The 43,975-nt window shown below is 66.6% G+C and carries 39 protein-coding genes; 9 read left to right on the top strand and 30 right to left on the bottom strand.

All coding sequences use genetic code 11. The features are described from left to right. Positions 1-244 precede the first annotated feature (244 nt). On the top strand, positions 245-883 hold the full coding sequence (locus tag QMB55_RS14325; RefSeq protein ID WP_497589409.1) for a DUF47 domain-containing protein: 639 nt from the start codon (positions 245-247) through the stop codon (positions 881-883). Between the two features lie 10 nt (positions 884-893). Next, positions 894-1,901, top strand: a complete 1,008-nt coding sequence (locus QMB55_RS14320) for an inorganic phosphate transporter (protein ID WP_497589407.1) — start codon at positions 894-896, stop codon at positions 1,899-1,901. A gap of 58 nt (positions 1,902-1,959) precedes the next feature. Here QMB55_RS14320 and QMB55_RS14315 read toward each other — a convergent pair whose 3' ends face one another. Next, positions 1,960-2,178, bottom strand: coding sequence for a YdcH family protein (locus QMB55_RS14315; protein WP_497589406.1), 219 nt, complete (start codon positions 2,176-2,178; stop codon positions 1,960-1,962). Positions 2,179-2,417: 239 nt separating this feature from the next. Between QMB55_RS14315 and QMB55_RS14310 the strand changes: the two genes are divergently transcribed. From QMB55_RS14310 to QMB55_RS14295, 4 genes are all read left to right on the top strand, one after another. Further along, positions 2,418-2,738, top strand: coding sequence for a hypothetical protein (locus QMB55_RS14310; protein ID WP_497589405.1), 321 nt, complete (start codon positions 2,418-2,420; stop codon positions 2,736-2,738). A gap of 28 nt (positions 2,739-2,766) precedes the next feature. Beyond that, entirely contained in the window at positions 2,767-3,336 is a 570-nt protein-coding gene (gene greB, locus QMB55_RS14305) for a transcription elongation factor GreB (protein ID WP_497589404.1), read from the top strand. 161 nt (positions 3,337-3,497) lie between these two features. Beyond that, positions 3,498-5,408 carry a molecular chaperone HtpG gene (htpG, locus tag QMB55_RS14300; RefSeq protein WP_497589403.1) on the top strand — a complete coding sequence of 637 codons (1,911 nt, stop codon included), beginning with the start codon at positions 3,498-3,500 and terminating at the stop codon, positions 5,406-5,408. A gap of 106 nt (positions 5,409-5,514) precedes the next feature. Then, on the top strand, positions 5,515-6,063 hold the full coding sequence (locus QMB55_RS14295; RefSeq protein ID WP_497589401.1) for a DNA-deoxyinosine glycosylase: 549 nt from the start codon (positions 5,515-5,517) through the stop codon (positions 6,061-6,063). Here the strand turns inward: QMB55_RS14295 and QMB55_RS14290 are convergent. Beyond that, positions 6,023-9,043: a PAS domain-containing hybrid sensor histidine kinase/response regulator gene (locus QMB55_RS14290; protein WP_497589400.1), complete on the bottom strand. Its 3,021-nt coding sequence runs from the start codon at positions 9,041-9,043 to the stop codon at positions 6,023-6,025. The genes QMB55_RS14295 and QMB55_RS14290 overlap by 41 nt on opposite strands. A gap of 226 nt (positions 9,044-9,269) precedes the next feature. Between QMB55_RS14290 and tfpB the strand changes: the two genes are divergently transcribed. After that, complete coding sequence (tfpB, locus tag QMB55_RS14285; RefSeq protein ID WP_497589399.1) at positions 9,270-11,063, top strand: type IV pilus assembly ATPase TfpB; 1,794 nt, start codon at positions 9,270-9,272, stop codon at positions 11,061-11,063. 21 nt (positions 11,064-11,084) lie between these two features. On the opposite strand, the gene QMB55_RS14280 is transcribed toward tfpB, so the two are convergent. The 19 genes from QMB55_RS14280 to kdpF all read right to left on the bottom strand — a co-directional run bounded on the left by QMB55_RS14280 (position 11,085) and on the right by kdpF (position 31,414). After that, a complete protein-coding gene (locus QMB55_RS14280; protein ID WP_497589397.1) occupies positions 11,085-11,507 on the bottom strand; it encodes a DUF1841 family protein in 423 nt (140 codons plus the stop codon). A gap of 91 nt (positions 11,508-11,598) precedes the next feature. Next, a complete protein-coding gene (locus tag QMB55_RS14275; protein WP_497589396.1) occupies positions 11,599-11,925 on the bottom strand; it encodes a hypothetical protein in 327 nt (108 codons plus the stop codon). 136 nt (positions 11,926-12,061) lie between these two features. Next, entirely contained in the window at positions 12,062-13,309 is a 1,248-nt protein-coding gene (locus QMB55_RS14270; protein ID WP_497589394.1) for an MFS transporter, read from the bottom strand. Positions 13,310-13,505: 196 nt separating this feature from the next. Further along, positions 13,506-14,144, bottom strand: coding sequence for an endonuclease III (gene nth / locus QMB55_RS14265; RefSeq protein WP_497589393.1), 639 nt, complete (start codon positions 14,142-14,144; stop codon positions 13,506-13,508). Between the two features lie 4 nt (positions 14,145-14,148). Further along, positions 14,149-14,835 (bottom strand): electron transport complex subunit E, encoded by a 687-nt coding sequence (locus QMB55_RS14260; protein ID WP_497589412.1) that lies wholly within the window; start codon positions 14,833-14,835, stop codon positions 14,149-14,151. Positions 14,836-14,878: 43 nt separating this feature from the next. Next, entirely contained in the window at positions 14,879-15,535 is a 657-nt protein-coding gene (gene rsxG, locus QMB55_RS14255) for an electron transport complex subunit RsxG (RefSeq protein ID WP_497589392.1), read from the bottom strand. A 2-nt stretch (positions 15,536-15,537) separates the two neighbouring features. Beyond that, positions 15,538-16,551: an RnfABCDGE type electron transport complex subunit D gene (locus tag QMB55_RS14250; RefSeq protein WP_497589391.1), complete on the bottom strand. Its 1,014-nt coding sequence runs from the start codon at positions 16,549-16,551 to the stop codon at positions 15,538-15,540. A gap of 3 nt (positions 16,552-16,554) precedes the next feature. Then, positions 16,555-18,255 carry an electron transport complex subunit RsxC gene (rsxC, locus tag QMB55_RS14245; protein ID WP_497589390.1) on the bottom strand — a complete coding sequence of 567 codons (1,701 nt, stop codon included), beginning with the start codon at positions 18,253-18,255 and terminating at the stop codon, positions 16,555-16,557. A 12-nt stretch (positions 18,256-18,267) separates the two neighbouring features. Continuing rightward, entirely contained in the window at positions 18,268-18,810 is a 543-nt protein-coding gene (gene rsxB / locus QMB55_RS14240) for an electron transport complex subunit RsxB (RefSeq protein WP_497589389.1), read from the bottom strand. Next, entirely contained in the window at positions 18,807-19,391 is a 585-nt protein-coding gene (rsxA, locus tag QMB55_RS14235) for an electron transport complex subunit RsxA (RefSeq protein WP_497589388.1), read from the bottom strand. Before rsxA ends, rsxB begins: the two co-directional genes overlap by 4 nt. 121 nt (positions 19,392-19,512) lie before the next feature. After that, positions 19,513-20,559 (bottom strand): quinone-dependent dihydroorotate dehydrogenase, encoded by a 1,047-nt coding sequence (locus QMB55_RS14230; RefSeq protein WP_497589387.1) that lies wholly within the window; start codon positions 20,557-20,559, stop codon positions 19,513-19,515. A 267-nt stretch (positions 20,560-20,826) separates the two neighbouring features. Then, on the bottom strand, positions 20,827-22,176 hold the full coding sequence (locus tag QMB55_RS14225) for a dicarboxylate/amino acid:cation symporter (RefSeq protein ID WP_497589385.1): 1,350 nt from the start codon (positions 22,174-22,176) through the stop codon (positions 20,827-20,829). Positions 22,177-22,358: 182 nt separating this feature from the next. Then, complete coding sequence (kdpE, locus tag QMB55_RS14220) at positions 22,359-23,054, bottom strand: two-component system response regulator KdpE (RefSeq protein ID WP_497589384.1); 696 nt, start codon at positions 23,052-23,054, stop codon at positions 22,359-22,361. Further along, the gene (locus QMB55_RS14215; RefSeq protein WP_497589383.1) at positions 23,051-25,738 is read right to left on the bottom strand and encodes a DUF4118 domain-containing protein; all 2,688 of its coding nucleotides are present in this window, start codon (positions 25,736-25,738) and stop codon (positions 23,051-23,053) included. The genes kdpE and QMB55_RS14215 overlap by 4 nt, the downstream gene beginning before the upstream one ends. Before the next feature lie 9 nt (positions 25,739-25,747). After that, the gene (gene corA, locus QMB55_RS14210) at positions 25,748-26,713 is read right to left on the bottom strand and encodes a magnesium/cobalt transporter CorA (RefSeq protein ID WP_497589411.1); all 966 of its coding nucleotides are present in this window, start codon (positions 26,711-26,713) and stop codon (positions 25,748-25,750) included. Between the two features lie 106 nt (positions 26,714-26,819). After that, complete coding sequence (gene kdpC, locus QMB55_RS14205) at positions 26,820-27,413, bottom strand: potassium-transporting ATPase subunit KdpC (RefSeq protein ID WP_497589382.1); 594 nt, start codon at positions 27,411-27,413, stop codon at positions 26,820-26,822. A 23-nt stretch (positions 27,414-27,436) separates the two neighbouring features. Continuing rightward, a complete protein-coding gene (gene kdpB / locus QMB55_RS14200) occupies positions 27,437-29,533 on the bottom strand; it encodes a potassium-transporting ATPase subunit KdpB (protein WP_497589381.1) in 2,097 nt (698 codons plus the stop codon). Between the two features lie 13 nt (positions 29,534-29,546). Continuing rightward, positions 29,547-31,325, bottom strand: coding sequence for a potassium-transporting ATPase subunit KdpA (kdpA, locus tag QMB55_RS14195; protein WP_497589380.1), 1,779 nt, complete (start codon positions 31,323-31,325; stop codon positions 29,547-29,549). After that, entirely contained in the window at positions 31,322-31,414 is a 93-nt protein-coding gene (kdpF, locus tag QMB55_RS14190) for a K(+)-transporting ATPase subunit F (RefSeq protein WP_497589379.1), read from the bottom strand. Before kdpF ends, kdpA begins: the two co-directional genes overlap by 4 nt. Positions 31,415-31,754: 340 nt before the next feature. On the opposite strand from kdpF, the gene QMB55_RS14185 reads away from it, so the two are divergent. Further along, positions 31,755-32,114 carry a PepSY domain-containing protein gene (locus QMB55_RS14185; protein WP_497589378.1) on the top strand — a complete coding sequence of 120 codons (360 nt, stop codon included), beginning with the start codon at positions 31,755-31,757 and terminating at the stop codon, positions 32,112-32,114. A gap of 658 nt (positions 32,115-32,772) precedes the next feature. On the opposite strand, the gene QMB55_RS14180 is transcribed toward QMB55_RS14185, so the two are convergent. The 7 genes from QMB55_RS14180 to QMB55_RS14150 form a co-directional block, all read right to left on the bottom strand. After that, positions 32,773-33,246, bottom strand: coding sequence for a hypothetical protein (locus QMB55_RS14180; RefSeq protein WP_497589377.1), 474 nt, complete (start codon positions 33,244-33,246; stop codon positions 32,773-32,775). Positions 33,247-33,289: 43 nt separating this feature from the next. Beyond that, on the bottom strand, positions 33,290-33,865 hold the full coding sequence (locus tag QMB55_RS14175; RefSeq protein ID WP_497589376.1) for a dienelactone hydrolase family protein: 576 nt from the start codon (positions 33,863-33,865) through the stop codon (positions 33,290-33,292). Positions 33,866-34,041: 176 nt separating this feature from the next. After that, a complete protein-coding gene (locus QMB55_RS14170; RefSeq protein ID WP_497589375.1) occupies positions 34,042-35,970 on the bottom strand; it encodes a GNAT family N-acetyltransferase in 1,929 nt (642 codons plus the stop codon). A gap of 161 nt (positions 35,971-36,131) precedes the next feature. Beyond that, positions 36,132-36,932: a hypothetical protein gene (locus QMB55_RS14165; RefSeq protein ID WP_497589374.1), complete on the bottom strand. Its 801-nt coding sequence runs from the start codon at positions 36,930-36,932 to the stop codon at positions 36,132-36,134. 82 nt (positions 36,933-37,014) lie between these two features. Next, complete coding sequence (locus QMB55_RS14160; RefSeq protein WP_497589373.1) at positions 37,015-37,764, bottom strand: arginyltransferase; 750 nt, start codon at positions 37,762-37,764, stop codon at positions 37,015-37,017. A gap of 13 nt (positions 37,765-37,777) precedes the next feature. Continuing rightward, positions 37,778-38,545: a leucyl/phenylalanyl-tRNA--protein transferase gene (aat, locus tag QMB55_RS14155; protein ID WP_497589372.1), complete on the bottom strand. Its 768-nt coding sequence runs from the start codon at positions 38,543-38,545 to the stop codon at positions 37,778-37,780. After that, positions 38,542-39,708: an ABC transporter ATP-binding protein gene (locus tag QMB55_RS14150; protein ID WP_497589371.1), complete on the bottom strand. Its 1,167-nt coding sequence runs from the start codon at positions 39,706-39,708 to the stop codon at positions 38,542-38,544. Before QMB55_RS14150 ends, aat begins: the two co-directional genes overlap by 4 nt. Positions 39,709-39,806: 98 nt before the next feature. Between QMB55_RS14150 and QMB55_RS14145 the strand changes: the two genes are divergently transcribed. Continuing rightward, entirely contained in the window at positions 39,807-41,477 is a 1,671-nt protein-coding gene (locus tag QMB55_RS14145; RefSeq protein ID WP_497589370.1) for an ABC transporter permease, read from the top strand. A 403-nt stretch (positions 41,478-41,880) separates the two neighbouring features. Here QMB55_RS14145 and QMB55_RS14140 read toward each other — a convergent pair whose 3' ends face one another. Together QMB55_RS14140 and QMB55_RS14135 are read right to left on the bottom strand one after the other, a co-directional pair. Beyond that, positions 41,881-42,978 carry an NADH:flavin oxidoreductase/NADH oxidase gene (locus tag QMB55_RS14140; protein WP_497589410.1) on the bottom strand — a complete coding sequence of 366 codons (1,098 nt, stop codon included), beginning with the start codon at positions 42,976-42,978 and terminating at the stop codon, positions 41,881-41,883. Positions 42,979-43,055: 77 nt separating this feature from the next. Next, positions 43,056-43,757, bottom strand: a complete 702-nt coding sequence (locus QMB55_RS14135; protein WP_497589369.1) for a type 1 glutamine amidotransferase domain-containing protein — start codon at positions 43,755-43,757, stop codon at positions 43,056-43,058. Positions 43,758-43,975 lie beyond the last annotated feature (218 nt).

Raw genomic sequence — 43,975 nt, 5'->3', positions numbered from 1 at the left:
CCCGCTGACCGCTTCTGCTGACGCTTCTTACACCACGTCCCGGGACACGATCTGGGTTTGTCGTATTTTTTGCGCGTTTCCGCGCATGTGATGGGTTGAGGTTTGGCGAGAGGTCGGTGCTTGTTTGCCTGCGATTGGGAATTTTTCTCAATAAACCTCAGCGCGGCCGTTTTGTCCCTCGGTCACAGGGGCTCGGATGGTAGAATGCGCGCCATTTCCAACAGTTCAAACTTTACGAGAGCTTATGTTTTCGCGTTTCATGCCCAAAGAGGGCCAGTTTTTCGAACTTTTCAACGCGCATGCCGAGCAGATGGCGATTGCGAGCGAGGCCCTGGTGGACCTGATGAATGCGCGCAATGCTTCGGAGGACGAGGCGGCACGTCATCGCGAGGTGATCGACAAGGCGGAGAAGACCGCCGATTCGATCACCCATGAGACGATGCGGCAACTGCACACCTCGTTCATCACGCCGCTCGACCGGGAAGAAATTCACCAGCTTTCGACCGGCCTCGATGACATCATCGACCTCGTGCAGGACGTGGCCCACACGGTCAATCTTTACAACGTGCGCCACATCACCGCCGAAGCCGTGAATCTGAGCGTGCTTTGCCGTTCCTGCTGTGAGCGCGTGCGTGCAGCGGTGCAACTGCTGACGTCGATGGACAACGGGCCGCAGATCCTCAAGATCTGCCACGAGGTCGATCAACTCGAGTCGGCGGCCGACCGTGAAATGCGCAGCGCCATGTCCAAGCTCTTCCGCGAGGAGCCGGATGTCCGCGAACTCATCAAATACAAGGCCATTTACGAGCTGCTCGAGGTGGTGACCGATCGCTGCGAGGATGTGGCCAACATCATCGAAGGCATCGTGCTCGAGAATTCCTGAGCGGCGCAGCATGGATACTCTGAATTTCAGCCTGGGCGTGCTGGTGTTTCTGGTGGCCCTGGCCCTGGTCTTCGATTTCATGAACGGTTTCCACGATGCGGCGAATGCCATCGCCACCATCGTGTCGACCCGTGTCATGCGTCCGCAGCACGCTGTGTTGCTGGCGGCTTTCTTCAACTTCATCGCGATCCTGGTCTTCCAGCTCAAAGTGGCGACGACCGTCGGCAAAGGGACGATCGATCCCTCGGTGATCGACCACTACGTCGTGTTCGGTGCACTGGTCGGCGCCATCGCCTGGAACGTGATCACCTGGTATTACGGCATCCCGTCCTCGTCGTCGCATGCGCTGATCGGTGGCCTGGTCGGTGCGGCGGTCGCCAAGTCGGGCTTCGACTCGCTGATCCCTTCCGGGCTCATCAAGACGATCTCGTTCATCCTGGTCTCGCCGATGCTCGGCATGTTCCTCGGTTCGCTGATGATGCTGCTGGTCGCCTGGACTTGCCGGCGCGTTGCTCCGCACACCATGGACACATGGTTCCGCCGTCTGCAGTTGGTTTCCGCTTCGCTCTATAGCCTCGGGCACGGGGGCAACGATGCGCAGAAGACGATGGGCATCATCTGGATGCTGCTGATCGCTTCGGGCATGCTGCACTCGGGTGACGCGCTACCCAGTTGGGTGGTGATTTCGTGCTATGCCGCAATCGGGGCAGGCACGATGTTCGGCGGCTGGCGCATCGTCAAGACGATGGGGCAGAAAATTACTCACCTGAAACCCGTCGGCGGTTTCTGCGCCGAGACGGGTGGGGCGATGACGCTGTTCCTCGCCACCGCGCTGGGGATTCCGGTGTCGACGACGCACACCATCACCGGAGCCATCGTCGGTGTCGGTTCGACGCGCAAGAAGTCTTCGGTGCGCTGGGGCATCGCCAGCAGCATCGTCTGGGCCTGGGTGCTGACGATCCCCTGCAGCGCGGTGATTGCCGCGGTGTTCTGGTACATCGGGCGCTTCATCCTCTAGTCGGCGCCCTGCGGCGGGCTCAGCCCGCCGTTTCGAGTCGTTTCCCGGCGTTCCGGCCTCAGGCCGGAATGTCCGGAACGAGCATCCCCTCAAGGTGGTGGATCTTGTCCTTGAGCATCAGCTTGCGTTTTTTGAGCCGGTGGATCAGGAGCTGGTCCTGATTCGGCAGCGGCGTCGCGGCCAGATGCTCGATGATCAGGTTCAGGTCGCGGTGTTCGACGCTCAGCTCGTTGAGCGTCGCGCGGGCGTTTGCGATTTCCTCTTCGGTCAGGATCATTCCGGCGGTCCTCGTGCGTGATGCCTGCGTGGTTGCTTGCGACGCGCCTGCAGGCTCGGCGCGTCGAGGACATGGTAGGCCTGCGGGCGGGAAAAGACAACGTCGGACGGTGGTAGATAAAATGCTATGATCATTTGCTCTGCGGCGTGGGATTGGGGGGCAAAGAGGGCGCAACATGGCGCCCTTCGCGTTTGCGCTTAGAATGAGGGCGTTGCCTGACAGACTCCGGGAGTGCCGCCATGCCGCCATACGTCATTGTTTCGTTCGATCCGCAGACGGAGTTCCGCTTCCCGCTTGAGGCGGGCGCCTTGGTGGGTGGGGCGTCCGAGGGAGCTCGGCGCTGGTTCGAGCGGGAATACTCAGCGCTGGGCGTCGAGCCTGGCAGCCCACTCGGCAAGGTGCTGGTGATCGACAAAATTCTCGACGTTGCCCGGCACGGGGGCGCACGGCGCTTTGCCGACGACCCTGCCTGGGGTGAACGTTTCGCCCTGAATACAGCGCTGGCCTTGGGCCGCCAGGTGATCCGCGTCGATGTTGCGGCCGACGCCATCGAGTATTGAGATTCCCCGCGCAAGACGTTGAAAACCCATGAACAAGGCTTTTACCCGCGAAAACGACGGCGATGAGGACGAGGACGCCGATGGCGGCACTCCGTTACCACCTTTGCCGCAGGGCGCCCGTAACTACATCACGCCCGGCGGCTACGCGCGCCTGAAGGACGAGCTCGATCATCTGTTGCGGCGGGAGCGACCGCACATCGTCGAGGTGGTGCATTGGGCGGCATCGAACGGCGATCGCTCGGAAAACGGCGATTACCTCTACGGCAAGAAACGCCTGCGCGAGATCGACCGCCGCATCCGCTTCCTGGGCAAGCGCCTGGACCTTGCCGAGGTCGTCGATCCGGCGCGCCAGGACAACACCGGCCAAGTCTTTTTCGGCGCGACGGTGACCGTCAGCGACGCCGAGGGCGAAGAGACGACTTATCAGATCGTCGGCGTCGACGAGACCGACTTCGCCCGCAACCGTATCAGCTGGGTCTCGCCGCTGGCACGCGCGTTGTTGAAGGCGCGCGAGGGTGACCTCGTTCGTTTCCAAAGTCCGGCCGGCTGGCGGGAGATCGAGGTGGTCGAGATCGACTACCGCGCGATCGAGGACTGAGCCCAATTCCATTTTCGGCCGATGACTTGATCGGCTGCACTGTGCGGGCTTGAAAGCCTGCCGTGCGCCCCCATATCCCACGACATCGACCGTTCCCGCCTTGGCGGGCCGGCGCCGGCGATTGCCACCTGCCCCCTGATCTATCCATCGATGGAGCTTAAATGAGCGCAAACAAGGAAACCCTGGGCTTTCAGGCCGAGGTCAAGCAACTCCTGAACCTGATGATCCACTCGCTGTACAGCAACAAGGAAATCTTCCTGCGCGAGCTGATCTCCAATGCTTCCGACGCCTGCGACAAGCTGCGCTTCGAGGCGCTCAACAACGCCGCGCTGTACGGCGATGATGGCGAACTCAAGATACGCCTTGCCTTCGACAAGGACGCGCGCACGATCACGATTTCGGACAACGGCATCGGCCTTTCGCGCGAAGAAGCGGTCGAGCACCTCGGCACCATCGCCAAGTCCGGCACGCGTGAGTTCTTCGCGGCGCTGACCGGCGACCAGGCCAAGGATGCGCACCTGATCGGCCAGTTCGGCGTCGGGTTCTACTCCTCCTTCATCATCGCTGACAAAGTGACGGTGATCTCGCGCCGCGCCGGTCTGGATGCAAACCAGGCGGTGCGCTGGGAGTCCGCCGGCGAGGGCGATTTCTCGGTCGAAATGGTCGAGAAGGCCGGGCGTGGCACCGATGTGATCCTGCACCTGCGCGCGGAGGAGGACGAATTCCTCTCGGCCTGGAAGCTCAAGCAGATCGTGCGCAAGTATTCCGATCACATCACCCTGCCCATCGTCATGAAGGGCGAGAAGTGGGACGAGGAGAAGAAGGAACAGGTCGCCACCGACGAGGATGAGACGATCAACCAGGCCTCGGCCCTGTGGGCGCGGCCGAAGTCGGAGCTTTCCGATGAGCAGTACAAAGAGTTCTACAAGCACGTCGCGCACGACTTCGAGGACCCGCTCGCCTACGTGCACGCCAAGGTCGAGGGCAAGCAGGAATACACCCAGCTCCTCTACGTGCCGCAGCGCGCGCCCTTTGACCTGTGGGACCGCAATGCGCGCCACGGCGTCAAGCTTTACGTGCGCCGCGTGTTCATCATGGACGACGCCGAGCAGCTGATGCCGCTCTACCTGCGCTTCGTGCGCGGCATCGTCGATTCGAACAGCCTGCCGCTCAACGTCTCGCGCGAGATCCTGCAGGAGTCCAAGGACATCGAAGCGATCCGCGGCGGTTGCGTGAAGAAGGTGCTGGGCATGCTCGAGTCGCTGGCCGACAGCGAGGACGATGCCGAGAAGGCGAAGTACGCCCAGTTCTGGGGCGAGTTCGGCCGCGTGCTCAAGGAAGGCGTCGGCGAAGACCCCGCCAACAAGGCGCGCATCGCCAAGCTGCTGCGCTTTGCCTCGACGCACGGCGACACTGCGGAGGAAGCCGTTTCCCTCGCCGACTACGTTTCGCGCATGAAGGACGGCCAGGACAAGATCTACTTCGTCACCGCCGAGACCTTCACCGCCGCCAAGAACAGCCCGCACCTCGAGATCTTCCGCAAGAAGGGCATCGAAGTGCTGCTCCTCTCCGACCGGGTCGACGAGTGGGTCACCGGCCACCTCACCGAGTTCGAGGGCAAGACCCTGCAGTCGGTGGCCAAGGGCGGGCTGGACCTCGGCACGCTGGAGGACGAAGCCGAGAAGAAGGAAGCCGAACAGGCCGCCGACGAGTACAAGGAGCTGATCGAGAAGATCAAGACCTCGCTTGGCGAGAAGGTGAAGGACGTGCGCGTCACGCACCGCCTGACCGATTCGCCGTCCTGCGTCGTCGCCGACGAGCACGACCTGGGCGGTAACCTGGCGCGCATTCTCAAGGCGGCCGGCCAGAAGGCGCCGGAGATGAAGCCCATCCTGGAGATCAACCCCAAGCACCCGGCGGTGCAGCGCTTGAAGTACGAGGAAACGCATTTCGCCGATTGGGCGCACCTCCTGCTCGAGCAGGCGACGCTGGCCGAAGGCGGTACGCTCGAAGACCCGGCCGGGTTCGTGAAGCGCATCAACGCGCTGATGCTTGAGTTGTCCGCGAAGTAAGCGCGGAGCCTACACGCGCGCCGCGAGGTGCGCCGGGCGCGGCGGGTCCGGTACGGGCCACGCCGCGCTTTTTTCATGAGCGACCGGGAGTGATTATCCTGTGGCGATGAACGCAAAAAACAGCGACTTGCTCACCGGCCTGCCGCCGATCCTCGATGCCGGGGTCGAGGTGGTCGTGCTCGGGAGCTTTCCCTCGCCGGCTTCGCTCGCGGCGCAGCAGTATTACGCGCATCCGCAGAACCAGTTCTGGCGGCTGATGGGCGAGTTGCTCGGTGAGCCGCTCGCCGGCCTGCCGTACGCCGGGCGTTGCGCCGTGCTGCTGCGGCATCGCGTCGGGGTGTGGGACGTCTATCGCCATTGCCGCCGCGAAGGCGCGCTCGATGCAGCGATCGAGGACCCCGAACTCAACGATTTTGCAGCCCTGAGGCGCGCTGCGCCGCAGCTTGGAAGCGCCGTCTTCAATGGCCTGGAGGCCGGCCGCAGCGCCCGCCGATTGGCGCTCCTGGGCCTGCATACCGCGGTCGTGCCGTCGACCAGCCCGGCCTACACCTTGCCTTTCGCGCGCAAGCTCGAGCGCTGGTGCGCGCTGTGGCCGTCCGCTCCAGGCGAGTCCTTTAGCGCTGGCGACTCCCCGGCCACTGGCCGTCGCGCTTGAGGTGGTGGAGGATGCTGGCGGTGAGCTTGGTCGGGTCGATCGGCTTGGCGATGTGCCCGAGCATCCCGGCGGCGAAGCATTTGTCGATTTCCTCGCTGAACGCGTGCGCGGTCTGACCGATGATCGGCAAACCCGGCGCCATCGTCAGGATGCGCCGGGTGGCCTCGTAACCGTCCATGCGCGGCATCTGCACGTCCATCAGGATCAGGTCGTAAGCCGCTGAGCCGTCGTCGCGGATGCGGGTGACCGCGTCTTCACCGTTGGCGACGGTGATTACCTCGGCGCCTTCCTCACGCAGATTGTGTTCGAGCACCATCTGGCTGGTGGCATCGTCTTCGGCGATGAGGATGCGCAAGCCGCGCAGCGGCCGCGCGTGCCGTTCGGCGCGGGCGTCGTCCGCGGGCGTTTCGGGCGTAGCGGCGGTGGGCTGCCAGGGAACGTAGGGAATGCGGAAGGTGAACACGCTGCCGTGTTCCGGGTGACTTTGGACTTCGATCGTCCCACCCATCAGTTCGAGCAGCCGGCGGCAGATGGCCAAGCCCAGGCCGCTGCCGTCGTACCGCCGGGTCAGCGAGGCGTCGACTTGATGGAAGGGGTCGAACAGGCGCCCGAGTTCCGCGCTGGCGATGCCGATGCCGGTGTCGGCAACGCTGAAGGCGAGTTGATCGCCCTGGCGTGCGACGCTCAGTCGCACTTCGCCGCGTTCGGTGAACTTCACGGCGTTGCTGAGCAGGTTGAGCAGGATCTGGCTGATCCGCTGCGGATCGCTCAGGCAGCGCTGCGGCAGGTCGGCGGCGAAGTCGAGGGCGAGGCTGAGGTGTTTGGCCGCAGCGCGTTCGCCGACGAGTTCGAGGGCGTGCTCGACGACTTCGCGCAACACCGTCTCGCGTGCCACGATGCGCAGTTTTCCGGCCTCGAGTTTGGAAAAATCGAGCACGTCGTTGACCACCACCAGCAGGCGTTTGCTCGAACTCAGAATCTTCTCGAAGGCCCGGTAGGCCTGCTCGGTATCGGTGAAGGTCCGCAGGCCGATCTGGGCGAAGCCGATGATGCCGTTGAGCGGGGTGCGGATTTCATGGCTCATGTTGGCCAGAAATTCGCTCTTGACCCGGGCCAACTGCTCGGCTGCGGCGATGGCGCGCTCGCGGGCCAGGGCGGCGGCCCGCTGGGCACTGATGTCGACGAAGGAAATGACGGCTCCGTTGGGCTGGCCGTCGGCGGTGGTGGGGTGAACAGCGTACATCACCGGGACAGGGTGACCGTCGCTGTGCCAGAACACTTCGTCGTCGACGCGGGTTTCACGCCCGAGGCCAAGCGAGCGGTGGGCGCCGCAGTCTTCGATCGGGTACGGGCTGCCGTCGGCGCGATGGTGGTGAAACAAGGCGTGCGAACAGCGTCCGATGGCCGCTTCGGCCGCAAGGCCGAGCATGCGGCAGGCGGCGGGATTGATGAAGGTGATCTTGCCGGCGGCATCGATGCCGTAAACACCGTCCGCCGTCGAATTGAGAATCTGGCTGGCGCGGGCTTCGGTCTGCAGCAGGGCCGCAGTGCGCAGTTGGACGAGTTCGGCGAGGTGGCGACGGTGTTGTTCGAGTTCGGCGTCGATGCGCTTGCGCTCGGTGATGTCGCGCGCCGAGCCGACGGTGCCGATGACTTCGCCGTGTTCGTTGTAGAACGGCGATTTGTGCACCTCGAAGTAGACCGGTTTTCCGCGCAGGTTGCCGTATTCCTCGAAGACCGAAGGCTTGCCGAATTGCAGGGTCAGCGCATCGCTGTCCTGGCAGCATTCGCCGAAGGTGTGCCAGTTCGGGTCTTCGGGGTGGGAGGCGCGTTCGCGGCGGGCAAAGAAGAGGTCGGTCTTGCCGATCGGTTCTTCGATGTCCTGGGCAAACAGCAGATGCTCGCAAATCGCCTTGTTGGCGAACAGGTAGCGTTTGTCGAGGCCCTTGGCCCAGATCATGTCCGGAACGTTGTCGCACAGGAGGCGCAATAGCGCGGCCAGGCGGCGCGATTCGGCCTCGGCTTTGCGCAAAGCCTCCTCCATCGCTTTGCGTTCGGTGATGTCGTGGCCGATGCCGAGCACCCCGATCAGCGTGCCGTGTTCGTCGTACATCGGGGCTTTCGTGGTCTCCAGGCATTCGCGGTGGCCGTCGTCGGCAAAGCTGATCCACTCCTCGTTGCTCAGGGTAGCATCGCGTTCGAGCGTCAGGCGGTCGTGCGCACGGAAAAAGTCAGCCTGTTCGCGGTCGATGAAGTCGTAGTCGGTGCGGCCGACGATCGCCTCCTCGGTGGTGCCGAAGAATCGTTCGAAACGTCCGTTGCATGCCAGATAAACGCCGTCGGGGTTCTTCAGCCAGACGAGGTCGGGCAGGTGTCGGAACAAGGTGTGCAGTTGCGCGCGGGCCTGGGCGTTGGCGGTGGCGTACTGGTCGGCGATGCGTTTGCTTTCGTCGAGGCGGCGGTTGCTTTCGCGCAACTGCCGTTCCGAGGCCTGCAAGCGTTCGTAGGCGAACGCGGTGTCGAGGGCGGCGGCGAGCCGCCCGGCGATCGTGGGCAGATGCGTCAGCAGGGCCGGCGAGGGGGCGTGCTGCGCCGAGGGGTAAACGACGAGCAGGCCGGCGTCGGAAAGCGGCAGCAGGATGCAGCCCTCGGGCGCGTCATCGTTGCCGGCGTTGGTGATGCGGCAGGCTGCGTTGCGCTCAAGGTGTTGCGCAAACGGGTGCGCGTTCGGGATGCGACCGGCGACGTCGAGCGCGGCAGGCTCCGCGGCCAGCAGCAGGAGGTCGCCGCCGCGGAGCGTCGCGTCGTGGGCCGCGTCGCGCCACCAGAGGGCGGCGCCGTCGAGAGCACAGAGGGGGACGAAGGCAGCGAGGAAGTCGCGCGCCGTCACTCGCGCGTCAGGCGTGTGCCCGATGGCCATGAGCAGGGCGTGGAGGATGCTGCGGTCGACCTCGGAAAGCGGACTGGTCTGTTCGTTCATGGCCGGCGGGTGGGGCGGCGACGGAGGTGGCAGCGGATGCTCATGAGCGCTCCGAAAGCGGCGGGATGTTTCATTGTATATGCCCGTGCGACGTCGACATGGGCGGTTTGGGGTGCATGCGAGCTTCGGGAGACGGGGCTGTGGCGGTGGCGATACGCCCGTTCGGCATTGAGGCCCGGCTTCCATGTCGGGTATAGTCCGGGGATTCTGTCGCTGGAACGTGCACATGCCAAAGAACGCTGCGAGCGTCGCGCCCGAGCACCGATTGACCATCGCCGAGGTGCTCGGTCTGTTGGTGAACGACGGGCTGGTGGAGAAGGCCGATGCCGATGCCTTGATTGCCGAAAGCCGCTTAAAGCGCCTGGTCGTCCATCCGCTGGCCGTGGTCGCCGAGCAGAAATGGAAGTCGCTGCAGCCACCGCATCGCCCCCTCGACCTTGAGGCGCTGGGCGAATGGCTGGCGGCCAAGATCGAGCTCGAGTATTTCCACATCGATCCGCTGAAAGTCGACTTCACCGCCGTCACCGATGTGATGTCGAGCGCTTATGCGACGCGTTTCGGCATCCTGCCCGTGCAGGTAAATGCGCGCGAGATCGTCGTCGCCACCACCGAGCCCTTCCTGCGCGAGTGGGAGAAGGAGATCGCCGGGATCGCCAAGAAGTCGATCCGCCGGGTGATCGCCAACCCGCTCGACGTGGCACGCTACCTCGTCGAGTTCTACAACCTGGCGCGCTCGGTCAAAAAGGCGGCGCAGATGGGCGGGCAGGCCGCCGGGCTGTCGTCGTTCGAGCAGCTCGTTGAACTGGGGCGCAGCAACCGCCAGTTCGACGCCAACGACCAGCACATCGTCAACATCGTCGACTGGCTGTGGCAGTACGCCTTTGAGCAGCGCGCCAGCGACATCCACATCGAGCCGCGACGTGAAGTCGGGATCGTGCGCTTCCGCATCGACGGCGTGCTGCATCAGGTCTATCAGATCCCGATGAGCGTGATGGCGGCGATGGTCAGCCGGATCAAGATTCTCGGGCGCATGGACCTCGTCGAGAAGCGAAGGCCGCAAGACGGTCGGATCAAGACCCGCACCGCCGATGGCCAGGAGGCCGAGCTGCGCCTGTCGACCCTGCCTACCGCCTTCGGCGAAAAGCTGGTGATGCGCATCTTCGACCCCGAGGTTCTGGTGCGCAATTTCTCCGAGCTCGGGTTCACTGACGACGACAAGGCGCGCTGGCAGACGATGTCGGGCGCACCGAACGGCATCGTGCTGGTGACCGGGCCGACCGGCTCGGGCAAGACGACGACGCTCTACTCGACGCTCAAGCAGCTGGCGACGCCGGAAGTGAATGTGTGCACGATCGAGGACCCGATCGAAATGATCGAGCCCTCGTTCAACCAGATGCAGGTGCAGACGGCGATCGACCTGGGCTTTGCCGAAGGCGTGCGCGCGCTGATGCGGCAGGACCCGGACATCATCATGGTCGGCGAAATCCGCGACCTCGAAACCGCGGAAATCGCCATCCAGGCCGCGCTTACCGGCCACCTCGTGCTGTCGACGCTGCACACCAACGATGCCCCGGCGGCGCTCACCCGCATGCTCGACCTGGGGGTGCCGTCCTACCTGCTCGGGGCGACGGTGCTCGGGGTGATGGCGCAGCGCCTGGTGCGCGTGCTCTGTCCGGCGTGCAAGCGGCAAGCTCCGGCGACGCCCGAGGACGAAGCCTTGTGGGATCGCCTCGTGGCGCCGTGGAAGGCCAACCGGCCGACGCATTTCCATCACCCGGTCGGTTGCCTCGATTGCCGCATGACCGGCTACCGCGGACGGATCGGCCTGTATGAAATCCTCATGCTCTCGCCCGACGTCAAGCAACTGATCGCCGACGGCGCCGAGCTGGCCAAGGTCCGTGATCTCGCCTACCGCGAGGGCATGAAGCCGCTGCGTATTTCAGGGGCGATGAAAGTCGCCGCCGGGATGACGACGCTGGCCGAAGTGTTCAAGGTTGCGCCACCGTCTGAGCGGGCGTAGCGCAACGCGCGGACGCCGGACTCAGCCTGTGCGCCGCAGGCACTCGAGGTAGCGCGTGCTGTCGAGTGCTGTGCCGTGGCGCTGGGCGTGCCACAGGGTTTCGCCCAGGCATTCCATGACCGCATGCTCGGCGTCGTGAACCTCGAGCGTTTGGCGCAGGCGCTCGTATTCGGTGCGAATGCCCGGCGGCTGGTCGATGCTGATCTGTTCCGCGATGGCCAGGTGCAGCGAAAGGTGCAGGAATGGGTTCATGCGTCCGGTTTCGGGCGTGAACTCCTGTTCCAGCGCGCTTTCGGGCTGCTCGAGCAAGGCGTGGTATTCCGGGTGCTGGGTGATCAGGTCGGCGGCGACGGCTTCCGCGCCGGAGAGGACTTCGCGCGCGCGGTGCTTGCGCCAGGCGTCGCAGAAGAAGCTGCGGACTTGTTCGCGGGAGGGGTTGAACATCGTCGGGAGAAGAGGGCAGGGGGCGGAAGGGCCCGGGGTATCGGGGTGGCCCGCCCGGTGCGTGTTGGCGCCCGCCGGGCGGGCGCGGTGCCTAGAAGTTGTGGATCTCGAACTGGTAGGCGCTGGCGACTTCGCCGAGCAGGGCGAGGCGGGTGGCCGGGTCGGCGGCAAGGGCCTGCCCGATCTTGGTGCAGTAGCTCACGAGCGCCTTCTTGGCAGCTTCGGAAATGTCCGGTGCCACGCCCTGGTCCTCGTATTGCACGACGTAGGCGTGCGCCGCGACGCCGATCACGAAATACAAGGCGGCGTTGGCGGAGTCGCTCTTCATCAGCTCGAAGGCCCCTTTGTAAAGGCGCTTGAAGTCGTCGGTGCCGGCGCCGGATTGCTCGAAAGCGGCGGCGAGGGTCTGGAACGTCATGGAATTCCTTTCGTTGCGGTGCTTGGGGTCAGTCGAACGGATCGCGGCAAGAAGCGAAGGTTCAGTCTCGATTCTATAGAAAAAAGATGGCCGCCGGGCGGTGTCCCTGTCCCGGCGGCCAGTGTCGGTGCAGGTTTTACTTGAGTTCGGCGCCCTTGAGCTCCGGAATCAGATACTTGGTCGCCACCATGTCGATCAGATAAATTGTGGCGAGCAGACCGATCGCGGTCTGGAAGGAGTGGGTCGTAGCCAGCGAACCGACGACGACCGGGCCGAAGCCGCCGACCCCGCGCCCGATGTTGAACAGCACGTTCTGCGCCGTGGCGCGCGCCTCGGTCGGGTAGGCCTCGGCCATCAACGCGCCGTAGCCGCCGAGCATGCCGTTGACGAACAGGCCGAGCAGGGCTCCGGCCCAGAGCATGATTGCCGGGTCGGTCAGGTTGGAGTAGACGAGGACCATCACCACCGCGCCGGCCTGGAAGAGCAGGAAGCTCGGCTTGCGCCCGATGCGGTCGGCGATCTGGCCGAAGGCCCAGATGCCGGCCATCATCCCGAGTATGGTGACAGCGGTCCACATCGACGACTTGGTGAGGTTGAACCCGAGTTGCTTGGAGAGGAAGCTGGGCATCCAGATCATGATGCCGTAGTAGCCGAAGTTCTGCACCGAACAGAGGACGACGATGCCGGCGCTGATTTTGGCCGTCGCCTTGTCCTTGATGAGCAGGCGGAACGCTTCGCCGATCGAGCGGCGCTGCACCGTGCTCTGCACGAACAGTTCGGGCTCGTGCAGCTTGGCGCGGATGAACCAGGCGACGAAGGCTGGGATGACACCGACCAGGAACATGCCGCGCCAGCCGATGGACGGCAGCAGCGCCGGGGTGAGCAGCGCCGCGCCGAGGACGCCGATCTGCCAGCCGAGGGCGACGTAGGAGGTGGCGCGGGCGCGGTACTTCGCCGGCCAGGCTTCAGCGGCCAGCGCCATGCCGATGCCGAACTCGCCACCGAGGCCGATGCCGGCGATGGTGCGGTAGATGAGCAAGTCCCAGTAGCCTTGTGCAAAGGCGCACAGACCGGTGAAGACGGCAAAGAGGACGATGGTCCAGGCCAGGACGCGGATGCGGCCGTAGCGGTCGCTCAAAGCGCCGAAAATGATGCCGCCGGCGACGGCGCCGACCAGCGTCCAGGTGACGAGGGAGCCGGCTTGCGCGGGCGTGAGTTGCAGATCGGCGGAAATCGCCGAGAGCATGAAACCGAGGATGAGCAGATCGAAACCGTCCATGGCGTAGCCGACGGTCGAGCCGGCCAGGGCCTTCCAGCCGTAGCGGCTGACTTTCTCGGAGGCGGGCTCGTTCGTGGCGAGCCGGGAATCGTGAGGGGCGGGCATTTTTTTCTCCAAATCGTGGCTGCACGAAACCCGGACCGCGCCTTATGCGGGGTCCAGATCGAACAGGCCTGGGGGGATTTCTGGTAGAGAAATCGATCGATTATACCCGAAATTCGATTGGCATCCTACCATTCAAGCTGTAGCCCAGCATTGGCAAGGGAGTGCGGCGCGGCGTAAGCACCGGAGGGGCGTAGGCTCAGGGCGCGAGGTTCTTGTCGCGGTAGGCGCAGAGGTCGATCAGCGCGCAGCGCCAGCATTCGGGTTTGCGCGCCTTGCACACGTAGCGCCCGTGCAGGATCAGCCAGTGGTGCGCGTCCTGCAGGAATTCGGCGGGAACGCGCTTTAACAGCGCCCGCTCGACAGCGAGCGGTGTTTTTCCCGGGGCCAGTCCGATGCGGTTGGCGAGACGGAACAGGTGGGTGTCGACGGCGATCGTCGCTTCGCCGAAGGCGGTGTTGAGCACCACGTTGGCCGTCTTGCGGCCGACGCCGGGCAGCGCCTCGAGTGCCGCGCGGTCACGCGGCACTTCGCCGCCGTGTTTCTCGAGCAGTTGCGCACAGGTGGCGATGACGTTCTTGGCCTTGGCGCGGTAGAGCCCGATGCGGTCGATGTAGGTGGTCAGGCCGGCCTCGCCGAGGGCGAGCATGGCCTGCGGCGTCGGCGCGTCGGCAAACAGGCGGCGGGTGGCGAGGTTGACGCTCTTGTCGGTGGCTTGCGCCGAGAGGATGACCGCGATGAGCAGCTGGAAGTTCGAGGCGTATTCGAGCTCAGTCTTCGGCGCCGGGTTGGCGCCTTGCAGGCGCCGGAAAAGCTCGGTGCGCTGGGCGGCGTTCATGCCGTCAGTGGCATTCGGCGGTGCTGACCGGCGCCGGCGGCGGCAGTTTTCGGCGTGCGGCGGCGCGAGCTTCGATCCAGTTCTTCCAGGCGATCAGGCAGCCGAGCAGGATGAAGGCGCCGGGCGGGAGCAGCGTGAGCAGCAGGCCGGGGTAGTCGGCGGGCAGGAGCTGCAGCGGTTGCAGGCCGGGGATGACCATGTCGATGCCCGAGAGCAGGGTGCCGCCGCCGATCAGTTCGCGCAGGCCGCCGAGCAGGGCCAGCGTCCACAGCATGCCGACGCCCATGAAGATGCCGTCGAAGGCCGAGTGCAGGGGCGGGTTCTTGGCCGCGTAGGCTTCGACGCGAGCGAGCACGATGCAGTTGGTGACGATCAACGGAATGAAGATGCCGAGCACCAGATAGAGGTTGTGCAGGAAGGCGTTGAACAGCAGGTCGACGACGGTCACCAGCGCGGCGACAATGAGGATGAAGACCGGAATGCGGATTTCGTGCGGGATGAGGTTGCGCAGGCTGGCGATGACAAAACCCGAAATCGCCATGACCAGGATCGTGGCCAGCGAGAGCATGACGCCGTTGACCAGATTGGTGGTGACCGCCAGCAGCGGGCACAGGCCAAGGATCTGGACCAGGCTGGTGTTCTGCTTCCAGACGCCGTTTTCGGCGATGCGGCGGAGTTCGTCGCGGGTCATGGTCATTCTCCTTGCGTTTCGATGAGCGCGTTGCGGCGATCGGCTAGGGCGCCGCAAACAGGGTCGCGCGGTGGGCTTCGACGTACAGCGCGGCCTTGCGCACGGCTTTGACCACCGCGCGCGGGGTCACGGTGGCCCCCGCCACGGCGTCGAAGCGACCGCCGTCTTTCTTCACCTGCCAGTCGTGCGCTTCGCTGCTCGCCGGTTGCAGACCGTCGAACTGGGTGATCCACGGCCGCGCCTTGTTCTTGTCCTTCTTCGGCTCAATGTAGTCGCCCAGGCCCGGCGTTTCCTTGTGCTGGACGACGCGCACGCCGTGCAGCGTGCCGTCAGGCGCCAGGGCGATGAGCAGGCGGATCTTGCCGGCGTAGCCGTCCGGGGCGATGGCTTCGAACACCAGGGCGACGGTCTGGGCGCCGCGTCGCGCGCGGTAGGCGGTGCTGGCGGCCTCAAGACCGAGTTCGGGGGCTGGGCCGAGCGTCAGCGTGTCCTTGAGCAGGTCATTGTCGTAGGCGCTGCGCGGCAGCACCTCGTCGATCAGCTTCATCTTCTCCTCGGCGGCTGCGGCCTCGATGGCCGGCAGGGTGAAGGTGTACGCAGCGGCGAGCAGGGCGGTGAAGACGACGACGAAGGCGAACAGGATGACCGCCGTGCGGACGGCCATGCGCGGCGCAGTCAGCGGTTTGACGGGCGGGGTCATGATTATGGCTTCTTGTGGCCGAAGATCGGCGGTTGCGTGTAGACGTCGATCAGCGGCGCGCACAGGTTGAGGAGCAGGACGGCGAAGGCGACGCCGTCCGGGTAGGCGCCGAAGACACGGATCAGGTAGGCGAGCACGCCGGCCGCGAAGCCGAAAATCAGCCGGCCGCGCGGCGTGGTGCAACCCGAGACCGGGTCGGTGACGATGAAGAAGGCGCCCAGCAGGGTGCCGCCAGCGAAGATATGGAACAGCGGGTCGGCGAACTGCGCCGGTTGCCAGAGCCAGAGCGGGGTGGCGATGGCGACGATGCCGGCGAGGAAGGCGGCCGGCGTGCGCCAGCCGATCACCTTGCGCTGCCAGAGCCACAGGCCGCCGAGCAGGTAAGCGACGCTGACCCATTCCCAGCCGCGGCCGCCGAGTTGGCCGAAGACGCCGCTGTGAGCGCGGGTGGCGGCGACGCTGCTGCCCTCGCCGAGCTTGAGTGCGGTCTTGAGTGCGTCGAGCGGGGTCGCGCCGCTCATCGCGTCGAGGCGCGGCAGTTGGCCGAAAATCAAAGCCACGTGGTCGGCGAGGCTGCTGGCCGGATGCGCGGGCGGCCATTGCGCCATCAAGGCCGGGAAGGAGACGATGCAGGCCGCGAAGGCGACCATCGCCGGGTTGAACGGGTTTTGCCCGAGGCCGCCGTAGAGGTGCTTGGCGACGACGACGGCGATCAACACCCCGACCACGGTCAGCCACCACGGGGCGAGCGGCGGGAAGGCGAGGACGACCAGCCAGGCGGTGACCAGCACGCTCGCGTCGCCGAGGAAGGGGGCGAGCGGTTTGCCGCGCAGGCGCAGCATCGCGGCTTCGGCGGCCAGCGCGGCGAGGCTGGCGATGCCCAGCTGGACGAGGACGACAGGGCCGACCAGCCAGACATAGACGGCGATCGCCGGCAGCAGGGCCACGAGCACCTGCAGCATGATGCGCCGGACGCTGACGTCCTGGCTAAGGTAGGGCGGTGTGTTGACGTTCATGGTTCACTTCTCGTCGGCGGCAGGCGCAGTGGCGTCCGGCGCGGGCTGGCGGCGCGCGTCGATCTCGGCGATCTCGTGGCGTTGCGCCGCGGTCAGTGCCGCCGCGTCGGTGTTTTTGGGCTGGGCGGCTTCGCGCTGTTGGCGGGCGCGCTCCATTGCCGCGGCGATCGCCGCCTTCTTGGCCGCATCGGCGTCGACCGGCGCGGTCGGCGCGGCTGCTGCGGCAACGTCCGGTGCGGCTTCGCCGGTCGCGGTCGCTTGTGCCGCAGCGGCTTTGGCGGCTGCGGCCTTGGCCAGGCGTTCGGCCTTCTCGGCCTTCTCGCGCTCTTCGCGCTCGTTGCGGAATTCGAAACGCGATTTGGCGGCGTCGGATTGGCTCTTCTCGCGTTCGCGCGCCCAGATTTCGCTCTTGGCAAAACGGAAATACTGCACCAGCGGGATGCGCGACGGGCAGACGTAGCTGCAGCAACCGCACTCGATGCAATCGAAGAGGTCGTATTCCTGCGCCTTGCCGAAATTCTTGGCACGCGAAAACCAATACAGCTCGAACGGTTGCAGTTCGTGCGGGCAGGCCTCGGCGCAGGCGCCGCAGCGGATGCAGGGCATTTCCGGCGGCAGCGGCGGGAACAGCGCCGGCGAGCCGGCGATAAGGCAGTTGCTGGCCTTGACGACCGGCGCCTCGAGCCCGGGCAGTTCGAAGCCCATCATCGGTCCGCCCATCAAGTAGCGGTCGGTGCCGGGCAGGGGGCGGGCGAGCGGCAGCAGGTCGGCAAACGGGGTGCCGAGCGGCACCTCCCAGTTGCGCGCCGTCTCGACGTTGCCGGTCAAGGTCACGATGCGCGAGATGACGGGTTCGCCGTGCGCCAGGGCACGCCAGGCGGTGTAGGCGGTGGCGACGTTGAAGCACTGCACGCCCATCTCGGGCGAGCGCTTGCTGGCCGGGACTTCTTTGCCGGTGAGCACGCGGATCAGCTGCTTGGCGCCGCCGGCCGGGTAGCGCGTCGGCACCGGGATAACGGCGAAGGATTCGCCGCAGCGTTCGACCGCGGCCTGCATCGCGGCGACGGCTTCGGGTTTGTTGTCCTCGATGCCGATCAGCACGCGCTTGGGGTCGAGCAGGTCGCGGAAAACGCCGATGCCGCGCACGATCTCGTCGGCGCGCTCGCGCATCAGAAGGTCGTCGCAGCTCATGAACGGCTCGCATTCGGCGCCGTTGATCACCAGCTCTTCCATCGGTGTGCTGCGCGCGGCGGTGAGCTTGGCGTGGCTGGGGAAGACGGCGCCGCCGAGGCCGACCACGCCGGCATCGCGCAGCAGTTCGCGCACGCGCTCGGGGGCCAGATTGCGGTGGGCGACCGGCTGGCGTTCGATCCATTCGTCGCGCCCGTCGGCCTCGATCACGACGGAGAGCGTCGGCAGGCCGGACGGATGCGCGGCGAGGCGCTCCTCGATGGCGAGGACGGTGCCCGAGGTCGGCGCATGCACGGCCGAGGAAATCCATTTGTCCGGGCCGCCGATCTTCTGACCCTTGAGGACGCGCTGGCCCGGCACGACGAGCGGCTCGGGCGTGCCGCCGATGCTTTGGTGCAGCGGCACGACGTAGCGCGGCACCAGTGGCGCCTGGCCGATCGGCTGGCCCAGCGACGGGGATTTGTGGGTTTCCGGCTTGATGCCGCCCTTGAAGCGGAAGAGTTTGCGCAACATGTTGTTTTGGTTCTATGCGACGCGGCGAAGTTCGATCACCGGGTATTTCCACTTCCAGGTGTCGAGTTTCTCGGGGATCGGTTCCATGCGGATGCATTCGACCGGGCACGGCTTGACGCACAGCTCGCAGCCGGTGCACAGCGGTTCGACGATGGTGTGCATCTGCTTGGCGGCGCCGACGATGGCGTCGACCGGGCAGGCCTGGATGCACAGGGTGCAGCCGATGCAGGTCTGCTCGTCGATGATCGCCACCTGCTTGGGTTTTTCCTCGGCGTTGAGCGGTTTGACTTCGCGTCCGAGCAGGTCGGCGAGGCGCTGCACGCCCTCCTGGCCGCCCGGCGGGCACAGGTTGATGTCCGCCTCGCCTTCGGCGATGGCCGTGGCATAGGGCTTGCAGCCGGGGTAGCCGCACTGGCCGCACTGCGTCTGCGGCAGGATGGCGTCGATCTTCTCGATCAGCGGGTTGCCCTCGACCTTGAACTTGATCGAGGCATAGCCGAGGGCGGCGCCGAGAACGATGGCCCCGAGCGCCATGACGAGGATGGCGGCGGTCATTGGTAGCGGTCCAGTCCGGCGAAGCCCATGAAGGCCAGCGACATCAAACCGGCGGTGACCATGGCGATGGCCACCCCGCGGAAGGGCGTGGGGACATCGGCGCCCTCGATGCGCTCGCGGATGCCGGCAAAGAGGACGAGCACCAGGGAAAAACCGACCGCGCTGCCGGCGCCGAAGAGCAAAGACTCGACGAAGTTGTAGCGGTTGCTGATGTTGAGCAGCGGCACGCCGAGCACGGCGCAGTTGGTGGTGATCAGCGGCAGGTAGATGCCGAGCACTTGGTGGAGCACCGGGCTCGACTTCTGGATGACCATTTCGGTCAGCTGGACGATGGCCGCGATGGTGACGATGAACGACAGCGTGCGCAGGTACTCAAGGCCGAAAGGCGTGAGCAGGAAGTGGTCGATCACGTAGCTGGCGCCGGTGGCCACGGTGAGCACGAAGGTCGTCGCCGCGCCCATGCCGAACGCCGTGTCGAGCTTTTTGGACACGCCCATGAAGGGGCAGAGTCCGAGAATCTTCACCAGGACGACGTTGTTGACGAGTACCGCGCCGACGAGGATGAACAGGTAATGGGTCATGAGGTGCCGGGAAAAAGGGGCCAAACGAACGACCAATACGCCTCCGCGACCCGTGGGCCGCAGAGCTGCGGGATTATCCGCCTTTGCCGCAGGGCATTCAACCCTGCGCAAAGCAGCAGTATTAGCCTGGAGCGTCCTGGCGTCGGGCGCGCAGCGCGGCGGCGCACTCGCCGACGAGGTCGGGGCCGCGATAGATGAAGCCCGTGTAGAGCTGCACCAGTTGGGCGCCGGCCTCGATCTTGGCGACGGCATCGGCGCCCTTCATGATGCCGCCGACACCGATGATCGGGACTTCGCCGGCCAGCGCGGCGGCGAGCTTGCGCTGCACGGCCGTCGAGGACTCCAGCAACGGTCGGCCCGAGAGGCCGCCGGTTTCCTCGGCGTGTGGCAGGCCGGACACGGCGTCGCGCGCGAGCGTGGTGTTGGTGGCGATGACCGCATCGATCCGGTGCTGGCGTAACAAATTGGCGATCGCCTGGATCTGCTCGTCGTCGAGGTCGGGCGCGATCTTGAGCGCCAGCGGCACGTATTTTCCGTGCTGGTCGGCGAGGCGCTGGTGTTCGGCCTTGAGGCGGCCGAGCAGGTCGTCGAGCGCGGCGTCGTTCTGCAACTCGCGCAGGTTCTTGGTGTTCGGGCTGGAGATGTTGACCGCGATGTAGCTGGCCGCGGTGTAGACGCGGTCGAGGCAGGTCAGGTAGTCGTCGGCGGCCTTTTCGATCGGGGTGTCGAAATTCTTGCCGATGTTGATGCCGAGGATGCCGCCGCGCTGCGCGAACTGCGAAGCTTTGACGTTGGCGAGCATCGCCTCGACCCCGTCGTTGTTAAAGCCCATGCGGTTGATCAGCGCTTCGCGTTCGGGGATGCGGAACATGCGCGGCTTGGGGTTGCCCGGCTGCGGGCGCGGGGTGACCGTGCCGATCTCGATGGCGCCGAAGCCGAGGGCGGCGAGGGCGTCGATGTACTGGCCGTTTTTATCCAGTCCGGCGGCCAGCCCCACGGGATTGGGGAAGGTGAGGCCCATGACCTGGACCGGATCGGCCGCCGGTTGCTTGGCCAGCAGGCAGGCGATCCCCGCGTGGTTGAGTTTGGCGATGCTCGACATGGCAAAGCCGTGGGCAATCTCGGGGTCGAGCGAGAAAAGCAGTTTTCGGGCGAGGGTGTACATCATAATCATATGATTATACACCGATTTCCACCCCCTCCGTCTAGCGCGGAATGAGAAAAAATCGCACACCGGCGAGGCCTCACGGTCGCGGGATGATGACCGTCATGCGCTGCCGGTGTGCGGCAAGACGTTCGTGCCGGGGCCTGCCCCAACACGAACTTGAAGGCCGAAGCGACGGGCGGAGGTGCCGCGCCGGCCGGTGTTGCCCGGAAGTGTCCGGTTGCGGGGCGGCCTGCGGGCCGCCCCAGATTCATACAGGTCGCTGAGGTCTCAGTGATGATCGACGACCGGCCGCGGCAGCGGCGGCATGATCGCCTCCTCGGCGTCGTTGAGCACGAGTTCGGGACGGTCGGCCTCGTCGGCGGTTTCGTCGTTGAGCACCGCGGTCAGGCGATCCATGTCGAGCGCGTTGCACCACTTGGCGACGACCAGTGTGGCGACGCTGTTGCCGATGAAATTGGTGATCGAGCGGGCTTCCGACATGAAGCGGTCGATGCCGAGGATCAGCGCCAGCCCGGCAACCGGGATCGCGCCACCCGAAGACAAGGTCGCGGCCAGGACGATGAAGCCGCCGCCGGCGACCGCTGCGGCACCCTTGGAGGTGAGCAGCAGGACGATCAGCAGGCCGATCTGCTGGCTGAGGTCGAGCGGGGTGTTGGTCGCCTGGGCGATGAAGATCGCCGCCATCGTCAGGTAGATCGAAGTGCCGTCGAGGTTGAACGAATACCCCGTGGGGACGACCATGCCGACCACCGACTTTTCGGCGCCGGCGTTTTCCATCTTGGCGATCAGGCGCGGCAAGGCCGATTCCGACGACGAGGTGCCGAGGACGATGAACAGCTCTTCCTTGATGTACTTGAGCAGCTTCCACAGGCTGAACCCGTGGAAGCGGGCGATGCTGCCCAGCACCAGGGCGACGAAGATGACGCAGGTGAGGTAGAACGAACCCATCAGGTGCGCGAGCTGGGCCAGGCTGCCGAGGCCGTGCTTGCCAATGGTGTAGGCGATCGCGCCGAAGGCGCCGATCGGAGCAACCTTCATGATGATGCCGATGATGCCGAAGAGGATGTGCGAGGTCTTCTCGATGAAATCAAAGACCGGCTTGCCGCGCTCGCCGAAGGCGTGCAGCGCATAGCCGAAGAGGATGGAGAAGAACAGCACCTGCAGGATGTCGCCCTTGGCGAAGGCGTCGACCACGCTGGTCGGGATGATGTTCATGATGAAGTCGGTGGTCGACACCATCTTGCCTGGCGCGGCGTACATCGCCACGCTCTTGCTGTCGAGCGTGCTGACGTCGACGTTCATCCCGGCGCCGGGCTTCCAGACGTTGACCACCACGAGGCCGATGATCAGCGCGAAGGTACTGACGATCTCGAAGTAGAGCAGGGCGTAGCCGCCGGTCTTGCCCACCTTCTTCATGTCCTTCATGCCGGCGATGCCGACGACGATGGTGCAGAAGATGATCGGGGCGATGATCATCTTGATCAGCTTGATGAAGCCGTCGCCGAGTGGCTTCATCGCGGCGCCGGTCTCGGGGTAGTAATGCCCGAGGACGACGCCGATGGCGATGGCGACGAGGACCTGGAAGTAAAGGCTTTTGAATAGCGACTGCTTGACCATGCTGCGCTCCCTGAGTGGTGAATGTCCCTGCGGTCCTTGGCGGACTCTGTTGGGAACACATTACGCACCGGGGGAAGGGGCTTCCATTGTGGGAAACCACAGCCTGAACAAGGGTATTTCGGCAACGGAGGGCGCGACGGTGCCGGTCGCCCGGCGCTGTCTGAACGCCTGCCGACAGCCGCTCAGGCGCCGACGAAACGGTAGCCGATGCCGGCTTCAGTCTTGAGGTGGCGCGGGCGGGCCGGGTCGGCTTCGAGCTTTTTGCGCAGGTTGGCCATATGCACGCGCACGTAGTGCGTGTCTTCGCTGTGCCCGGGGCCCCACACGGCCTGGAGCAGCTGGCGGTGGGTGAGGACGCGGTCGGGCTGGGCGAGCAGGCTGGTGAGCAGGCGGTATTCGATCGGCGTCAGATGCACCGGGACGCCGGAGCGTTCGACGCTGCGCCGGGCCAGATCGACGCGCACTTCGCCGAACTGCGCCACGGCTTCGCCACTGACCGCCGGGCGAGCCAGGCGGCGAAGCTGGGCGCGCACGCGGGCGAGCAGTTCGCCCGCGCCGAAGGGTTTGACGAGGTAATCGTCGGCGCCGGCGTCGAGGGCGGCGATCTTGTCCGCTTCGCTGCTGCGTGCAGAGAGCACGATCACCGGCACGGCCGACCAGCCGCGCAGGTCGCGGATGAAGTCGACGCCGTCGCCGTCGGGCAGGCCGAGGTCGAGGACGACGAGTTCGGGGCGGCGGGTGCCGGCTTCGATCAGCGCCCGCTTGACGGTGTCGGCCTCATAGGTTTCGAAGCCTTCGTTTTCGAGGGCCAGGCGCAGGAAGCGGCGGATGTCGGCCTCGTCCTCGACGATCAGGAGGCGGATGCGGGCGTCACTCATGCGGGCGGGGTTCCTTCCTCGGGCGGTGTGCCGTCGTCGCGCGGCGGTTCGCCGCGCGGCAGGGTCAGGGTGAAGCGTGCGCCGCCGTCCGCGCGCGTTTCGCCGCGGATGCCGCCGCCATGCGCCTGCATGATCGCCCGGCTGATGGCGAGGCCCAGGCCGACGCCGGGCGTCGCGCTTTCCCGGCGGCCGCGTTCGAACTTCTCGAAGATCGCCTCCTCGCGTCCCGGCGGCAGGCCGGGGCCGTGGTCGTCGACCCACAGGCGGACGACGCCGGGTTCGGCCTGCGCCTCGATCTCGATGGCGCTGCCGGGCGGCGTGTATTTGCCGACGTTCTCAAGCAGGTTGACGAGCACGCGCTCGATCAGCGCGGCGTCGACCTCGAGCAGCGGCAGGTCGCCCGGCAGGCGGACCTGCAGCGCGCGCCCCTCGAGCGCGTCGGCGCAGGCCGCGAGTGCGCTGCCGACGACCTCTTCGAGTGGCAGCCACTGACGGTTGATGTGCACGTTGCCCGATTCGAGGCGCGCCATGTCGAGCACGTTGCCGACCAGTGCGCTCATCCGTAGCGCCGAGGCGCGCATCGCATCGATCAGTTCCTGCTGTTCGCCGCTGGGCGGCGGCCGGGTCAGCGCCACGCTGTCGGCGAGGCCGACGAGCGCGGCAAGCGGCGTGCGCAGGTCATGCGAGATGGCCGACAGCAGCGAGTTGCGCAGGCGTTCGGATTCCATCTGCACCAGCGTCGTGCGCGCCACTTCGAGGTAGTGGATGCGTTCGATGGCAATCGCCAGCAGCGAGGCGCAGGTGTCGAGCACCCGCCGTTCCTCGAGGTTGATCGGCTGGCCGGGGCGCGGCTCGACGGCCAGCACGCCGCGCAGGCGCATCGTCGTTTTCAGCGGCAGCACCAGGCAGCGGCTGGCGGGCAGGGTATCGGTGCCGTGCCCGGCCGGCTCGCCGCGCTCGAAGGCCCAGCGGGCGACGCCGAGGTCGGCGTCGGTGCTCGCGCCGGGCAGGACTTGCAGGCGCTCGTCGAGGTCGGCGACGAGCAGCGCCGACTTGAGCCCGAACTCGCTTTCCAGGAAGCGCGCGCCGACTTCCGCCACCTGTTCGCTGACCAGCGTTGCCGAGAGGTCGCGCGACATCGCGTACAGGCCGCTCATCCGCCGTTCGCGCGCGGTGACCGCGGCAACCTGGACCTTGAGCCCGGCCATCAGCTGGCCGACGACCAGGGCGACGACGAACATGACGGTGAAGGTGATCAGGTACTGCACGTCGCTGACCGCGAAGGAAAAGCGCGGCGCGACGAAGAAGAAATCGAACATCCCGACCCCGACCAGCGCGGCGAAGACCGCCGGTCCGCGCCCCCAGCGCAGCGCGACGCCGACCACGGCGAGCAGGAAGAGCATGACGATGTTGCTCAGCTCGAAGACTTCGGCGAGCGGGGAGGCGACGAGGGCCGTGGCGGCGCAGACGGCGAAGGCGTAGACGTAGCTGTTGAGCGCATCGCCGAGCGCCGCCGGTGGGCGCGCCAGGGACGACGGGCGCGGCGGCGTGGCGGCGAGCGGAACGCGCAGCAGCTCGAGGTCCTCGGCCTGCGCCTCGATGGCGTCGGCCACGCGGCGGCGCCAGGGGCTGCGCAGGCGGCGTCCGGAGCGGCCGACGACGAGGCGCGGGAGGTTGTGCTCGCGGGCATAGGCGATGAGCGCCGCGGCGGTGTCGGGCGCGGTCAGCGTGGCCGTCGTGGCGCCGAGCTCCTGTGCCAGCTTGAGTGCCCGTTCGCCGTCTTCGCGCGGTGGCGCGCCCGGCGCTTCGACATGGACGGCGTGCCAGGGCACGTCGAGCTGGGCGGCGAGGCGGGCGGCGCTGCGCACCACCTTTTCGCTGCGCCGGTCAGGGCCGATGCAGGCCAGCAGGGCCTCGCGCGTCGGCCAGACGGGCGCCTGCGCAGTGGCGATTTCGCGGCGGTAGGCCTGCATCTCGCCGTCGACCCGGTTGGCGGTGCGGCGCAGCGTCAGTTCGCGCAAGGCCAGCAGGTTGCCCTTGCGGAAGAAATTGCGTGCCGCGACCTTGGCCTGCTGCGGGATGTAGACCTTGCCCTGTTGCAGGCGCTGGATCAGTTCGTCGGGCGGCAGGTCGACGACGACCACCTCGTCGGCCTGGTCGAAGATGCGGTCGGGGACGGTTTCCCAGACGCGAATGCCGGCGATGCCGCTGACGATGTCGTTGAGCGTTTCAAGGTGCTGGACGTTGATCGTGGTGCAGACGTCGATGCCGGCCGCGAGCAGTTCTTCCACGTCCTGCCAGCGTTTGGGGTGGCGCGAGCCGGGGGCGTTGCTGTGCGCCAGTTCGTCGACCAGGATGAGCTGCGGCCGGCGTGCCAGCGCGCCGTCGAGGTCGAATTCGCGCAACGTGTGGCCGCGGTGGGCGATTTCCCGGAGCGGCAGGCGCTCCAGGCCGTCGGCCATGACCTCGGTTTCGGTCCGTCCGTGCGTTTCGACCACGCCGATGACGACGTCCTGGCCGGCGAGGAGCTGCTGGCGCGCCACGCCGAGCATGGCGTAGGTTTTTCCGACGCCGGCCGAGGCACCGAAGAAAATCTTCAGTTTGCCGCGCGTGGCGCGCGCCGCTGCGGCGTTGACCCGGTCGAGAAGCTTGTCGGGGTCGGGGCGTAGGTCGCCGTCGTGCATGCGGAGGCCTTAGAGCCAGCCGGCGCGCTTGAAGCGCCAGTAGAGGAAACCGCTGACCGAGGCGATCGCCGTCAGCGCGAAGGGATAGCCGTACTCCCAGTCGAGCTCGGGCATGGCCTTGAAGTTCATGCCCCAGATGCCGGCCAGCGCAGTGGCCGCGGCAAAGATCCCGGCCCAGGCGGCGAGGCGCTTGTTCACTTCGTTCTCTTCGATGGTGACCATCGACAGGTTGACCTGGATCGCCGTGCCAATGGTGTCGCGGATGGTGTCGAGCGAGGTGTTGATGCGCGTCAGGTGGTCGAGCACGTCGCGCAGGTATTCGCGGCAGCCCGTGGTGATCGCCGGACTCCAGGCGCCGATCAGGCGGCCGATCGCCTCCATGAGCGGTGCCACCGCATGCTTGATGACAGTGACCTTGCGCTTGAGGTCGTAGAGGCGTTCGATATTAGCGCGCGCGCCGCCCTTGGCGAAGATACGGCCTTCGATTTCCTCGAGTTCGGACTCGAGCGCGTCGATGATCGGGAAGTAGCGGTCGACCACGGCGTCCATCAGTGCGTAGAACACGAAGCCCGCCCCCTGCTGGAGTAGATGGGCCTCGTGCTCGCAGCGCTCGCGCACGGCGTGGAAATTCTGTTCGGCGTGGCTGCGTACCGAGAGGACGAAGTTCTTTCCGACGAAGATGCTCACCTCGCCCTTGCGCAGTTCGCCCGCTACGTAGTCGAGCAGGTGCAGCACGGCGAACAGCGAGTCGTCGTAGCCTTCGATCTTCGGACGCTGATGGCCGTGCCGGGCGTCTTCGACTGCCAGTTCGTGCAGGCCGAACTCTTCCTGCATCTGGTCGAGTTCGTGCGGCGTCGCGTCGCGCAAGGCGACCCAGACGAAACAATCGGGTTTGGCGATGTAATCGCTGATGTCCTCGACCGGGATTTCGGACATCCGCTTGCCGTTGCCGTAGGCGACGCAGTTGATCAGCACCTGGTATTCCTCGTGATCGTTGGAGACGGCGCCGGGGCCAGGGCCGGTGCCGTGTGAGGCGGGTATTTTGTCACGATCGGGATGCCCAGTGCGTGCTTCGGGCATTTCAGGGGCGCAAGGCGTCGAGCGCCAGGTTGAGCGTCAGCACGTTCACCCGCGCATCGCCGAAGAGGCCGAACTGCGGTTCGCTGCGGTGCTGGGCAACGAGGGCGCGCACGTCCTCCGGATCGAGGCCGCGGGCGCGGGCGACGCGCGCGATCTGGTACTCGGCCGCAGCCGGGCTGAGGTGCGGGTCGAGGCCGCTGCCCGAGGCGGTGACGAGATCGACCGGGATCGGCGCCGTGTTGTCCGGGTCGGCGGCGCGCAGCGCTGCGATGCGCGCCTTGACGGCGTCGGCCAGCGCCGGGTTGAGCGGCCCCTGGTTGGAGCCGCCCGACGCGGCGCCGTTGTAGGGCTGCGGCCCGGTCGCCGAGGGGCGGCCCCAGAAGTGGCCGGGGTCGGTGAAGTGCTGGCCGACCAGCGTCGAGCCGACGAGCTTGCCGTCGCGCTCGATCAGGCTGCCGGCGGCCTCGGCGGGGAAGGTGGCTTGCGCGATGCCGTTTACCGCGTAGGGGTAGGCGAGGCCGGTGACGACGGTGAGCAGGGCGAAGACCGAGACGGCCGGGCGCAGTTGCGAAGTGAGGGTGGAAAGCATGGACATGCGGTTCTCCGAAATCCGATGGGTCAGGCCAGGCCGAGGCCGGCGAGGAGCGGGCCGACGACAAGGTCGATGAGCTTGATGCCGACGAAGGGCACCAGCAGACCGCCGAGGCCGTAGACCAGAAGGTTCTGACGCAGCAAGGTGGCAGCGCCGAGCGGCCGGTAGGCGACGCCCTTGAGCGCCAGCGGGATGAGGAAGACGATGACGAGGGCGTTGAAGATCACCGCCGAGAGGATCGCCGAATGCGGGCTGGCGAGCCCCATCACGTTGAGCGCCGAAAGCTGCGGGTAGGTGCCGACGAAGGCCGCCGGGACGATGGCGAAGTACTTGGCGATGTCGTTGGCGATCGAGAAGGTGGTCAGCGAACCGCGCGTCATCAGCATCTGCTTGCCGGTCTCGACGACCTCGATCAACTTGGTCGGGTTGGAGTCGAGGTCAACCATGTTGCCGGCTTCCTTGGCCGCCTGGGTGCCGCTGTTCATCGCCACTGCGACGTCGGCCTGGGCGAGTGCCGGGGCGTCGTTGGTGCCGTCGCCGGTCATTGCCACTAGGCGGCCTTGCGCCTGATGTTCGCGGATCAGCTTGAGCTTGGCTTCGGGCGTTGCTTCGGCGAGGAAGTCGTCGACCCCGGCCTCGGCGGCGATGGCGGCGGCGGTCAGGCGGTTGTCGCCGGTGACCATCACCGTCTTGATCCCCATGCGGCGCAACTGGGCGAAGCGTTCCTTGATCCCGCCCTTGACGATGTCTTTGAGTTCGACGACGCCGAGCACGCGCTGGCCGTCGACGACCACCAGCGGGGTGCTGCCGCGCCGTGCGACGTCGTCGACCGCGCGCTCGACGGCGAGCGGGAATTCGCCGCCCAGTTTGACGACGTGGGCGCGCACGGCCTCGGCGGCGCCTTTGCGGATGATCCGTCCTTCCGGAAGGTCGACGCCGCTCATCCGCGTTTGCGCAGTGAAGTGCACGAAGTGCGCGCCGAGCGCGGCGACGTCGCGCTCGCGCAACTGGAAGCGTTGCTTGGCGAGAACGACGATGCTGCGCCCTTCCGGCGTTTCGTCGGCGAGCGAGGCGAGCTGCGCCGCGTCGGCGAGTTCGGCCTCGCTGACCCCGTCGGCAGGCAGGAAGGTGCTGGCCTGGCGGTTGCCGAGGGTGATGGTGCCGGTCTTGTCGAGCAGCAATACGTCGACGTCGCCGGCGGCCTCGACCGCGCGTCCGGAGGTGGCGATGACGTTGGCCTGCATCATGCGGCTCATGCCGGCGACGCCGACGGCCGAGAGCAGGCCGGCGATGGTCGTCGGGATCAGGCAGACGAGCAGGGCGACGAGCACGGTGATGCTCACCGGCGTGCCCGCTTGCGCCACCTCGACGCTGAACTGCGAGAAAGGCAGCAGGGTGGCGGTGACGATCAGGAAGACGAGGGTCAGCGCGACGAGCAGGATGGTCAGCGCGATTTCGTTCGGCGTTTTCTGGCGCTTGGCGTTCTCGACCATGGCGATCATGCGGTCGACGAAAGTCTCGCCCGGATTGACGGTGACGCGCATCACGACCCAGTCGGAGAGGACGCGCGTCCCGCCGGTGACGGCCGAGAAGTCGCCGCCCGACTCGCGGATCACCGGCGCCGATTCGCCGGTGATGGCGCTTTCGTCGACCGAGGCGACGCCTTCGATGACTTCGCCGTCGGCCGGGATGAAGTCGCCGGCCTGGACGAGAACCACGTCGCCTTGGCGCAGATCGTTGGCGGGCTTGAGGTGCCATTTGGCGTCGTGGCGCGCGGCGTCCAGCTGCTTGGCCCAGGTTTCACGCTTCAGGCCGCGCAGCGCGGCGGCCTGCGCCTTGCTGCGGCCTTCGGCGAGCGCCTCGGCGAAGTTGGCGAAGAGGACGGTGAACCACAACCAGAGCGCGATGGCGAGGATGAAGCCGGCCCCGTCCTCGCCCCGGCCGGTGAGGCTGGGGAGGAAGGCGGCCTGCAGCCAGAGCAGGGTGGTGAGCACGCTGCCGACATAGACGACGAACATCACCGGGTTGCGCCACTGGATGGCCGGGTTGAGTTTGCGCCAGGCGTCGGCAAACGCCGGCACGGCGAGCGCAGGGTCGAAGAGGGTAAAGGTTTGACGTGACATGAGTGTTCTCCCGTTAGCGCGCGCTGACCAGCATCAGGTGTTCGACGATGGGGCCGAGCGCCAGCGCCGGGACGTAGTTGAGCAGGCCGACCAGCAGGACGACGCCGATCAGCAGGGTGACGAAGAGCAGGCCGTGCGTGGGCAGCGTGCCCGAGGTGACGGCGATGCGTTTCTTGGCGGCGAGCGCGCCGGCCATGGCCAGCACCGGAACGATGACGCCGAAGCGGCCGAACCACATCGCCAGGCCGATCATCACGTTGTAGAACGGGGTGTTGGCGGAGAGGCCGGCGAAGGCGCTGCCGTTGTTATTGGCGCCCGAGGTGAAGGCGTAGAGGATTTCCGAGAGCCCGTGCGCGCCGGGGTTGGCGATGCCGGCGCGGCCGACGTCGAACGAGACGGCGATGGCGGTGCCGACGAGGACCAGGGTGGGCGTGACGAGGATGATGAGGGCGCTCATCTTCATCTCGAAGGCCTCGATCTTCTTGCCGAGATATTCCGGCGTGCGCCCGATCATCAGTCCGGCGACGAAGACGGCGAGGATGGCGAAGACGAGCATGCCGTAGAGGCCGGAACCGACGCCGCCGAACACGACTTCGCCGAGTTGCATCAGGACGAGCGGCACCATGCCGCCGAGCGGGGTGTAGGAGTCGTGCATGCTGTTGACCGCGCCGCACGAGGCCGCCGTGGTTACCGCTGCGAAAAGGCCGGTGTCGGCGATGCCGAAGCGCACTTCCTTGCCTTCCATATTGCCGCCCGCAGCATCGACGCCGAGGGCGTGCAGCAGCGGGTTGCCCTGCTGCTCGAAGCTGATGACGGCGACCGTGGCGACGACGAAGATGGCCGTCATCGCGGCGAGCACGGCCCAGCCCTGACGGGCGTCGCCGACCATGCGCCCGAAGGTGAAGCACAGCGCGCAGGGGATCAGGAAGATCGCCAGCATTTGCGAGAAATTGGACAGCGGCGTCGGGTTTTCATACGGGTGCGCCGAGTTGGCGTTGAAGAAACCGCCGCCGTTGGTGCCCAGGAGCTTGATCGCCTCCTGCGAGGCGAGCGGCCCCATCGGCAGCGTCTGTTCCTGCGTCGTCGCCGCTTCGGTCAGGACCTGCCCGGCGGCGTCCTTGAGCGGCTGGCCGGCGGCATCGAGGCGTGGTGTTTCGTAGGTGGTGGCTTCGATCGTGGTCGCCGTTTTGAACGCGTCGAAGTTCTGGATCGCACCCTGGCTGGTGAGGAAGAGGGCGTAGGCGATCGAGAGCGGCAACAGCACGTAAAGCGTGATGCGGGTGAGGTCGACCCAGGCGTTGCCGAGGGTCTGCGCGCTATGCCGGGCGAAGCCGCGGATCAGGGCGACGACGACGGCGATGCCGGTCGCCGCCGAGAGGAAATTCTGCACCGCCAGGGTGAGCATCTGGGTCAGGTGGCTCATCGTCGATTCGCCGCCGTAGCCTTGCCAGTTGGTGTTGGTGACGAAGCTGATCGCGGTGTTGAACGCCGAGTCGGGCGAGACCGCGCCGAAGCCCTGTGGGTTGAGCGGCAGCACGCCTTGCAGGCGCTGCACGGCGTAGGTGAACACGAGGCCGAGGACGTTGAAGAGGACGATGGCCACGGCGTATTTGCGCCAGCCCATCGCCTCGTCGGCGCGCACGCCGCAGAGCCGGTAGAGCGGCGCTTCGAGGCGCCGCGCCCAGGCATAGTCGCCGTCGACGACGCGGGCGATGTAGGCGCCGAGCGGGCGGCCGGCGGCGAGCAGGACGCCGAGAAAGACGGCGAGCAGGATCCAGGCGTGGGCGGTCATGAGAAACGCTCCGGGGTGATCAGGGCAACGAGGAGATAGACGAACAGCAGCGCGGCGACGAGGCCGCCGAGGATGACGAACGGGTCCATCTTCAACCCTTCAGCCGGGCGCAGCCGGCGATCAGAACGAACACCAGGGCGACGATGGCCCCGATGCCGAGACAGTAATAAAGGTCCATTGCGGACTCCATGCGGTGTGACGAGGACTGCATTTTCGAAAAGTGCGCGTCAAGTCGGTGCCAAGAGTTGGCGTTGCCGCATCAAGAAAACATCAAGAACCGCGCGGGGCCGCGCCGTGTGAACACCGTAGGCCGTAGCGAGGACGAATCAAGCGGTGGCGTTCAGGTCAGGTTCAGGCGCGGGAGGGCATAAAGACGGTGCCGGGCGCGTGGTGTCCGGTTCGACTTTACGTTTGCAGAAAGGAATCACGATGAAAACGAAACCAGTGCGCCTGCCGGCGCTGGCCTGTGCCCCGCTGGTCTGTGCCCTTTTCCTGGCCGCGGGTCTGGCGATGCCCGTTGCGGCGGCCGAGCCGCGAGCGCCCGAGCAGCGAGGGCCTGAGGCGGTCTTGAAAGCCGTCGACGCGGGCGAAATCCTGCCGCTGAAAACCGTGCTCGGGCGGATCGAGGGTGAGGCCTCCGGGGTGGTGGTCGATGCCGAACTCGAACGCAGGGGCGGCGCCTGGTTCTACGAGATCGAGATCGTCCAGGCGGGCGCGGTGAAGCTCAAGCTCAAGGTCGACGCCCGCGACGGGCGGATCGTCGAGCGCCGTACCAAGCCTGCCCGCTGATGTTCTTGACGGGGCCGGCGGGCGCACCGGGATCATCGTTGAGCGGTTCAGCTTGGATTCTGATTGGATTCAGCTCCGGGGCGTACGGTTGAGTGGTCGTGGTTGCCGTGATTGAGGGCGCCTTTCGCACTGAACTTGAATGGACGCCGACGAGGGCTCCGTGCGAAGGGATGGTTTTTTTTGAGGATGAAAGGAGAAAGCAATGAAACTGAATCGAGTGTGGATGCGAAGCGCGGGGGTATTGGTCCTGGGCGTGGCCTTGGCGGCTCCGGTTTTTGCGTTCGGGCATTGGAGCGCCAGCGAGCATGATTGGTCGAAATGGACCCACATGATGCGCACCAAGAGTCACCACCAAGGGGGCGCGCAAGCGGCTGCCGCGGCTGCGGCCCCGGCAGGAGAGGGTGGCGCGTCGACGGCCAATGCGAGCGAGAATGCCGCGCAAGCCTCGGCGCACCTTCATCAAGGCCACGGTGCTTCCGACGGCTGCCGGTGAAGGGCTTGACCATCGCCCAGTGGCAGTCTCTCAAGTGATGGTGCGCCGTCGTAAGACGTGGAAGGTCAGACGTACGGGACTGCGCGCGTGCGGGGCGTCGCGCCGTTGGCGCCGGCGCGCGTTCCGCCGCGGCGGCCCTGAGGGGCGCGCCGCGTGGCGGCACATTCAACGGATCAGGGTGTAGAGGCTGTCGTTGGGCGAGGTCTTTTGCGCGTGGATGGAAAAGGTCACGCTGCCGGGCTCGGAGCGACCCTGGATGAAACGCAGGGCGATGGAGCGGCTGTAGGTCTCGGCGTCCGCCTGCGTTTGCCATTCGTAGACGCCCTGGAATAAGCCGGTGGCGTCGTCGACGCACCAGTATTTCGAGCGGAAGCCACGGAAGCCGAGCATCGGGATCATCGGCAGCAAGGAGAAGGTGCGGTTGAGCCAGGGCGGCATCCGCCGGGGCCGGAAGCGGACGATGAACGTCGTTTCCGGCGGGGGCGGCGCGTCGATCTCGACGCGCCGGAAAATCCGGAAGTCGCGCCCGTCGGACATGCGCAGGCGGGCGCCGACAGGGGCGGCATCAAAACGGCAGGCCGGCGAGAACAGCAGGCGCAGGCCTTCGATCAGGCAGCGCAACACGGACGAACTTTGCATGGCAACTCCTCGGTCAAGGACGGATGCGGCGAAGGTCTGCGGCTCATGGCGAGGCATACGGCGGCCTGCGCAAGGCGTCGATCCGTTGGCGCAGGCGCTCGACCTCCGCCGCCGCGAGCGCCGGCTGGAAGTGCGGCGAGGCGGGGTTCATGAAGCCGTGCGTGGTGTCGGGGACGACCGAGCAGGCGGAAACGCGGTCGCGCAGTTCGGCGGCCAAGGCCTGCGGGTCGAAGCTCGCCTCGCGGGCGGCGAAAACCAGTTCGGTCGGGCAGCGCGGAACGAGCGCCCGCTGCTCGCGGATGCGCGAGCCGTAATAGAGCACCGCTTGGCTGGCGCGCGAACAGTCCGCGCTGGCGAGGTAGTGCCACAGGCTGGTGGCGCCGACGCTCAAGCCGATGAGAAAGGCCGCTTCATTCGCTACGGCGCGGGCGATCGTTTCGGCATAGCGGCGCAGCCCGTCCTGGGCGTGAAAGGCTTGCGCCGCCTCGGCTTCGCTGGCGTAAGGGCAGCCTTCGCCGTCCCAGGGCGAGAGGAAAACGAGGTCGTCGCCGAGCGGCGCGAAGCACTGGCGCAGGGCCGGGCTGAGGCCCAGGATGTCGGCGGCGATGAAAATGCGCATGGAAAGGGGATGGGGGGGCATGGACGGGAGTGATGCGATCAGCATTGTCGCGCAAATCCGGCCGGCGGGCGTACGGTAGGCGAAGCGTGGGCAAATCGGCAGCGAAATGGTCGCGGATTAGTCGGCGCTGCGCCGGCGTCGATCTGGGGGGGGCAGGGCGCCTTCGGGCCGTCGGTTCAGGCCGGCGGCACGTCGGGCAGGAAATCGTCGCTGCGTCTGGCCTGCGCGGCCTGCGTCCAGCGCATCGGGATGTCGGTGAGTCCTTCGTGTTCGCGTCGTTCGCCGTCGGGCAGGAAGCCCCAGCGCCGGTAGATGGCGAGCGCGTAGGGCGAGGCGTTGACGGTGATCTCCGCGATGTCGCCGCTGTCGTCCGCGGCCGTCGCGGCGCGCACGTGCGCCCACAGGCGGCTGGCATAACCCCGGCCGTGTTCGGATTCGGCGACGAAGAGGTGGTGGATGTGGGTGTGCGCGGGCGCATGCCGGCGGATGCCGACGACGCCGACCAGGCGCCCGTCGATTTCGCCGACGTGGTAGCGGTAGCCGCGCTCGAGGTAGCGCCGGATCGCCGCCGGGGTCATCGTCGAGAGCAGCTGCTGGCGCGCTTCGGCGTCGCAGTCGGCGGCCATGAAGCGGGCCGCGAGGTCGCTGATCAGGGTGCTGATCGCCGCCGCGTCTTCGTGTCCGGCGGCGCGCAGGCGCAGTTCGGGGAGCGCCGGTGCTGCGCTGCGCCCGCGCGACGGGGCGGGCTGCGGCACGGTGCCCCGGAACGACCGCTGGATGCGGCTTGCAGGCCCGCCGCAGGGCGCATCCAGCGGGGCTTGCGCGAGGGTGGTCTGGGCGCCGGGCGCGTCGGCCTTGGCCGGGGGGGGCGCGAGGGTATGGGCGGCGTCCTTCCCGGCACTCGCGCCGGGCCGTGGCTTGGGTGCGGCGTCGACAACGCCCGGCCCGACGATGACGCCGAGCACGAGCAGCAGCGCAAGCCGGCGCTGGACGTCGAGCAGCCGGGAAAAGAGTGCCGCCGGCCCGGCACCTTGCAGCACCTGCGCCAGGCCCAGCGTCGCCGCCCAGGCGGCGAGCAGGCCGGCGGCGGCCGGCAGCGGCTGGCCGGGCCAGAGCCGTTCGACGACAACGCCGAAGAGCATGATCAACGGATAGTGGATGAGGAAGACCCAGTACGAGATCCGGCTCAATCCGGCGCAGCATGCCTGAAGGCGCGGACCGAAGGGGCAGCGGGCGCGCGCGCCCCAGAGCAGCAGCGCGGCGGTGAGCAGCGAAACGAGCGGGCGTTCGCGCCAGTCGACGGCCAGCGCCAGGGCGTAGAGCAGGAGCAGGGCGAGCAGCGTGGTCACCCCGGCGCGGTTGGGGGCGGGGGCGGCGACCCAGGCGGCCCATTGCGCGGCGATGCCGAGGGCGTAGGCGGCGAAGAAATAGAGCGCCCAGGCTTCCAGCGCCGGGCTGCGGCTGGCCCAGAACAGCGACAGCGCGCCGAGGCCGAGCACCAGCGCGGCGCGGACGGGCGCCGGGCCGCAGCCCATCCGGCGCGCCAAGGCCTGCGCCAGCCACAGCAGGCCGAGCAGGAGGGTGAAGAGCTGCAGGTCGGCGACGACGTACCAGGCGCCGGTGGTCAGCGCCTCGGTGCCGGTGATGTCGTGGATCAGCAATAGATGGAAAAGCACTTGGCGAAACGTCGGGGCTGCCGGGGTGTCGGGGTCGGCGAGGACGGCGCGGGCGAGCGCGGCGCAGACGATGGCCAAGGCCAGGGCGACGAAGAATGGCGGGATGAGGCGGCGGTAGCGACGGCCGGCGAGTGTTGCCACGCGGCGCCCGTCCCACGCCGGCCCCGGCGCGTCGAGCTGCGGCGCCAGACTGCGCGCGGCAAGAAAGCCGCCGACGACGAGGAAGGCTTGCACCGCCATGCGCGCGTCGATGTAGAGCCAGTCGACGAGGGCCGGCGCATAGGGGCGCAGGGTTTTGACGAGCGGGCCGTAGGAAACGAAGTGGTGCCAGACGATCAGCTGCGCGGCCAAGGCCTTGACGAGGTCGACCGCCCACAGCGTCGCGGTCGGAGCGGCGGGCGGCGGAGCATCGTGCGGAGGGGCGGGCATGCGGAGGCGGGGCGCGAGGCGTGAGGCGTGAGGCGTCGAGGCATCGAGATGGAGGACGAGCCTCCATCCTAACCGTTCGGCATGAAAAATGGGCGCCTCGAAGGCGAGCTTGGTCGTCCGGGGGCGCGCGGGCGCGGGCCCCGTGCTGCGCGGGCGTGGGCTCAGAGCCGCTGGCGCAGGGCTTCCGCCAAGGGGTCGAGGACGCTGGCGTCGGACCAGTATTCGCCGTGGCTGGCGACGTTCCATGCGGAGAGCGCGCCGCCGGCGTTGACCGGATGGTCGTGGATCAGGTCGTAGCTCGGACCGAGCTGGCGCAAGGGCCAGCCGAGCACGTCGTCGCGGTCGTAGTAGTTGTCCCAGCGGAATTCGGCGTTGGGGGCGGCGAAGCAGACCCGTTCGGCGAGCCCGGCGACGAAGAGCGGAATGTTGCAGCCGGTGGTGACGAGCTGGACGCAGGTCTTGAGGCGGTGCAGGTCGGTGACGGGCTGGTGTTGGCGGTAGTCGGCGAAGGCCGGGTCGAAGAGGTTGCGTTCGTGCTGGGCGTCCCAGGCGTAGTTGGAGATCACCTGGCAACCGAGCGACTGGGCGATGATCACCACCGGCACGGCCGGCCCGCCGTCGGCGAGCGCGCGCGAGAGCGCGGCGAAGATTTCGGCCTGGGTGGCGAGGTAGGCGCGCTTGTCGCTTTTCAGGCTGTGCTCGAGCGAGCCGGCGTCGCCAAAGCCGTAGAGCAGGAACTGGCGCAGCTTGACGCCGTCGAGCGCGTTGTCGGGGCAGGCCATCATGGCGTCCCAGAGCGCGTCTTCCGGCGCCTGCAGGATGGGCGCGTACTGGACGTTCTGGAACGACACCGCACTCCAGGCGTCACCCAGGCGATCCTTCAGCCCGACTTCGAGTTCGGCGAAATACGACGGCTTGATCTTGCCCATGCCGTGCAGGGTGATCAGGGCGACTTTGCGCATGCGGCCTCCTTGTTTTTGGGGTGGGGAAAACCTCCGGGGATGCGATTTGATTCGGATGTCAGCGCTGGGGCGGGCGTTGCGCTCACCCCACCGTCGGGTCGTTCGGGTCGAACTCGCGCCACTGGCCGTCGATGTAGCCTTCGATCGGGCGGAAGTCGGCTTTGTAGGCCATCTTGCGGCTCGCGCGGATCCAGTAGCCGAGGTAGAGGTAGGGGAGACCGTTGGCGATGCACTGGGCGATCTGCCAGAGGATGCCGTAGGTGCCGTAGCCAGCGTGCGGCCGGTCGGGGTCGTAGAAGGTGTAGACCGAGGAGAGGCCGTCGGAGACGACGTCGATCAGGCTGACCATGCGCAGGACGCCGTCTTCGCGGAATTCGACCAGCCGGCTGTCGATCCGGCTTTGCAGGATGAAGTGGGCGTACTGGTCGCGGTCGTCGAGGTCCATGCCGCCGCCGGCGTGGCGTCTTTCCTGGTAGCGCAGGTAAAGGGCGTAGTGCTCGTCGTCGTCGACCAGCGGGAACTGGCGCGCGCGCAGGCCGGCATTGCGCTTGAGGCCGCGGCGCTGGCTGCGGCTGGGGGCGAAGCGTTCAACGGGCAGGCGCACCGGCACGCAGGCGCGGCAATCCGGGCATTCAGGCCGGTAGGTGAACACGCCGCTGCGGCGGAAACCCTGGTGCAGCAACTGGCCGTAGATTTCACCGTCGATCAGGTGGGTGGGGGTGGCGACGAGGGAGACCGCCTGCCGCTCGGCGAGGTAGCTGCACGGGTAGGCGGCGGTGTTGTAGAAATGAAGCAGCGAGAGCGGGAGTTCGGAGTCGTTGAGCAGCGCCATCGCATCCTCCGGCTCAGGTCAGGGCGGCTTCGTTTTCGTTCAGGGCGAGGGGCTCGGCCTCGATGCCGCCCCAGGGCTGCTGCGCGCCCGCCTCTGGCCAGCGGCCGGAGCGCTTTGAAGCGCCGGGCGCGGCGCACAGCGTGCGCAGGCGGGCGAGAAAATCCTCGCGCGGGATTTCACGCGCGCCGAGCGAAGCGAGGTGCGGCGTGCTCATCTGGCAGTCGATCAGCCCGTAGTCGTGCTGGCGCAGATAGCGGCCGAGGTGGGCGAGGGCGATCTTCGAGGCGTCGGTGCGGTGCGCGAACATCGATTCTCCGTAGAACATGCGGCCGATGGCGAGGCCGTAGAGGCCGCCGACGAGTTGGCCGTCGACCCAGGTTTCGACCGAGTGGGCGTAGCCGAGTTCGTGCAGGGCGAGGTAGGCGGCGCGCATCTCGCGCGTGATCCAGGTGCCCGACTGGCCGGGGCGCGGGGTGCTGGCGCAGGACTGGATGACGGCGGCGAAGGCGCTGTCGAGGCGCACTTCGTAGTCGCCCTGTTGCAGGCGGCGGCGCAGCGAGCGGGTGATGCGCAGTTCGCCGGGGACGAGCGCCATGCGCGGGTCGGGGCTCCACCAGAGGATGGGTTCGCCGGGCGAGAACCAGGGGAAGATGCCGTTGCGGTAGGCGGCGAGGAGGCGTTGCGGGGAAAGGTCGGCGCCGGCGCAGAGCAGGCCGTTGGGGTCGCGCAGCGCCTGCTCGACCGGCGGGAAGTCGTCGTGCGGATCGAGCCAGGGGATCATCGTTCGGGCGCGCCCGGCGGGCAGCCGGGGCGGCGGAAGGCGACGACGTGGTCGACGTCGGGGCGGATGCCGATCGCTTCGCCGACGGCATGGTTGTGGTGCGAGGGCACCAGCGAGAGGATTTCGGCGCCGCTCGCCAGCCGCAGGGTGTAGAGGAATTCGGCGCCGCGGAAGGCGCGCTGGCGGACTTCGGCGCGCAAGGCGCTGGCGTCGTCGTGCACGATGTCGTCGGGGCGCAGCAGCACTTCGATGTGGCAGCCGCGGCCGCAGCTGGCGCAGCCTTGCCGGCATTCGAGCGGCAGGTGCGAGACGAGGCGGCCGATCTCGACGTCGACGGTGTGGCCGTCGATCACCGTGCCAGGCAGGAAGGCGCCCTGGCCGACGAAGTCGGCGACGAAGCGGTTGGCCGGCTGGTGGTAGAGGTCGTAGGGTGCGGCCCATTGCTGGATGCGGCCGGCGTGCATGATGCCGATCTCGTCGGCCAGGGCGAAGGCTTCGTTCTGGTCGTGGGTGACGAGAATGGCGGTGGTGCCTTCCTGCTTGAGGATGGCGCGCACTTCGAGCGCGAGGCGTTCGCGCAGGTCAACGTCGAGGTTGGAGAAGGGCTCGTCGAGCAGGAGGAGCTGCGGCCGGGGCGCCAGCGCGCGGGCGAGCGCGACGCGTTGCTGCTGGCCGCCGGAGAGTTCGTGCGGGTATTTCTCGCCGCAGCCGGCGAGGCCGACGGTGGCGAGCAGGGCGCTGACCCGCGCCGCGCGTTCGGCGGCGGATTTGGCAGAGGATCGGGCGGCGATGCCAAAAGCGATGTTGCCGGCGACCGTGAGGTGCGGGAAGAGCGCGTAATCCTGGAAGACCATGCCGATCTGGCGCGCCTCGGGCGGCAGGCGGAAGCCGGCGTCGGTGACGCGCTGCCCGCCGAGGCGGATTTCGCCGGCGGCGATCGGTTCAAAGCCGGCGATGCAGCGCAAGAGCGTGGTCTTGCCGCAGCCCGAGGGGCCGAGCAGGCAGGCGATCTGGCCGCGCGCGACGGAAAAATCGACGCCGTCGACAACGGTGTGCGTGCCGTAACGCTGGACGATGCCGCTCAGTTCGAGGAGCGGGGCGCCGGGGGCGTGGCTGGCCTTGGGTTTTAATTCGGCGGCGGGAATGTTTACGTGGGTTTCCATGTCTCTGGGCGGTGTGCCTTGTGCGGTGCCGGCCCCGTGTCTTGCGCCACGGAAGCCTGCGCTGCCCCATTATAATTCGCATTTACCCGCTCACCGCCATGCCTCGCCTGCCCGTGTTCCGCATTCATCCCTTGCTCGCCGTTTCGCTGCTCCTCGCCGCGCTCGTCGCCCTGCCGGTCGGCAGCGTGTTGTTCAACGTCGTTCAGGGCGGCTCGGAGGGGACCGGCGCGGTGTGGGCGCACCTCGCGTCCACCGTGCTGCCCGACTACCTGGCGAGCACTTTCTGGCTGTGCCTGGGCGTGGCCTGCGGCACCATCGTCGTCGGCGTCACCACCGCCTGGCTCACGGCGATGCACGACTTTCCCGGGCGGCGTTTCTTCGAGTGGGGGCTGGTGCTGCCGCTGGCCGTGCCGGCCTACGTGCTGGCTTACGTGTATACCGATTTCTTGCAGTTCGCCGGTCCGCTGCAAAGCGCGCTGCGCGAGACCTTCGGCTGGCGGCGCGGCGACTACTGGTTCCCCGAGGTGCGCAGCGTTGGCGGCGCGGTGGCGATGTTCGTCTTCGTCCTCTACCCCTACGTCTACCTGCTCGCCCGCACGGCTTTCCTGGAGCGCGCCAGCGGCATGCTGGAGGCCGCGCGGACATTGGGCTGCGGGCCGTGGGCCAGCTTCTTCCGTGTCTCGCTGCCGCTGGCCCGGCCGGCGGTCGCCGCCGGCACGGCGCTGGCGCTGATGGAAACGCTGGCCGACTACGGCACCGTCTCGTATTTCGGCGTGCAGACCTTCACCACCGGCATCTACCGCGCCTGGTTCTCGCTCGGCGACCGTGTCGCCGCCGCGCAACTCGCCGCCGGCCTGCTCGGCATCGTGGTCTTGCTCCTGGCGCTCGAACGCTTGAGCCGCGGGCGGGCGCGCTTTCATAACACCACCGGGCGCAACCGCCCGGCGCCGGGGCGCGAGCTCAAAGGCGGCGCGGCGCTGCTCGCCACGTTGGCCTGCGCGCTGCCGCTCTGCTTCGGCTTTGCCCTGCCTGGTGGCCTGCTGCTGCGCCTCGCGCTCGCCGAGGGCGACGCGCAGTTCGGCGCGCATTTCGTCCGCCTCGCCGGCAACAGCGTCGTCCTCGCCGGGCTGACCGCGCTCTTGGCCGTCGCCCTGGCGCTGCTCGTCGCCTACGCCGTGCGCCAGGCGCAGGCCGCGCGCGGCCGCTCGGCGCGCCTTGCGGCGGCGCTGCAACGGCTGGTGGGCCTCGGCTACGCGGTGCCGGGGTCGGTGATCGCCGTCGGCGTGCTGATCCCCGTCACCCGCCTCGACCACGCGCTGATCGCCGCCGCGCAGGCGTGGTTCGGCGTCAATCCCGGCCTCATGCTCACCGGCGGCATCGCCGCGCTGATCTACGCGTATTTGGTGCGCTTTCTTGCCGTTGCGCTCAACGCCGTTGGCGAGAGCCTGGCCAAGATCACCGCCAGCATGGACGAAGCCGCGCGCAGCCTGGGCTGCGGCCAGGGCGGGGCGCTGCGCCGGGTGCATCTGCCGATCCTGCGCGGCAGCCTGCTCACCGCCGGCCTCCTGGTCTTCGTCGACGTGATGAAGGAACTGCCGGCGACCTTGGTGATGCGCCCCTTCAACTTCGACACCCTCGCCACCCAGGCCTACACCCTCGCCGCCGACGAACGCCTCGCCGAAGCCTCCACCGCCTCGCTCGCCATCGTCGCCGTCGGCCTCCTGCCGCTCATCGCGCTTTCAAGACAGATCGCCAAGCGGCGGCGCTGAGGGCGTTGATTTAAGGGGGCTCTGCAAGGCGCATCTGGATGCGCCTTGCGGGCATGTTGCCGCTGGGAAGACCTCTGGATGCGGCTTGCAGGGCGGCTTTAAAAACGCCCCGCTCGCAACCTTTACCCTCGGTGCTGGCTGCCCGGCGGATAGGGTTCAGGTTTGACCGAAATTCGTGGTCCCAATTGTTCTGCTGATGAAAGAGAAACGGGCAAGCGATTCGCTTGCCCGTTTTGTTTGGTCATTTGGGTGGCGACTATCGACCCATTGCTGTCATTACTCACCTTCAAGTTTGAACGTCGGCTTACAGTCGCAAACCGGTCGCCTAAAAGTTCTTGGCAAATCAATTCGAGGGAACTGGCGATCACGTTCCCCCGGTGAAAATACACAACTGAAACGGCTATCAAGCTACGCTGTAACGCTCCAGCCAGTGAGCGTACGGCGCCGGCAAGACCCATGAAGGTTTATCAACGCCGAGAACCTTGGCCGCGTGGTAAGCCCAATGCGGATTGGCTAAGTGGGCGCGGCCAATCATGACTAGGTCCATCTGCTTGTCTGCAACAACACGCTCTGCAGCTGTCGGTACGTCGATGCCCCACGAGGAAGCAACCGGCAATCCGGTCGCGTAACGTACCCTGTCAGCGATAGGAGCGAGGAAAGCGGGCGCCCAAGGAATGTTGGCGGTCGGCGTCGAGAACCCCATGCTGACGCTCAGCATATCCAGTCCAGCCTTGCGGAAGGCAATGGATAGCTCAATCGCTTCGGACAATGTTTCTTCGTCACGACCATCAAACTCGATAACGCCAAAGCGTGCGGTCAACGGCAAATGCTCGGGCCATACTTCGCGAACGGCAGCCAGAGTTTCCAGCAGGAAACGGCTACGTCCGGCGTAGTCACCGCCGTATTGGTCGGTTCGCTGATTGGCATGTACAGAGAAGAAGCTTTGAGCCAGATAGCCGTGAGCAAAGTGCAACTCCAGCCACTCAAAGCCGGCATCGCGAGCCCTCCGTGCCGCCGCAACGAAATCTGCACGGACACGTGCAATATCCTCAAGGGTCATCGCCTTGGGCACTTTGGGTAGATTGGCACCGAAGGCCACAGCCGAAGGGGAAATGGTACTCCAACCCCTCGGGTCTCCATCGGCAATATGGTCATCGCCCTCCCACGGCAAATTGGCGGAAGCTTTACGGCCAGCGTGGCCAATCTGAATGCCGGGAATAGAACCGCCCGCCTTGATCGCGGCAACTACCTTGGTCAATTCGGCTGCTTGTTCGTCATTCCACAAGCCAAGGCAAGCCGGCGTAATACGCCCCTCGGGAGCAACGCCAGTAGCCTCGACAATAACCAATCCTGCCCCACCGCGAGCCAGACTAGCGTAATGAACCCGATGCCAATCATTTACCACTCCATCCACAGCGCTGTATTGGCACATGGGTGGAATGGCGATGCGGTTGCGCAGGGTGACGTCTTTGAGGGCAAATGGGGAAAACAATGCGGACATAGTGTTACTCATCCTTTCGTTGGACTATGTGAACCAATCGGGAGATGCTACCAAACGAACATGGTGGAGAAAGGGCTTTAGGGAGCATCCTTAATCGCCTGCAAAACCAAGCGAGCAACTTCAGCCGACGAGGCTGGATTCTGGCCAGTAACCAGCTTCCCATCGCGAATTGCAAAAGTTTGGAAGTCGGGACCGGATTCATATTTTGCGCCCAAGTCACGGACACGGGTTTCCAGCAGGAAGGGCACCATGCCAGTCAGCCCCGCAGCCGCTTCCTCGCTATTGGTAAAGGCAGCGACGCGTCGGCCAGCGACCAACGGCTGACCGGAAGCATCCTTGGCATTCACCAAACCTGCGGGTCCATGGCATACCGCCGAGATAACCTTGCCGTCAGCCCAGGCATTTGTCAGCAACTTTGCCAGGCTGTTACTCGTCGGCAAATCCCACATGGTGCCATGTCCACCAGGAAGAAAGACTGCTGCGTAGCCCTTGGGCGAGATGCCCTCAACCTTTATCGAGGTCTCAATTTTTTGCATTGCGGCGGGGTCTTTGAGGAATCGCTCAACGCTGGGCGGGTTCTTACCTGCTATTTCCAGGGAATGCGGGTCAATTGGAATCTTGCCGCCCGCGATGGAAGCAATATCGACCTGTACGCCCGCATCGACGAAGACATAGTAAGGCGTGGTCAGCTCTTCCAACCACACGCCGGTGGGCCGAGGGTCGTCTCCCATGGTTGCCTGGGAAGTAAGAATCATCAAGATTTTAAGGGTGGTGCTCATGGACATACCTCAGTCGATTAGGAATTCGGTCGCCTCAACCTGCTTTCAGGTGGGCGATACGTGACATCAATTGGTTTGGAGATTTCGAGCGGCCTTGATTAAGCCTTCCAGCCAGTCCTGATGGCCGTTAATCATCGGATTCGGCCTCGCCTGGGCAAGTGTCTGGATCGTGTCCCGGGACGTGGTGTAAGAAGCGTCAGCAGAAGCGGTCAGCGGGT

The organism is Propionivibrio sp., assembly GCF_041441355.1.
In the GTDB taxonomy this organism is placed as follows: domain Bacteria; phylum Pseudomonadota; class Gammaproteobacteria; order Burkholderiales; family Rhodocyclaceae; genus Propionivibrio.
This window is presented reverse-complemented; position numbering and strand designations above follow the sequence as displayed.

What these genes read in the sequence shown, in the direction of transcription:
- QMB55_RS14325 (WP_497589409.1), top strand. Translation starts at nt 245, where the DNA reads ATGTTTTCGCGTTTCATGCCCAAAGAGGGCCAGTTTTTCGAACTTTTC.
- QMB55_RS14320 (WP_497589407.1), top strand. Translation starts at nt 894, where the DNA reads ATGGATACTCTGAATTTCAGCCTGGGCGTGCTGGTGTTTCTGGTGGCC.
- QMB55_RS14315 (WP_497589406.1), bottom strand. Translation starts at nt 2,178, where the DNA reads ATGATCCTGACCGAAGAGGAAATCGCAAACGCCCGCGCGACGCTCAAC.
- QMB55_RS14310 (WP_497589405.1), top strand. Translation starts at nt 2,418, where the DNA reads ATGCCGCCATACGTCATTGTTTCGTTCGATCCGCAGACGGAGTTCCGC.
- greB (WP_497589404.1), top strand. Translation starts at nt 2,767, where the DNA reads ATGAACAAGGCTTTTACCCGCGAAAACGACGGCGATGAGGACGAGGAC.
- htpG (WP_497589403.1), top strand. Translation starts at nt 3,498, where the DNA reads ATGAGCGCAAACAAGGAAACCCTGGGCTTTCAGGCCGAGGTCAAGCAA.
- QMB55_RS14295 (WP_497589401.1), top strand. Translation starts at nt 5,515, where the DNA reads ATGAACGCAAAAAACAGCGACTTGCTCACCGGCCTGCCGCCGATCCTC.
- QMB55_RS14290 (WP_497589400.1), bottom strand. Translation starts at nt 9,043, where the DNA reads ATGAACGAACAGACCAGTCCGCTTTCCGAGGTCGACCGCAGCATCCTC.
- tfpB (WP_497589399.1), top strand. Translation starts at nt 9,270, where the DNA reads ATGCCAAAGAACGCTGCGAGCGTCGCGCCCGAGCACCGATTGACCATC.
- QMB55_RS14280 (WP_497589397.1), bottom strand. Translation starts at nt 11,507, where the DNA reads ATGTTCAACCCCTCCCGCGAACAAGTCCGCAGCTTCTTCTGCGACGCC.
- QMB55_RS14275 (WP_497589396.1), bottom strand. Translation starts at nt 11,925, where the DNA reads ATGACGTTCCAGACCCTCGCCGCCGCTTTCGAGCAATCCGGCGCCGGC.
- QMB55_RS14270 (WP_497589394.1), bottom strand. Translation starts at nt 13,309, where the DNA reads ATGCCCGCCCCTCACGATTCCCGGCTCGCCACGAACGAGCCCGCCTCC.
- nth (WP_497589393.1), bottom strand. Translation starts at nt 14,144, where the DNA reads ATGAACGCCGCCCAGCGCACCGAGCTTTTCCGGCGCCTGCAAGGCGCC.
- QMB55_RS14260 (WP_497589412.1), bottom strand. Translation starts at nt 14,835, where the DNA reads ATGACCCGCGACGAACTCCGCCGCATCGCCGAAAACGGCGTCTGGAAG.
- rsxG (WP_497589392.1), bottom strand. Translation starts at nt 15,535, where the DNA reads ATGACCCCGCCCGTCAAACCGCTGACTGCGCCGCGCATGGCCGTCCGC.
- QMB55_RS14250 (WP_497589391.1), bottom strand. Translation starts at nt 16,551, where the DNA reads ATGAACGTCAACACACCGCCCTACCTTAGCCAGGACGTCAGCGTCCGG.
- rsxC (WP_497589390.1), bottom strand. Translation starts at nt 18,255, where the DNA reads ATGTTGCGCAAACTCTTCCGCTTCAAGGGCGGCATCAAGCCGGAAACC.
- rsxB (WP_497589389.1), bottom strand. Translation starts at nt 18,810, where the DNA reads ATGACCGCCGCCATCCTCGTCATGGCGCTCGGGGCCATCGTTCTCGGC.
- rsxA (WP_497589388.1), bottom strand. Translation starts at nt 19,391, where the DNA reads ATGACCCATTACCTGTTCATCCTCGTCGGCGCGGTACTCGTCAACAAC.
- QMB55_RS14230 (WP_497589387.1), bottom strand. Translation starts at nt 20,559, where the DNA reads ATGATGTACACCCTCGCCCGAAAACTGCTTTTCTCGCTCGACCCCGAG.
- QMB55_RS14225 (WP_497589385.1), bottom strand. Translation starts at nt 22,176, where the DNA reads ATGGTCAAGCAGTCGCTATTCAAAAGCCTTTACTTCCAGGTCCTCGTC.
- kdpE (WP_497589384.1), bottom strand. Translation starts at nt 23,054, where the DNA reads ATGAGTGACGCCCGCATCCGCCTCCTGATCGTCGAGGACGAGGCCGAC.
- QMB55_RS14215 (WP_497589383.1), bottom strand. Translation starts at nt 25,738, where the DNA reads ATGCACGACGGCGACCTACGCCCCGACCCCGACAAGCTTCTCGACCGG.
- kdpC (WP_497589382.1), bottom strand. Translation starts at nt 27,413, where the DNA reads ATGTCCATGCTTTCCACCCTCACTTCGCAACTGCGCCCGGCCGTCTCG.
- kdpB (WP_497589381.1), bottom strand. Translation starts at nt 29,533, where the DNA reads ATGTCACGTCAAACCTTTACCCTCTTCGACCCTGCGCTCGCCGTGCCG.
- kdpA (WP_497589380.1), bottom strand. Translation starts at nt 31,325, where the DNA reads ATGACCGCCCACGCCTGGATCCTGCTCGCCGTCTTTCTCGGCGTCCTG.
- kdpF (WP_497589379.1), bottom strand. Translation starts at nt 31,414, where the DNA reads ATGGACCCGTTCGTCATCCTCGGCGGCCTCGTCGCCGCGCTGCTGTTC.
- QMB55_RS14185 (WP_497589378.1), top strand. Translation starts at nt 31,755, where the DNA reads ATGAAAACGAAACCAGTGCGCCTGCCGGCGCTGGCCTGTGCCCCGCTG.
- QMB55_RS14180 (WP_497589377.1), bottom strand. Translation starts at nt 33,246, where the DNA reads ATGCAAAGTTCGTCCGTGTTGCGCTGCCTGATCGAAGGCCTGCGCCTG.
- QMB55_RS14175 (WP_497589376.1), bottom strand. Translation starts at nt 33,865, where the DNA reads ATGCGCATTTTCATCGCCGCCGACATCCTGGGCCTCAGCCCGGCCCTG.
- QMB55_RS14170 (WP_497589375.1), bottom strand. Translation starts at nt 35,970, where the DNA reads ATGCCCGCCCCTCCGCACGATGCTCCGCCGCCCGCCGCTCCGACCGCG.
- QMB55_RS14165 (WP_497589374.1), bottom strand. Translation starts at nt 36,932, where the DNA reads ATGCGCAAAGTCGCCCTGATCACCCTGCACGGCATGGGCAAGATCAAG.
- QMB55_RS14160 (WP_497589373.1), bottom strand. Translation starts at nt 37,764, where the DNA reads ATGGCGCTGCTCAACGACTCCGAACTCCCGCTCTCGCTGCTTCATTTC.
- aat (WP_497589372.1), bottom strand. Translation starts at nt 38,545, where the DNA reads ATGATCCCCTGGCTCGATCCGCACGACGACTTCCCGCCGGTCGAGCAG.
- QMB55_RS14150 (WP_497589371.1), bottom strand. Translation starts at nt 39,708, where the DNA reads ATGGAAACCCACGTAAACATTCCCGCCGCCGAATTAAAACCCAAGGCC.
- QMB55_RS14145 (WP_497589370.1), top strand. Translation starts at nt 39,807, where the DNA reads ATGCCTCGCCTGCCCGTGTTCCGCATTCATCCCTTGCTCGCCGTTTCG.
- QMB55_RS14140 (WP_497589410.1), bottom strand. Translation starts at nt 42,978, where the DNA reads ATGTCCGCATTGTTTTCCCCATTTGCCCTCAAAGACGTCACCCTGCGC.
- QMB55_RS14135 (WP_497589369.1), bottom strand. Translation starts at nt 43,757, where the DNA reads ATGAGCACCACCCTTAAAATCTTGATGATTCTTACTTCCCAGGCAACC.